This window comes from Peribacillus kribbensis DSM 17871 (assembly GCF_000430765.1).
GTDB lineage: Bacteria > Bacillota > Bacilli > Bacillales > DSM-1321 > Paraperibacillus > Paraperibacillus kribbensis.
In genome coordinates, this window is sequence record NZ_KE387239.1 from 300,619 (window position 1) to 358,289 (window position 57,671).

The window sequence follows — 57,671 nt, forward strand, 5'->3', positions numbered from 1 at the left end:
ATTCTACAGATTCACTCAAAACAATCAATTACCTGTATCATTAGTTTTTTGGATTCCTTTGTACATCTTGCAGCCACATTATCTAATGAATTTTGTCAAACCAATCTTTCAATTGATTCAATGAGAATCATGGAAGACAAATTATTAACAAGACAATTCCTTCATGGTAAGCCTTATTCCCCCATGTATTTTATTTTCAAAAAAAATGACACTATTCCCAACTTGCTCAAACAGGCGAGGGGGAAATTCCCTTTGATTGTAAAATTGCCCCAATCTTGCGGGTCAAAGGATGTTTTTCTTGTTACCTCTGAAAGACAGTTATGGTATCGAATAAAGAATATACAGAAAAAAACTCCGGAGACTGACATACTGATAGAGGAATACCTTGATGGGCCGCAAGTCATTGTAGAAGCAATTGTCCATAAAGGAAACATCAATATTGCAGCAATCATTGAACAGAAAATTACAAAAAGTGAGAGGTTTATTGTTACCGGATACAGTATTTCATCAGAATTAGATCCAGTGTCATATAATTCCCTTATGAGTGTTTCTCATGAAATTATCCGGGATTTAGGGTTAGTGAATGGAAACTGTCATCTTGAGTTAAGATGTGTCAGTGAAAATTGGAAGCTTATTGAAGCAAATCCTCGTATCTCAGGAGGGGTAATGAACAACCTGATAAAAGAGGCATATGGAATAGATTATGCGGAACAAATTATTAAGGTTTATTTGGGCAGTGAGCCAGTATTGACAAGGGACAGAGAAGATACAGTTTGTGCTCATTTTATGACAGTTGACTCAGCTGGGGAACTGATAAAAGTAACAGGAAGAAATCAAGCATCAAACGTGCCTGGTGTTGTAGAAGTATTTATTAAACCGAAAAAAGGGGACTTTTTAATGCCCCCTTTATCGATGGGAAATCGTTGCGGTTATGTATTAGCTAAATGTAGTTCTAAGGCAGAAACAGAGACCATAGCATTAGATGCTGCAAGCTTAATCAAATTTCACATTAAATGAAATGAATGAATATTTTTGAAAAGGAGTATTACAATGCACCGTCACCATGAAGATCATTTATACGACTCGTTAAAATTTAGTTTAGCTGAACAGTATTTTATCAATGATCTTTTTACTAAAGAAAAACTTTTGTTTCTGTTTGATGAGAATGAAAAACCAACTCCGTTTATTCTTTTTAAAAATAGTGGCAATCCTTTTGAAGGGATAGCGTTGACGGGGTATTTCACTTCACCATTTTTTATTTTGAAAAGTGTAGATGAAAAGCACTGTTGTGCTGTCCTCGCTTTACTTGAGCCTGTCGGTATCGATGGATGTACAGTTGAATTTCCCGGCCCTCTTTATTCCCTTTTAGAAACTGACCATTTAATTACAGTGTCTCTAAATCACTTTTGCGGTTTGCAAATATTGCCACGTGAATTAGTCAACCGTCCTATTCCGGATTGTAAACATAACAAGTGTTAATCTTTCCTTGCTTTAGATCAATCATGGATTAAAACGTATTAATGTGTATTACAGTTTCTTCAAATAGCACTAATATTATAAGAAATGTAATGAAGAATGCTGCAGGGAAAAAGCTAACTTATTTTACAGTAATTAAGCACAATAAGCCAAAGTCCTTAATACTTTGGCTTATTACTTCCTTACTGCCTAAGAAATAATTCCGATAAAATGTAAGATTATCCAAGAGAAAACAATAGTTAATCAGTAATTAATAACGAAAAAGCATAATCAAGCAGCATTATGGTTTCATTGTTCCTTACTTCTCGTGAGGGTTCGCCCAGCACAATCGCAAGTACTCTATGATTATTTCTCATAGCAGTAGCAACTAAACAGAAACCTGCTTGTGGCGTATACCCAGTCTTTAACCCATCTGCACCTCTATAGGTTCCTATTAATGGGTTTGTATTTTTTATCGTCTTGGGTGCTTGTCCTATAAAAATTTTTGCTGTAGGCAGACTTGAAATTTGAAGTATTGGTTTCCATTCAATAAGTTTTTGGGAAAGTGTAGCGATATCTCTTGCAGATGAATAATGTTCAGATGAATGCAGCCCATGAGGATTAGTAAAATGAGTATTGACAAGCCCTATTTCTTTAGCTTTTTGGTTCATCTTTTGTACAAATTCTTCTATGCTTGGCTCTGTATGGGCAGCAAGTGCTACTGCAGCATCGTTCCCCGAAGCAATCATAAGCCCCTTTAGCAAATCGTTTACAGAAATAGTGTCGTTATATTTAAGCATTAGTCGTGAACCAATTATAGATTCGGCATAATAATTTATCCTAACATGGTCATTGAGATGAATAGTTTCCTTTTGGACTTCTTCAATGACCAGAAGGGCTGTCATAATCTTAGTAAGGCTGGCGTTCGGCAACCTTTGGTCTGCGTTTTTTTGAAAAAGAATATCTCCGCTGTTTAAGTGAACGAGAATTACTGATTTAGCATTAAGATCATTAATATTGACAAGAATCCCCTTCCCTCTATTTTATCTTATTTTTAACTGGTATTCCTCGCCAATATATGCAGAAAAAATATGTTGGTAACGGCATTTGGCAGATTACAAAAAGATAAATACGACCCGGTTATCTGAAAGTAGTGGAATCTAAAACCATAAAAGGGTAAAAGAGCGAGGGTTTTCCGCTCTTTTATTATTACAAGGGTTACATAGGTTCACAGTTCATCCTAAAGTTACCACTTCCGCACTGTAAACCGGCCGTAATCACTAATGACAAACCATCCAATTCTTGGATGGTTTTAAAACGAAAAAGGGAGTGAAGGCCGGGAGGGTAGTGAAAATTTTTAATGTCAAAGGAACTTTTTTCCTATCATAAAGAAGCCTATAGTTGCAACGCTTTCCTGAATTTTTAATTAAAAAATACAATTTTATTTCACTTTTTAATAGAACCTTATTTTGATTTTTCAATTACCGAGAAATATTATAGTAATATAATTGTCATTTTTGTAATTGATTTTGCAACTCCCTGTTATTTTTTTGCGAAATAATCCATGTTAAGATATGTCTGCAACACAGGAAATGGAAGTCTAAAAATGGTAAATAACATTAAAACAATCATTGCAGTGTGGTTTTAATCAGAGGTCGGAGATTCAGTCCTATTTGACTTATTATTTCTAAAAAAATTATCTTGATATAAGCAGGAGGTACTTATGAAAAAACGTATGATAAAAACAGCAGTAGCAACAACCATTCTATTCTCTGCATTCAGCTTCGAGGTTCCTACCCTACAGGCAACACATAAAGCAGAGGCCGCAACTCTTATACCAAACCCCTATAATAACCAAACTGCCGTAAATGCTAAAGCGCAGGCTATCATAAATACTGCGAAGTCATTAATAGGAAAAGCAACTTACAGTAACACAGTGTATAAAAAGACATATCCATATGAGTTTTCTTGTGCAAGTTATATAAACTTTATCTTTGGACAAAATGGGATTAACCTATCAACATATGATGAAAGTAACTATGCACAAATGGGGTATTACGTCCCAAAAAATCAGTTACAGCCGGGAGACTTAGTGTTCTCTTCCGCAACCCCCGGAGGTAAGATTAACCATGTTGCCATGTATATAGGGAACAACAAAATAATACAGATGGCAGACCCGAAGCAGAATATTTGTATTACCGACATTACTACTACACCTTACTGGATTAATAACTATATAACAGCTAGAAGAGTATTGCCTAGCCTAATGGATGCTAACCCAGCTACATTCGGAGATCACATCTCAGATATAGCATACGGTGAGTTGAATAATGCAAGCAAACTGCCAGCTTCTAGTCTAACACACATCGGTTTCGTGAAGGATGTATTTAATAAGTACAATACCCCTATTAGTGCAACAACTCTAACTGGTCTAATGAGAATGGGTACTACTATCTCAGTCCCATCAAAGCTCCGAAAAGGCGACCTGGTCTTCTTAAGTTCAAATGGGACTACAGCCTATTCTGTAGGCATTTACACAGGAGATACTAGAATAGTTTATGCTTATAACGGTAAGGCGAATACTAGAGTGCTATCAGATTTCCAAAGAGCTGGCGGTGCTAGTCAATTCCTTACAGCAAGACGTATCTCTTATGGTCAGTAGGAGGGGGGCCTTCGGAACCTTGTTCCACCATTCTATGTTTCAATTCTTCAAACCCTCTGAAGCAAGAGGCAAAAACCACGGTAGGGAATTCTAAATGAAGAGTTGTAATATGAAAAAGGGTGGATTTGGCAACAAGAGCGAGGCGACAATGCTTTGGTATTTACACATTTGATACGGGCATAGTATATGTATACAAAGCGATCAATATTTTCAGCAAAACATGTGGTACAATAAAAAATTTTGAACCGACATTCTTATCTGCGGAATTATTTTTCAAAGAACCTGTATCTTTTAATGGATATAGGTTCTTTGTTGATTTTCTCTTCGGAGGCTTCAGCTATCCTGCCTTCTAGTCCAGCTGAGAATGAATCTAATAAGACGCATTTACAGTGATAACAGCTATTCCTGTAAAGTCCATCGTAATTGGTGCCATTGTAGGAAGGAATATTTTGTAAACTGATAGGTAACCCGAGCAGTGTGAAGTTAACACTCACAAGTCCACCTGCTTCAGGTACTGCTACCGTGGCAGATTCGCTGCCTGAAAGGGTAGTTAAGGTGACAGACAGTAACTAAAACCGGCGCAGACGTTGTTACTCCCATATTCATTTCATCTCCTGTAGGCCAGGATGTTGGAAAAGGATTAGGTACCTAGCAAGAGATATTTTAATGCTTACAATATCTATTTGGGGGTACATTAAAATATTTTGGACGTGCGCAGTAGTCCAATAGCGGAATTATTGGGGAGATTGCTTTCTTACCCAGCCATTCCACTTTTTTACTACATTTTTATACACACTTTTGTCCTCTAATCTTAAAAATAGTGAAATATCGGGAACGAGGTTCGTTTCGAAAATCCAAAAATTACCTCTGTTATCGATACCAATATCTATGCCGATATCCGTAACATTCAGGTAATGTTTTCCCAATACGTCTGAACAAATCGTACAAACCTTATCCATTGTTAACAGTGAACTTTCCTTAATACTTTTAATTGTAGAAGATTCTAAGGCTTCTTCCAGAGACATAATGGTTTTGGCTGCATTGGTGACCACATAGTCTTTGAAAGCCACTTTCACTGCCTTTGCAGTGATTTCCCATTCATTGCCACTATGATTCCGCTGGACCATAACACGTACGTCAATGACAGAATCATCGATCTTTGCCAAATCTATTCTTTCCTGGACGATATATCTTTGTTTTGACAAAAAATTGGCCTCCAGGTAATTAATCATTTCTTGGACGCCTTTAAACCTGAGTTTTCCTCTTTCGTGATGTAACTCGAAACTATCCGCTTTTTGCCAGGATATTTTTACAATGCCAATCCCCCATTGACCCAAACAAGGCTTTAGCATGATTTCTTGATATTTCATTAAAAAATGAAAGATGGTATCCGGGGTGGCAAGTTCGGTATGGGGGAGAAAAGGAGGCAATTCGTTAACAGATGATAAGATTTGATGCTGGCTCCACTTGCTCTTGGGGGTGTGCAGTTCGATGTCTTTGATCCATAGGTGTTGGTCTAATAATCCTAATTCAACTAAAACGGTGAAACATGCGGGGTCATCACCTGCAATACTTATTGCCGTTTCAATAGCGATTTCAGCTATTTTTTTTCGGGAAAACCCGGTAATTCTATTTTTTAAATTTCCCTGCTCCTCAAGAATGTCTGTAACCTGCCATACTGAATTTAAATCTCTTTGTACTGTGGCCAGCAGTTCAACCATTTCACCTTCCCTTTTGTATAGGAACTCTGTATCCTGCAGCAGATAATATTGCCCTTCTTTGCAAACTCCAGTTAAGTAATCAAGGACGTCTGCTTTTCCGCTTACGGTGGTTGTAACACTATTATCAACTATATTATATTTCTCATCGTAGTAATCCAATTTAGATATAATGATTTCCCTTTGGCCATAGCAAGGCTTAAAGGTTAGGTGAGAGGGCAGGTTACGATAAAAGGTTTTTTCATCAAACAATTCCGTTTTTAATAAAAAGGGTCTTATGGCCTCAATAGAATAGAGTTTTTGATACTGACGCCATCTTCCTCTTATTTGTTTACTCATTTAAAAACCCCCTTTCCATATTCACATTAAAGTTATCAACATGAGGATTACAATTTGGGCAGCCAGTAAAACATTCCTCAGCTGAAGTTTATTGTATCTGTGAATCGAGTTTCCACTCCACCAGAGTTAACTACTACCGCCGTTGCTGTGGCTTTATTCCCTTGAATATCTAAACGAAACTTACAAGGGCATGGATTTAAACCCATTTATTTTTCACCTCCTTCTACATCTTTTTGACTGTGATATGAAATTAGAAGAACCGATATCTATTAAACAGGTATGGGTTCTTCTTTATCGTGATTAACTTAGACACCTTTACTTGCTTCTGCCTCAATTTCACCTAATGCAGAAACGATAAACTCAACGGTTTCAAACATATTGGTTTTGCTTGCACCTTTTACCAGAACGGCATCGTTTTCTTGAATGAGTTCTAATAAATAACGATGCATCAAATCTTTATCCGCAAAATGTCTGACATTTTCAGACGGCATCCCGGCATTAATCGCTCCCAGCCCAATTGTATCCGCTCTGTACCCGTAAGTGATTAAATGATCAATACCTTGTTCAACAAGATATTTACCAACTTTTTGGTATTGTTCCAGCAATAAATTGCCCAGTTCCCGCATTTGTCCAAGGATGGCGACTTTCCTTGCAGGTCCAATATTTCTTAGAACATCAATCGCAGCAAATACTGCTTGCGGCTGGGAATGAACGGTATCATCGATCACAGTTACAGATTGATTTAAATGGTAGACTGTCATTCGGCGGGGGGGTTTTTTAAATAGGAGGCCTGATTTTATCTCAAGTGGTGTCATTCCTAAATAATCCGCAACTGCAATGGCATTTATGGCATTGTAAACATGGTGCTCGCCAAAAATCGGAATAAAAAATGAATGTTCTTCACCGCTAAGCTGCATTTTAAAGTTCATGCCATTCTCGCCATACGACACATCGTAGGCCCGATAGTCAGATGGAGTTCTTATGCCTGTAGTGAGTATTTTGCCTTTAAATCGATCGGTTTCAAGATATCTGGAGTTTTCATCATCACTATTAATAAATAAGACTCCATTTTGTTTCATGCCATGAATTAACTCCGATTTAGCATGAGCTATACCTCTAATATCACCGTTAAAATTGCCGATATGTGCTAATCCGATATTAGTGACAATACTAATGTTTGGTTGGATAATACTGCAATGCTCCGTAATGACCCCTGGATAGGCCATACCATACTCGAGGACAATTGCTTCATGCGATGAGTCGATTTCCTTTGCATGCATTTTTGTATGGTCAGTCGTGTTCCAATAATCCCTGGATTCATATATATTCATTCTTGTATTTAGAACAGAGGCAATAAAGGATTTGGTGGTTGTTTTTCCTGAACTCCCCGTAACCGCAATAATCGGGATATTCCGCTTAGTCAGATCTTTTTTCCTTACCTCTTGGATTTCGTGTTTAATTTTGTCCTGATTATGCGCTAAATAGATGGCATACTGAATGGTATTTTGTACTACATCCATTTCTAAATAAAAGGCGGGCGGACAGCCGGGGCGCCAATTTACTTCGTAAATCCATATTTTTTGATTTTGGTCTAAACCAATATCAATGCCAATTTCATCAATGACTTCTTCATATTCTAGCATTTGAAGTTCATCAAGGTGACGGGCGAGTGAAAGGGTAAAATATTCGAGTGTCTGCTTCATATTAAACGCAGACTCCGCACCAAACTCCTGATTTAGAAAAGGCTCTAAATAATTGGTGTAACCGCCATTATTTATATTCGTAATGATCGTTCCGGGTGGAGCGATTCTCGGGTAGATTGTTGTGATAACCCATCTGCCCTGCCCGTTTTTCTGTACATGGAGGCGAAGGTCAAACGCCTGGCCAAATTTAGTTTTACTGCAAATATATGGCTGAGCAATATAGATATTTTCTTCGAGTAACTGATTTAAAAACGGGTGTAATTCCTCCTGGGAGTAGAAAACATCCTTCGAATCTTTATTTACAATAAAACCATTTTCTGTTCTTTTGATAAAATAAATCCCTTGACCTTTTCTTCCATCCAAAGGTTTTACCACAACATCGTGATAGGCAAGTAGAAATTCGTAAAGATCTTTCCATTCCTTTAGTATTTTCGAAGGTATAAGATATTTAACGAATTCCTTTCCTTTTTTTAGCCGCTCATTTACACTCCATTTGTTTCCGATTGAGACTGTCGTAAATGGAATTGTATCTTGCAGTGTTAGGATAATATCTCTGGCCTTTTCCAACTTCTCAGGACTCCCTGTATTGTAAATAACATCAGGAAAGGGTGTAATTCGTTCTATCCATGCTCCCTTTTCATATACATATCCTTTTATGGTTTTCTCTGCGAAATTTACTCCTTTAGGTGAAAAATAAACAAAATCCGCCCCTTCTGCCATTGCCACAACCGCGTAAGCATAGGATTTTAATACTGTTTTAGGATCTTTTCGATGGTGAAGCATGCCTATTAAAGTCATAAATAGTCCCCCTCTTGCAATTCAACTATAGAATATGCTTTTTGCGACCCTCGGGGTATGGATAAATGTGGAGTTTTTCGGAGAGGAATGAACTTAAAAATTAGGCGCTGATCAAAATTTTCTAATAACAATTCCGTCCCTATACCATTAAAACTCCGCACATGTATGTGGCGTATTATTAAATATCTCATACTATATAAATGATTCAGGGGTGCGTAATAAACGGAGGGGAAATTTGTGAAAACAATCATCTTTATCGGAATAAATAAATCTGGCTCCAGTAGAGACGCCGTAAAAGCAGCAGTCGATTTAGGCTATTATACCGTTGTTTTTACAAATCAAAAGAAGCAATTAGAACAACGAAAGGAATACCCGGATGTACATCAACTAATACTGGTAGATTCGATTAACAGAGAAGAAATCAGTAATCACATTAACGTGCTAAAGTATCAAGGACACGATATTGTTGTCATCACAAGTTTTATTGATCAGCATGTTCACATAGCTTCTGCTTTGTCCGATGAATTTTGCCATAATTATTTGTCCACTGAAGCTATTTTCGTCATGGAGAATAAGGAGGAGACCAGGAAATTTTTTAAAAGTGAACAGTTTACTCCGGCTTTCTTAATCATTGAAAAAAACACAAATCTGCCGATAGAGCACCTCCAGGAAACGTTAACATATCCAGTTATGGTTAAGGTTCCAACTTCAACCGGTTCCAAGGATGTGTTATTTGCTGAAAATAGGACGGAATTGGAGAAAAACCTATCGAGGATTAAAGAAAAGTATCCATATGAAACGATTATTATCGAGGAGTATGTTGAGGGAGACCAATATTTAGTGGAGGTCCTTGTTTTTAATGAAGAAGTACTGACAGCTGCTATAGTTAAACAAGAAATTACCAGAAGAAAGCGGTTCATTGTAACAGGGTACGGAGTGTTGGCAGAAGTAGACGCTGACCTGGAAGACGGCATTGGGGAAATCATACGATCGATTGTCTCCTCCTTGAAGATAAAATTTGGGGCATTCCACTTGGAGTTAAGGCTGACTCAAAAGGGATGGAAACTAATCGAGATTAATCCAAGAATATCCGGCGGTGCCATGAACAGAATGATTCAGGCTGCCTTTGGTTATAGTTTAGTACGTGAAACGATTCAAATGCTGGCTGGTGAAACTCCTAATCTCAAAAAACAAACCAATAACTTTGTGTTTACGCAACATGTGACTGTTGACCAAAAGGGTGTGTTAGAGAAAATAACTGGAAAACAAAAGGCACGAAAAGTACCCGGTGTGGTTGAAGTTTATGTTAAACCTAGAAAGGGAGCGCAATTGACTCCTCCATTATCGATGGGGCACAGATATGCATATGTGATTGCCAAAGGGGACACACTCGTCAAAGCAAGCGATGCTGCAAAGGAGGCAGCCGGGATGATCAAGTTTCATATAAGAAGTAATGATGAAACGTAGAGATATCCTCTAAAACTCCACTATTCTCGGTGAAGATAACTCAGCGTTTGAAGAAGAGTAAATGCTGCCTATATTAAGACAGCAAGGTATAAATAATCATTTTTTTAAAATAACGTGCACCTTACCAGAGTGCTATTAATCAGATATATGATCCAGCGAGGTGAAGCGAATGAGTAAAATTGGGATGTTATATCCGAAAGGGAGACTTCTAAAAAATCAGCTGTATCCACTGTATGCCAATGAAGCAAGTGCCCTGGGTATAGAACTGATTTTCTTTTCAATGGAAGCAGTGAATTGGAGCACGAAGACAATAGAGGGTTATATCTTCGAGGGAGGAAGGTGGCATAAGGCACATTCAGCTCTCCCTAACTTGTTGATGGAATTGGAAGAAAAATTTATAAAAGAAGGAGACCCGCGATGGGCGGATTCAGTGGTATTTCCCCCGATTCAGGGGCATCTTGGAAAGGATAGATGGGACATTTTTGAGATGCTTCAAAACGGCGAGTTCCGTCAGGAGCTGATTCCTTCAGAAAAAATAAAATCATCCGGACATTTTTTCCGGATTTTGAAAGAGTATCGAAAAGTTTTGATAAAGTCTGCTGCAAATTCTATACATTATGCCGTCGAACAGAAAGGAAATCGTTTTTTTGTAACAGGAGATGGGAATACGTTCGAGAAAAGCAAGGAAGAATTAAGCAGGTTCATTATTAACTTGCAAAAGCAGGAACCACATATCATTCAGCCGCATCTGTTATATCGATCCGTTGATGGAGAGGTATTTGACTTCAAAGTAAGCCTTAAGAAAAACAAGCAGAGCCAATGGGAAATTTGGACGATTGTTCCAAGATTTTATTTAAGGAATCAACAGTATTTAGACGAACACGATAACTCTGTTTTTTTAGGGCATCCTTTCTACAATTTTTCCAATTTAGCACAAAGAAATTTTCAAACCTTCTGTTTTCGATTCCTCCGCAGCCTGGAAGAGACATACAGGGAACTTGGAGAGATTTCTTTATATGTAAAATTTGACGATTTAAAGCAAATCTGGGTGGATGAAATTCAATGGAAAACTGAGGTAGTTGAACTCGTAAGAAAGCACTTCAAAGATGTTCTACTTTTATTTGAAAAGAATGGGGATGCTTAAATGACCATCGATTTTACAAAAATAAAACCAACTATCGGTGTCACAGGCAGTGCCGGTAAAACGACTGTAAAGGCCATGATCAGTTCCATATTAAGAGAAAAGTGGATTGTTTTTGAATCACCCGATTATCATAATACGACTGAAAATACGCCGAAGCACAAAGAAAAGATTGGACCCATCCACCGGGCTGCAATTTTAGAATATGGCATGGGCTTTCCGGGCCAAATTGCTGAACATTGTTCCATTATCCAGCCTAATATCTCAGTTATAACAAATATTGGAATGGCGCATATTGGGAATTTTAATGGTGAATTGGGAAAGCTGGCAGCAGAAAAATCTGAGATAATCAAAGGCATGGACCAGGATGGGGTTCTGTTTATCAATCAGGATGATAAAAACTCTGAATTGCTGCATACATCTTCATTTAAAGGCAAAATCGTGACTGTCGGTATTGAGAAGCCAGGAAATTTTCATGCAGAAAGCGTTCGTTTTGATGAAGAAGGAATGGGGTTTACTGTACGTTTGCATGGGAAAGAATACCCCTTTATAATTCCTGTTTACGGTCACCATAATGTTTATAATGCATTATTTGCTATTGCAGTGGCAGATCTTTTGGGATTTTCACCACAAGAGATGCAAAATGGCCTTAGCTCCATCATCGGGCCAGAGCACCGATTGCATTTTTACCATTTAAAAGATGATATTACCGTGATTGATGATACCGTTCACGCTCATCCAACTGCTGTGAAGGCTGCCGTTGAAGTTCTTGTGCAGGTAGGAAGAAATAAAAAAATAGCGGTATTGGGGAGTATGAGTGAACAAGGTGTACTGATGGAGGAGGCCCATTTGGACGTTGGCAAATTCGTGGCAACTAAAGGGGTTAGTCAATTATTTACCTATGGAAACTTTTCAAAATATATTACAGAAGGCGCTTTATCGGCAGGCATGGGAGAAGATAAAGCAAAGCACTATACCGGATTAAACCGAAAAAAACTTCATAAGGCAATTATAGAGGCAGTAGAACCGGGAACAATCATTCTTGTAAAAGGATCAAGCAAGCAAAATCTATTTGAGACAGTGGAATTTTTACTTAACTATTACTCAGACGAAACTGAAGTATTCAATGAATTTTAAATGTGAATAAAGGAATCCTGGTTCTTAATTGGTTTGATTGAACCAGATTTTTCTTTTAGTAGGATTTAGAGCTTGCGCACACTTTAGTTAACTATAATAAATACCTAGAATCATAGATTCACCAAGATATGAAACATAGTATAGTTTATAAAAGCTTTGGAAGAATCGAGTGAATGGGGTCAATGACTTTGGATAAGATCCAAAAAAGGGTTAATTAGCAATTCGGAAATGCGAAAGAGGGTTGATTAATGATTTCTTATTCAGTAAAGGATATCTGTGAAATACTTGATGGCGAAGTGGTTCAAGGTTCGAGGGATTTTATAATTAAGGATGCTGTTTTATTTACAGTAAAGATGGGGCCTGACAAACTCCTTTTTTTAAGACAGAGGTGGAAAATCGATTGGACAAGGATCCAAAAGTCCACACCATGTGTCATTGTAACGGATACAATCTATAATCAATTTTCAAAAATGAAAAATTGCACAGTTATTAAGGTTAAAGATGTCGAGAAGGCTTTTTGGAGATTCACCAGCTTTTATAGAAGCCAATTTAATATTCCTGTTGTAGCGGTAACCGGAACAAGTGGGAAAACAACCACAAAAGAAATGATTAAGCATATTTTAAGTTTTGACCATAAGGTTGCTGCGACAATATCAACGGCAAATTCAAGGACCCACCATTTTACTTACTTGCTTTCGATTGACAAATCAACAGACGCTGCAGTTTTCGAAACAGCGGTAGGAAAACCGGGGGATGTATTACTTGCGTCAAGATACTTTAAGCCGACAATTGGAATTATTACCAACATCGGTATTACCCATCTTGATGGCTGTAAAACACCGGAAGCCTATTTTCAAGCAAAAGCAGAAATGGTTGAGGCTGTTGGGCAGACTGGCACACTTATTCTAAACATGGATGATGAAAACATTAAAAAAATCCAATTAGCTGGCTTTCATGGCCGAGTTATAACCGTTGGAATTGATTCACCAGCTGATTATATGGCAAACAGCATTGAATATTCCCATCAAGGAATGAAGTTTATGCTTAATTTCCAGGGAATGGAGTATCCCTTTTTTGTTCCCGGCTATGGACGACACCAGGTTCTTAACCTTTTGGCCGCCATTGCTGCGGTCCACCAAATGGGAGTAGACCTTAAAACAGCAGCCCAAAGGATGCTTACCTTTAAAAATCTCCCTTCTCATCTGGAATATAGCAAGGGTATGGGTGGAGCCATTATTCTGGACGATACATGGAATTCAAACCCGACTTCTTTAAAGACTGCATTCGAAACATTAACCGGAGTATCCAAAGGAAAGAAAAGAATAGCCCTAATTGGAGATATTAAGGCTTTGGGGAACCTAAGTTTGGAACTTCATCATCAAACAGGTGAAATGATCGCAAACACCGGGGTAGACATACTGATTACAGTGGGTCCTATGGCAGCAGAGTTAGGTAAACAAGCTGAAGCAAGCGGGATGCGCGGTAACGTTTACTCCTTTCCAAACATCAAAGGTGTACTTCCGTTGCTTAAGCAGCACTTAGATTCGGACAGTATTTTACTCATTAAATGTTCGGGAACCGATAAACCAATAATTCAATTGAAAAAACTAATAATAAAGCAGACCTAGCCCAAATAGCAGTTCTATATTCCTAGTTCAACACTGATATGGGGTTGGACATGGTATCTACTAATGTCTATTATAAACAGCAGGGTCAAGCTCTGTTGGAGACAGTTGAACATCAGATTTAGAGTATAAAGTAATATTTAATTTAGTTAAAAGACTGCTTCTTCGGAAGTGGTCTTTTTTATTAAATACATACTTTATTTATATTTGTTCTAATCTTTAAAATACTATTTTATTTCATTAGGGGAAAACAATTGGTAATAGTTATATGATTTACATGAAAGAGCAGAAAGTGTTAGAGCAGAGGGAATGTTTCAAATAATTAGTATAACCAGTTATGGATATTTCCGACAGAATGAACGTGGCTGTAACAAATATTTATAAAACAAAGTGGGCAAAATTTCCCTTAAAGAAAATTCCTGCCCTCACCATTTTTTTATGGAGTCTTACATTCATTTGTTATATTTGTATATTTAATTAAACAGATGTATAAATAACCAAATTTTATAAAACCTAAAAAACTGCTGTTAAAACTGGATTTTTCATGGTTTTCTCTTGTATCTTTTTAAAAAATCTTGTAAGGTATTAATTATCAGAAAATAATAAAAATTGAAGGTGGGAATAAAAGAATCAAGTTCTTATAAACCGCAGAGTTTTTTAAGCGCTTACATGATTCGCAGTTTACTCTAAAGGGGGATACATATGGGAGAAAACACATTAAAGAGGGAACTTACCAACAGGCATGTATTGATGATTGCACTGGGTGGTGTCATTGGGACAGGGTTATTCATGAGTTCAGGTTTTACCATTCATGAAGCAGGCCCTGGAGGTGCATTGGCTGCCTATATTTGGGGTGGTTTTGTCATGTATCTCACTATGCTTTGCCTGGGTGAATTAGCGGTAAGAATGCCTGATGCAGGCTCTTACCAGAGTTATGCCGCTAAGTACATTTCTCCTTCTGCAGGATATGTGGTCGGGTGGATGTCCTGGTTAAACTGGGCTGTTACAATCGGGCTTGAGCTTATAACCGTCAGCCTGCTGATGGAAAGATGGTTTCCCCATGTTCAAACTTGGATTTGGTGCATCATTTTTGCAGTGCTTTTATTTGCAATCAATGCCCTGTCTACCCGGAGTTTTGCAGAAGTTGAATTTTGGTTTGCGGGCATTAAGGTCATTACCATTATTGCCTTTATTTTAGTAGGAGGAGCAGTCATGTTTGGCCTTCTCCACTTACATGGAAAACCGGCTCCCATGTTTACGAACTTTACAGAGCATGGAGGGCTTTTTCCGAAAGGTCTGGGAGCCATTGTAGTCACCATGATCGCCGTTAATTTTTCATTTCAGGGCACTGAGCTTGTAGGTATAACTGCCGGGGAAAGCAAGGAACCGGAAATAACCATTCCTAAAGCAATCAAAAACACGGTATGGCGAATTCTTATCTTTTTTATACTTTCAATATTCATTCTTTCTGCTTTATTCCCGTGGAAAAAGGCTGGTTTGGTAGAGAGTCCCTTTGTAGAAGTGTTTGATGGGATTGGGATTCCTTATGCAGCCGATATTATGAACTTTGTAATCATAACCGCTGTTTTGTCTGTGGCAAACTCCGGCCTCTATGCTACTTCACGTATGCTCTGGTCCATGTCAAGGAAGGGAATGATCAGCCCGGCTTTCGGAAAACTGAATAAGCGGGGAGTGCCTATGCTTGCACTGACTGTAAGTATGGCTGTCGGCTGTCTGTCCTTATTATCAGGCGTTTATGCAAAAGATACTGTCTATTTATGGCTCTTGTCTATCGCTGGATTTGGCGCAGTATTTATCTGGCTTTCTATTTCAGTTTCCAATCTTCTTGGCAGAAAACAGTTCCTCAGAGAAGGGGGAAAAGTGGAAGAGCTGAAATATAAAACACCTCTATATCCGATCGTGCCTATTCTTGCAATAATTCTTAATAGTGCAGTGATTGTAAGCCTGGCATTTATTCCAGAGCAGAGAATTTCTTTATATTGCGGTATTCCTTTTATGATTGCCTGCTTTCTGTATTATAAGTTTGCTGGTGAAAAGAGAATGCATGGTATCCAACAGCAAGCAGGAACGGAGATTAATCCGAGTTATAAGAGCCTATAAAACCTTTATGGCTATTTAAAGTAACGCCGGGCCTAACGGTAAGCCCGGCGTTTTTATTATTATCATGGGGTTTTATAGAAAAAAAGAGGATTTTGTCTGTTTAACCGCCCGCAAAAAGTACAGTTAGTTATGACTAACATTTCTGTCTTAATGGCCAGGCAGTCCCTAATAAAATAGAATGTGCAATAAATTATAATTGCGGGCGGTGGAAATATGCAGTATGTACAGAAAGAGGTGGAGCGGATCATTGCGATCCTTAAAAGGGATCAAAAAGAGGATGGTTCTTGGGCTTATCCATTTGAAACTGGATTTATTACAGATGCTTATATGATTATCTTGTTTAGGCTTTTAGAATGGAAAGAGGAGGAACTTATTGCAAAGCTTGTGGCCCGAATAGAAAGCAGACAGGAAGATAACGGGGCATGGAAGCTGTTTTACGATGAAAAGGAAGGGAATCTCTCTTTGACCATTGACTGCTATTATGCTCTTTTATTTTCCGGGATCAGGCAGAAAACGGATCCGCATATGCTGGCGGCTAAACAGTTTATCCTTGATAATGGCGGGCCTAGGAAGGCGGCGATGTTCACGAAAATTCTGCTGGCGGTGACCGGGCAGTATAAATGGCCGGCAGTTTTTCCGATTCCGATCGAGGTCGTGCTCCTCCCTTCCTCGTTTCTGATAAGTATCTATGATATTTCAGTGTTTGGCAGATCGAATATCATCCCGCTGCTGCTGCTTGGGAATAAAAAGTTTCAATTGATGACAGCCGCTTCTCCTTCCCTTGAGGAGTTATCCCAGGGGAGGGAGGAGGAGGACTGGGAAGAATTTGAAAGGGGCGGGCTGGGGAATTTCTTTAATACGGTAAAACATGGAGTCAAGGCCTTGATTGGGCTTCCTCATCATTTGCATTCATTAGCAATAGAAGGGATCAAGCGTTATATGCTTGGGCACATGGAATCGGATGGAACGCTCTATAGCTATTTCAGCTCAACCTTTTATATGATCATGGCTTTGCTTGCGCTGGGCTATCCGAAGGAGGACAGAGTCATCCTGCGTGCGGTTAACGGCCTGAAAGCCATGGCTTGCCGCATTGACGGCCAGGTACATATGCAATATACAACAGCAAATGTATGGAATACATCCTTGATAAGCTATACCCTGCAGGAGGCAGGGCTGCCAGCTGCGGATGAGTCGGTCAGGAGGGCAAACGCCTATCTGCTTTCGCGCCAGCAGAATAAATATGGAGACTGGATTCTACACAATCCCCATGCATTCCCTGGCGGATGGGGTTTTTCGGACTCCAATACAATCAACCCGGATGTCGATGATACCACTGCCTCATTAAGGGCGCTGTTTAGCAGCTATGAAGCGGGAAATGTAAAGGAATCCTTCAGAAGCGGCTTCAGCTTTACGCTGTCCATGCAGAATGACGATGGCGGCTGGCCGGCGTTTGAACGAAATGTGGATAAAAAGCTCCTGCATCTTCTTCCGATCCAGGGAGCAGAGTATATTCTTACAGATCCTTCAACACCTGATTTAACCGGCAGGACGCTGGAGTTTCTTGGCAGGTATGAGCGGCTCAAGACAGGGGAAAGGAAATTGAAGAAAGGAATCAAATGGCTTTATAAGCATCAGAGGAAGGACGGCTCCTGGTACGGAAGATGGGGAATCTGCTATATTTATGGAACCTGGGCTGCATTGACCGGATTAATGGCTGCTGGAGAATCACCTTTGCATCCCCAAATCAAAAAAGCAGCTAACTGGCTCCTGCAAATTCAAAATCCTGATGGCGGCTGGGGAGAGTCCTGCTATAGTGATATAAACAGAAGATATGAGCCTCTTGGCTGCAGTACGGCAGTTCACACAGCCTGGGCCGCAGACGCGCTGATTGCGCTGTATGGACGCAGGCTGCCGCAAGTTGAAAAGGCAATCGCCTGGCTTGTCAATGAGGGTGGAAAAGAGGATTGGACCATTGCCTATCCTGCTGGTCAGGGAATGGCTAATTTTTTCTACATTCACTACCATAGCTACCGATATATCTTTCCCTTGTTGTGCCTTAGTCATTATTTGCAGAAGGAGAAATCATAAATAAGCGCGGCAGAGAAGGTCATTTACTTCCATGCCGCGCATTTCCATGCTGTTCTTTATTACGGGTTTCTGTAGTTATATCCATTTCTCTTTCCTCTTTTCGCTTGAAGGCAAGGTCAGCTGTATATTTGTCTTTAATCCTATTTCTCCATAAGAGCCAGACGGCACGGCCATCACTGGGTATTCCATCCTGGAAATGCATGGGAAACAGGGAAAAGAACATGGTGATGAATGAAAAGTATTGAAATTGGTAGGTGTAACCGCTGGCTTCCAGATAGCCAAGTCTTATAATTACATTGGAAATAAGGATGCTCGCCAAATTAAAAAGCGCACCACCAAGAAATATGAGTGTATTCGAGACTCGGTTATTGTATTTCAGGGAGGTGAATTCACAGCCGCCATTCCAGAAATAAAACAGCCGTATTTCTATTTTCCAAAACGAAAACAGTTTTTTACCGCATCCGATGATGATTCTTTTCTCACTTCCTCCAAACAAGCCTGCAAAAAAAATATGTCCTGCCAGATGGATAAAAGTCACGAGCGGAACCACAATGAAAAATGCAGCAAAGAATGTGCCTAGATCACTGATGCCAAACATAAAATACCCCCTCTGGAACATTCGGGCCAGACCTGTGTTAAATACCCGGTGAAACCCTTGGGATAACTATCAAAATTTGCTAACGAAATAAGGGCAAGAATAAAGCCGCTGAAATCAGGGTAAATGAACCAATGCAGGGGAAATAATAGGAAGACTTTAGGACTTACTTGGGAGAGCCGATTAGATGGGAGTTATCCTGCCCTGTGCTATAATAAATCCATATTAGCCGGCTAAAAAAGCTTAGTCTTATGTGGTTATTTATACAGACTGACTTGTTTACGGCAGCACATTAAATGTTCATATTTAGCAGGGAATATAAAAAATCTGGAGAGGTAACTGTATGATTTTTATCGGTGTTACAGGATGGGGAGACCATGACTCGTTATACCCGGATAAACTAGCACCAAGGGATAAGCTGAAGGAATACAGCTCGCATTTTCCCGCTGTCGAGGTAGACGCAGCGTTTTATGCGATTCAGCCAAAACGGAATGTCGAAAAATGGATAGGCGAAACTCCTGCCTCATTCCAATTCATTGTCAAGGCGTATCAGGGGATGACTGGACATCAGCGGGGAAAGATTCCTTTTTCCAGCAGGGAGGAAATGTTTGCAGCGTTCCGGGCTTCCGTTGAACCCTATATGGAGGCTGGGAAGCTTGCAATGGTTCTGTTTCAATTCCCGCCATGGTTTGATTGCACAAAGGAAAATGTAGAGTATTTACGATATTGCAAAAATCAGCTGAAAGGGATACCTGCAGCGCTTGAGTTCAGGAACCAGAGCTGGTACAGAGACGAATATAAAGAAAAAACCCTGGACTTCATGAAACAGGAAGGCTGGATTCACAGTGTCTGTGATGAGCCGCAGTCTGGAGAGGGATCGGTCCCTTTGGAAGTTACTGCTACCTGCAGTGATAAAACCCTGCTCCGGCTGCATGGGAGAAATGTGCATGGCTGGACGCGTCAGGCTTCCGGGGAGGAATGGCGTGAGGTAAGATACTTATACCGTTATAACCGTGAAGAGCTGGAAGAGTTAAAGGGCCATATCCTGGATCTGTACAGGCAGAGCAAGGATGTATATGTATTATTTAATAACAATTCCGGCGGAGATGCTGCGCCGAATGCTAAAGAAATGATTGAACTGTTAGGGCTGGAATATAAAGGCCTGACTTCCAGGCAGCTGGGGCTGTTTTAAGTCATAAGGCCATTCCTTAGAATCCTGGCAGAGTAGAAGGAGAACAGGCTGTGGAAAAAGATATTCACATTTACCATACAAACGACCTGCACAGCCACTTTGATTATTGGCCGAGAATTAGAGAGTTTCTCAAGCAGCGAAAAAGGATGCATCAAGAAGCAGGGGAGGAAATGATCGTCATTGACGTAGGGGATCATATTGACCGCTTCCATCCATATACTGAGGGAACGTATGGAGAGGGAAACATAGCGATCCTGAATGACGCAGGCTATGATTATGGGGTCATTGGCAATAATGAAGGAATTACGATGCCTCATGATAAACTGGACTCTTTATATTCAAAAGCAGAGTTTAAGGTCCTTACTGCCAATTTGTTTCAGCTGGATGGAAACCGCCCATCATGGGCCCTGCCATCGCTTATCCATTCATGTCAAAATGGACTGAAAATAGGCTTCATCGGGGTAACAGCAAGTTATCCAAATTACTACAAAGTGCTGGATTGGGAGATTACAGACCCTTTTGAAGCAGTCCGTGCAGAAATGGCCAGGCTCCAGGGGCAGGCTGACTCCTTGGTTCTCCTTTCTCATCTGGGGATATTTGATGATGAAAAAATGGCTTCCAGATTTCCCAGACTTGACGTAATATTAGGTGCCCATACCCATCATGTGCTCCCGGAAGGAAAACAGATGGATCATACCCTGATTTGTGCCGCAGGAAAGTATGGATATTACATAGGACATGTCGTTTTAAGCGCTGCTGGAAGCAGGGCATTTGTCTATGAGACTCCCTCGCTTCCTCCGGCAGAGGGCGAAAAGGAATTTTCAGAACACCTATACTCATTGGGAAAAAGGGAATTAAGCATTCCATCGGCAGAACTCCCTTTTGAACTTAAGACCGACTTGTATGAGCCTTCCCAGCTTCCGCAGATGCTTTGTGAGGGGCTGAGGGAATGGTGCGGAGCAGACTGTGCCTTTTTGAATGCGGGTCTTATCCTGGATTCTCTGCCGAAAGGAACCGTTACAAAATTCGATATACACCGTATATGTCCGCATCCGATTAATCCTTGTATTGCGGACATAAAAGGGAGTGAATTGAAGGAGATCCTTGAGATATCCAGGGATGAATCCTGGCCGGGCATGCAGATTAAAGGGCTTGGCTTCAGAGGTACGATTATGGGAAGGATGCTGTACGATTCCATCGAATTTAAAAATGAGAAGATTTTGATTCAGGGGGCTCTCCTGAATCCGGAGAAAATGTACAAACTGGCTATTCCAGATATGTTTACGTTTGGCCGGTATTTTCCGTCATTAAAGCATCTCTCATCAAAGAGATATCTGATGCCCGAGTTTTTACGGGATGTACTGGAAAGCAAGCTGAAAAAAATATCACTATAACCCTTCACCACTGCCTGCTCTTTTTCATATGGATAAGAAAAAAGGCTTGGTGGGTAGAAATGGTTACCATGAAGGCAATTGTGATTGGAGGGCAAACGTTCATCGGAACGGCTGTTGAGCTTCCGAAAACCTCTCTTCTGGCTATTTCGGGCCAAAATGGATATGTAATGTGCGGTGCCCTGGACATTGGGTTATTAAACGAAAAGCTGAGGGAGAGAGGCATTATAGCAGGCAGAGCTGTAGGGGTGAAGACGCTCGACGAACTGCTTGAGGGCACGATTGAGTCTGCCACCTATGAAGCTGAAAAAAGAGGAGTAGTCCCAGGGATGTCTGTGAGAGATGCCCTTTTACTCATTGGCTGAAAAAACTATATAAAGGGTTCCGTTCTAGCAGTCCCAGTTAATAAGGGTTGTCCTTAAGTGAGGTAACCAAAAAGTATTTTTGTGTTTTTCCAGTCGATAGAGGGAATTTTCACCTCTATTTATGCTCATTTTACTCATCATTACGAAAGGGGAATTTCCCTCCCTCTATGTATCAGCCGGGCTCGGGTATATAAGCTGATCCTGGTCTAACCAAACAAAAGCAGGTGCAGAAACGTTTTCGTTGTTCTGCACCTGCGTTATTTTTAGGGACGTAATCGAATTCCGCTTAAGGCCAATCCTTTTCAGCTTTTTTCTCATCCGGCTCTACATAAGGATCTAATTCATATGGATGAAGGTCTCCGAAAGTAGTCATAATGCCCTCTTCATCCAGTGCGGCTTCATATTCCTCGTGTCTCTCATTTGGGTAAACGGTAATATTCTGACCATACATATCATTTCCGATAAAATTTTCATAAGACTCTACATACCCGATCTGTTCCTCGGCCTCAATATACATATCTCCATACAAATTTTTTGGATTGGCAAAATCTGATGGTGAATTCGAAGTGCCGTGCTCAGCGGCATCCTGCCAGGAATCCTCCGCATCATAGGCGGTGTCTTCATCCATTTCATCCATATCAAATTTTCCAAAGGGAGGCATTAAAACTCCTTCTTCTACCGGCCGGTCATGAGAGACCGCCTGCGGGGCATGCTTTATGCAAAATGTAGTGCTTGGGACCGCTTCGAGCCTCTCATTGGGGATGTCATCCCCGCAAACCTCACAGCTGCCGTACGTACCGTTCTGTATGGCCTCCAAGGCACGATTGATCTGCGAATATTCCAGCTTTTCACGCTCATTTAAGGCAAGGTCCTTTTCTCTTTCATACAGCTCGGTCCCAAGATCAGCGGGATGGTTATCGTATGCGGATAGCTCGCTTGTACTTTCCTGTGGGAATCTCCATTCCATTCCGAATGAATTGTTTATTTGAAATCGATCCTCGATGCTTTTTTTCTGCTCGGTTAATATGGACTTCAACTGTTCTGTCTGTGCAGGCGAAACCATGATTGAACTCCTTCCTTTGCCGCTGCATTGATCAAAAATGACAGTCCGGCGGTCATTAATATCTATAATGGATAAGACGTCTAGTAATTGTATTTATAATTTATTTTCAGTTAAACATCCTGTTATTATGTAAGCAATAACATTTTCCAACCTGCGAAACAGCAGTGTGAAGGGCATGATCAGGGTGAGCAGGAGTCATACTATATGAGCGGAACCATTTTGCATTTTAGGAGGGGTTGTATGGTTAACCAGGATTTTTCGAAATTCCATAAGCTTCAGGAGAAGCATAAATCGGTGTATCTCGAAGGAAAAGATGAACATGCTCCAGCGAACAAGTCTCATTCTAATAACAAAAAGACGGATTATGCGCCGGGTGTTACGGGCAGGAGTTAACAATAAATTAAGGGCTCCTAATAAGGAGCCCTATAAGCGTTAAAAAATCTGCGTATTAAATTTTATAGCCCGAATAGTTCTGCGCGGGAGCAGCGGGACAGGTGAGACCCCGCAGGCGATGCCGAGGAGGCTCACCGCCCGCCCCGCGGAAAGTGAAGTGCCTGGAACGGAAATCAACCGTTCCAGCCTGAGACGGACAACTAATACTTCTTGAAACTAAAGGGCTCCTCTAAAAGGAGCCCTTCTCAATAGGTCATTAGCAGTTCGTATACTTCATTCAGCTGTTTGGAACGTTCGTAATCTTTTTCCTGATCGGAATAATCGATGGCTTCTTTAAGGATATTGTTTAAATAGTCGTTTTCTTCAGCAGTTAATTCATCGACAAATGCTGTTTCGTCTGGATAATTTTTTTTGGATAGACGGGCATATAATCTTTTCCCGACCGCATCCTGTCCTGTATGGCCGGACAGGATTTCTCTCAGATATCCCAGTGATTGATCCACTGTTATCACTCCCCGCACTAATATGGAGTTATTTTGTGTGAAAAGGAGTGTTTCCATACCGGGAGAATCAAAAAGGATTATTTATCATTCTGCAGTGCATCGCAGCCTTCTTCTCCTGTACGGATCTTAATGGCGTTTGCCAGCTCATAGACGAAGATCTTCCCATCGCCTGGTTTTCCGGTATAGCAGATTTTCCGGGCGGTATCTACTACCGATTGAACTGGAACCTTGCAGACCACGATTTCTACTTTGATCCGCTCAATCATATTGATTTCTCTTGTTACTCCCCGATAATGCTCAACGAACCCTTTTTGAATTCCGCAGCCGAGAGCGTCGGTGACGGTAATGCCGCTGACGCCGATTTTGGCAAGTTCCAGCTTGAGCTGGTCAAATTTAGACGGACGGGTAATGATTTCTATCTTCGTTAATGTTTCGCTCATTATTTTACCAGCTCCTATATGTTTGATTCATGGTAGGCTTTTTCTCCATGGAGGGAAAGATCTAGCCCGAGGTATTCTTCTTCTTCATTCACCCTGATTGGCATAAAGGTGTGGATCACCTTAATGATGATAAAGGTAACAATGGAAATGAAGACATACGTGGCACCGATCCCTGCAAGCTGCTTAAGCAGAAGTGTGAAATTTCCATAAAATACTCCGTCTGCCCCCCCTGAATTTACAGAGGTGGTGGCGAATAATCCTGTTGCAATTCCTCCCCAGGTTCCGCCGATTCCATGAAGCCCAAATGCATCCAGAGCATCGTCATATCCAAGTTTTTTCTTCAGAGAGAAAACTCCCCAGAAGCAGACCGCTCCTCCTACAAACCCAATTATGATGGAAGAGGCTGGTGTGACAAATCCGCAGGCTGGTGTGATCGCTACAAGGCCCGCCACGGCACCTGAAATGGAGCCAAGCATAGTAGGCTTCTTATTGATTTTCCATTCTATGAGGATCCAGCCGAGGATGCCGGCTGCTGCTGCAACTGCGGTATTAATAAATACAGTCATAGCTAATTCATTTAAGGTCAGTGTGCTTCCTACATTGAATCCGTACCATCCAAACCAGATTAAGGAGCCGCCGAGCAGAGTAAGCGGAAGATTGTGCGGCGTACTTGTATTTGATTCCTTGCGCTTGCCTAAATAGATGGCAAGAATCAGACCCGTCACTCCTGAAGAGATGTGTACAACATTACCGCCGGCAAAATCGAGTGCACCCAGCTCTCTAAGCCAGCCGCCGACTCCCCATACCCAGTGGGCGACCGGAGCATAGGCCAATAAAGACCACAGGATAGTAAAGATGGTGAATGCGGAGAATTTCATTCTTTCGGCCACGGCTCCTGCAATCAGTGCAGAGGTCAAAACCGCAAAGGTCATCTGGAACATCATGAACAAATTGTGAGGGATGGTTTCACTATAATCAGGATTTGCTTTAAAGGTGACATCTTTTAAACCCGCCCAGTCGAAACTTCCGATTAGCGGGGAACCAGGAGAAAAGGAAAGGGAGTAGCCAATCAAAACCCATAGAATAGAGACAATGGCCATAGGAATATAGCTGTGCATCGCAGTGCTCAGGACATTCTTGCTCCTGACCATTCCCCCGTAAAACAAGGCGATCCCTGGTGTCATGATCCAGACTAAAAGAGTACAAAAAAACATAAATACACTGTCATTCATCTTCATTACCCCTTTTGTGTTATGTTATATTTTATTACATGGATTTGTTATAAAATATATCTTATAAGTAAAATAAGATTTTTACAAGAGATTTTTATGTAAAATATTCTGAAAATTATTTTTATGTCATGAAACCTAACATTAGTTTTTGTCCAGATCATTAATTGAACGGTTAAAGTTTTTGTAAAAATGTCGATATAATCTAGGGGAATAAACAGGACTAAAGACCTGAAGGAGTCCGATAAAGGGCCAGCCTCAAGGGCAATATGAAGTTTGAAGAGGACAGGGGAAAATTATGAGATTGATGTCCACTGAATTATTGAAGCCAGGAATTGTCCTGGGGAGAAGTATATATAATGAAAGAGGGAAAGCTTTGCTTAATGAAGGGGTAACCCTGACAGACAGGCATATCATCCGTCTGAAGGAGCTTAATATACCCTTTGTACATATTTTTGATCCGCTTACTTCCCACATTAAGGTTGTAGAAACTGTATCTGCAGAATTAAGGCGGAAGGCTGTAAGCAGCATTTATTCTGCTTTTCGAGAGCTTCAGGAGGAGCCGCAGATGAGTACGACAGTGGTACTCGAAAAAACGACAAGACATTTCAAGGGCCTTGTCTCAGAGCTTGTTCAAGAATTACATAAACATCAAGATCTTGTGCAATTACTGACAGATGTATATACGTATGACAGTTATATTTTTACACATTCGCTCAATGTGACTCTTTACACCATTGCAGTAGGGATTAAATTAAAGCTCACCAGGTGCAAGCTGGAGACGCTTGCTTTAGGGGCCTTGCTCCATGATGTTGGGAAGCTTGCTGTTCCCTTGGATATTCTTTTAAAGCCTGGCCGGCTTACAGAGGAAGAATTCAGCGAGATAAAAAATCATGCTGAGAATGGCTTCAAGATGTTAAAAGATATCTCTTCTATTCCAATTATTGCAGCGCATTGCGCCTATCAGCATCATGAACGGCTGGACGGTTCCGGTTATCCAAGGGGACTTAAAGGGGAGGATATCCATCACTTTGGGAAAATCATTGCGGTAGCAGATGTGTTTGATGCCGTAACCTCCAATAGGAGCTACAGGAGTGCCATGCTTCCGCATGAAGGCTTGGAGATCCTATATGCAGGTGCAGGAACACAATTTGATAGAGATATCGTAAAAGCTTTCAGGAAATCAGTGGCCATCTATCCGAACAGCCTTGTGGTCAGATTAAATGACGGCAGGAAGGCTGTGGTAAGCAGACAGAATCACGATGTCAGCGACAGACCGGTGGTCGAGATCTTTGAGGAAGAAGGAAAACTTCTGGAATCAACTTATGAAGTAGACCTTGAAGCCCAATTAGATGTCATCATTACTGGCTGCGATACCGGCTCGTTCGTGCTTCAAGCATAAATAGAGGCCCATACGAGGGCCTCTATTTTCTTTTGATTCTGGCATTTAAATCGTTTCTTTCCCAGACCCGCAATAATGGATAGGGATCAAAGGACCATTCTGTCAAACCATTATCCTTATAAAGTCCATAATGAAGGTGCGGAGGGAACTTGCCTGATGTGCCCGGAGGACCGTAGCCGGTGCTTCCGACACCTCCGATGTAAGTACCTGGGCTGACAGCCTGTCCTGTCTTAAGGCCCTTTGCAAAGCCGCTGAGATGGGCAAAATAATGATAGGTGTTATTAATATCGCGGATTCCAATCCTCCACCCGCCGTATTTGTTCCATCCCTTCATCTCTACAATGCCATAGCAGGTAGAACGCACTGGAAGGCCATAATCTGCAAAGATATCAGTCCCCTCGTGTGTCCGGCGGCCTCCCCATCCCCTTGCCACCCCCCAGGTTCCTCTATAGGTGTAATGGGTCCGTACAGGTACAGGAAATACTTTTTTATTGAGGTCTAAGGTTTTAAACTTCTTAAATAATCGAGCATTTCCCATGATGATTCCCACTGCCTTATCCCGCCTATAATAATGCCACAATCCAATCCGTATGTTTCCTTCATCATGCCCGTAGTTCATTAAATAGTGTGCAATGGAAAACAGGAGGTCTTCATTAGTTGTCATGCTCGCACGGCCATCTCCGTTCCCGTCCGTTCCCATGCCTCCCCAGAATTGAATGGAAGCAGGGTTTGAATCATTTTTATCAGGATTAAGCAGTCCGGCCCATTCTTCTCTTGTCATATAGATTCCGACGGGTCCGGTGGAATCGGGAAGATCTCTTCTTGCATTTCTTCTGCTATGTTCATATTGATCTATAGCTGCGATTAAATACCATGGAAGCTGTGTAGCTGTTTCGACAAACTGATACAAGCTCATTCTTGTTTTCAATTTATACGCGTCATTGGGCACAGATGAGGCGGCGTGCATATCAGACGGAAGCATAAAAAAACTATTGAACAAAACAGTCCCAGCTGTAAGGATAAAAAAGAGTAAACGCACCTCCACACCCCTTTCGAATAGATGACAATAGTTTGCGCCTTTGCATTCTGTTTTCATGTGGGATAAATTATGGAAAACAAGCAGAAAAAGCCACTTTTTTGTAAATATCGTTTAGAAATTCATGGGGAATACGTTATAATTTTGTTAGGCGAGGTGATAGACGTGATCGAGATCAATAATATTTGCTATGAGCTGGTGGATGAAAGAAGCGATGGCTTTAATGAAGAGGCCTTTAGAGCGAGATACAGCGAGATTTTAAATAAATATGATTATATTCTTGGGGATTGGGGCTACGGACAATTAAGGCTGAAGGGTTTTTTTGATGATCAGAACCAGAAAGCGGCCTTTGATACAAAGATAAGCACTGTTTCCGAGTATCTCTATGAGTTTTGTAATTTCGGGTGCCCATATTTTGTAGTGAAGAAGATTAAAAAATGAACCGATTTCTTGTGGGAATAGAAAAGAGGCAGCCTGAGGGGCTCGAACCCTTAAGTGGCTGCCTTTTATCGAAGAGGTGATTCAGCTGTTCCCTGTCTGGGTGTATGGGGGCTGTTCTCCTTTTTCTGGATCATCATGGGTTGGATGTGCGCCCTCCATCTGTCGTGGTTTATTTTCATGCAGGGTTTTGTTTTCATAATTAAAAGCTGAATAATGACGCTGCCCTTTCTTCCAGGCAGTGCTTTTATTTTGGACAGCCTCAGCTGCATTCATGGGAGCGCCGTAGGCTCCTTCCGGAAATTCTTCCGGAATTAAGTATTGTGCCGTTTTTTCAACATTAGCAAAATCATGGTAGGAATCATTTTTCATTTTTTTGCCTCCAGAGCATTTTGGATAGTATGCCCCAATAGCCTGCGAAAATGATTACACCACCTCATGCAGAAAGGAAATCAATTCAGCCGCTTCCTCTTCTGAAAGTTTAAATACATGCTCAATGTAGCCTTCCTCTTCCAGATCATCGCTTCCTATGATAGCAAAATGGCTGCTCTGGAGATCCAGGACGATCTGCTTGCCGTAAAAGCGGTCTGTCGAGATGATGGCCAGATCATAACGGGAATTATCCCCCATAAAACTGACGAATCTTGTTTTAGCGTTTAAAAGGTCATCATATAAAAATAAACGTTCTCCCAATGTTACCCTCCTCCATTACCAAGTAGTACTCCTGGCTCCTTATATCTTTTATACAGCCCTGTAGAAAAAACCTTTATTATGCAGAATTATTTTCCTGCGAATTCAGAGAAAGGAGACAAAATTTTCCCTGTATGTGATAATATGACTATGACACCCTAAGAAATATGGAAAGGAATAGGTGAAATGACTCATAGGCATTCCAAGAATACATACAAAATAGCACAATGGCTAAAGTTATTTTTGCCGCATTCCATGATCCGGTACTATCCGCCGCCATTCATCCTGCGGGATACCATTGTCTCGTGTACGAAGCGGGCATTAAGGCAGGGCGGTGAAGTAGCGGTTATTGTATATAATATAAAGAATTTACGGCAGATTAACGAACAAATCGGAAAAACAGAGCATGATGTATACCTCCAGGTTCTAAAAGAAAGCTTTGCCCAAATTATCAAGGATAAAGTGCCGAAAAAGGACATTCTTGCCCTTCACGATTATAATTATGAGTGTATCACTCTCCTATTGAAGCTGGATTCCCAAAAACACAGCCTTCTGGAGGCGGAGCATATTTCACTGCTGGTTCTGCAGGAGGTTAAAGAAAGGCTCATCCTGAATTATCCTAAGGTTATTCCGGATATCGAAACTGGATATATGTTTGTGGAAAAGAATGGTGACCCTGTCCGGGAAGCCTTTAATAAGGCGCACCAGCAGGCAGCTGCCATGGCGGAGAAAAGAATTCATTCCGCCTTTAATGAAATGCTTTTTCAGATGCAGAAGCTGCTTGAGACAAAGAACATTCACCTGCTTGCACAGCCTATTATGGATGTGGCGACAGAGAATATTAAAGCTTATGAGATACTGACGAGAGGTCCGCAGGGTTCCATGCTTGAAAGCCCGCTTAGATTGTTTTCCGTAGCCAGACAGACAAGTATGCTGTATGATTTAGAAATGGTTGTACTAGAAAGAACCTTTCAGCAGGTTTCCAGGAATGACTTCTCAAGTGATGTTTTCATTAATTTCACCCCCATTACCCTGGGAAACTCAAGATTCATCGGGGACATGGAGAAGGTGCTGTTACAATACGGAAATGTAAAACCGGGCCAGATCGTCATAGAAATTACTGAAAGGGACGACATAGACGAAATCAGCGGCCTTGCAGAAAATGTAAGGAGCCTGAGGTCTATGGGATTTAGGATTGCCGTCGATGATACAGGGGCAGGATATGCAAGCCTGCATACAATCAGTGAAATAATGCCTGATATCATTAAAATTGATCGTACTGTCATTCAGGATATTCATCACAGCACAGTGAAGGAATCAATGTTAAAAGGACTCCTGCTGATTGCAAGAGAAGCAGGGTCGGTGGTTGTTGCCGAAGGGATAGAATCCGAGGAGGAGGCCAAGGTCCTGCACAGGAACAAGGTGGACCTCGCCCAGGGATACTTCTATGCAAGGCCGGCAAGGTTCGAACAGGCAGGGGTTCCTTTGTGAATCGGGTGCTGATCCTGATCAATACCGGAAAGGATATGCTGCTATGTATTTTGTAGACCGCGAAAAGATTGAGAATACTCTTCGCTGCCTGGAGAACCAAATCAATTTGTTTGAAAAGCTTGCGGAGGGAAGCCTGGAAGCATCCATAGAAGCACTTGCTTTTGAAAGGGTCTCCCAGATCATGATCGATTCTGTCCTGGATTCTGGGAATGCCATGATTGATGGATTCATTATGAGAGATCCAGGGAGCTTTGAGGATATTATTGATATTCTGGAAGATGAAAAGGTTATCACAAGTGAAATGGCTGTTTCCTTTAAAAAGACCATTCCGCTGCGGAAGATGCTTGTTCAGAACTATATAGATATTTCAAGGGACGAGCTTAGAAGCGGAATGAAGGAATCTTTCTCTGCATTTAAAGCGTTTCCGGAAAAAATAAGAAAGTACCTTACTGACGAATTGGGGCCAGTATCTGCCTTCAAAAACGAGTAAGGTTGAAAAGGAATGAAAGAGCACGCGGTTTTTGCAGGGCTCCTTCATTCCTTTTTTTGTATTGGCTCTGTTCTAAGAAATTGTTGCTTTTTTAAAGTATGTGAGGCAATTCCATTGTAAAAACAGGTTGATTGGAGCGGAAGGTGCGAGACTCCTGATCCAGCTCCAAAGCTTTAAACTGCGACTAAGCTTCTGTCTTCGCTATCGCTCGCCAATCGGCAAGTCTTCTTTATCGGGTCTCTGCCTCCTGGAACGGAAATCAACCGACTTGTTCCAAGCCAAAATGTTTACGAAAACAGCCTTCGTATTAAATCCATCCGGGGGCACCATAATAGAACGATGTCTGCATATATGATACTTTGGAATTAACGGTTTTACAGGAGGGGTTTGAATTGAAAAGATATAAAGGATATTTAATCGATTTAGACGGCACTATTTACAGAGGGAATGAGGTGATTGAGGAAGCAGGCGGCTTCATTGAGGGTCTTAGGAGCAGGGGGATTCCTTATCTGTTTGTAACCAATAATTCTTCAAGGACGCCGGGCCAGGTCGCTGCCAAGCTGAGGGATTTCAAAATCCCGGCAAAGGATCATCAGGTGTTTACGACGAGTATGGCGACCGCGAACTTTATCCATGAACGAAAGCCGGGGGCTTCTGTCTATGTAATCGGTGAAGAAGGAATCCAAAATGCTCTTCAGGAGAAGGGGTTCTTTTTTAAAGAAGACGATCCCGATTTTGTCGTGATGGGGATTGACCGTGAAATCACGTATGAAAAGCTTGCGAAAGCATGCCTCGCCGTGCGGAAGGGCGCCGTCCTCATTTCCACAAACGCTGATATAGCTCTTCCGACAGAAAGAGGATTCCTGCCGGGAAATGGTTCCATCACCTCCGTCGTTTCTGTTTCTACCGGGGTAAAGCCAATTTTTATCGGCAAGCCTGAAGCAGTCATCATCGATCAAGCCATGAAGGTGCTGGGCACCCCGAAAGAGGAGACCCTTATGGTTGGGGATTATTATGATACAGACATTCTGGCCGGGATCAATTCGGGCATCGATACTCTCCTGGTTCATACAGGTGTAACCACTCCTGAACTGCTGGGGAATTACGATCAACAGCCTACTTATACCGTCCATACACTGGATCTGTGGAAGTTTATGGATTAAAAATGGTTTTATGACAGCCTGGCAGAAATGCCGGCTGTTTTTTTATTTGTCTCTTTCTGGTTCGGTTGACAGTTTATTCAGAAAAGTGACATAGTGGATGTATAAGTGAACATTTGTAAGGGGGGATGTAAGATGAGCAAAGTTCTTGTACTTGGAGGAACACGTTTTTTTGGAAAGAGGCTAGTATCCCTGCTGCTTGATGCAGGGCATGAGGTAACGGTCATGACCAGGGGAAACCAAAAGGACACGTTTGGAGACAGAGTGAAAAGAATCACGGGAGACCGGACGAAACCCGAGGATCTGCAGAGAGCAGCTAATGAAGAGGAGTGGGATCTTGTCTATGATAATATTTGTTATTCACAGAAAGCTGCGCTCGAGGCCTGCCGGATCTTCAAGGGAAGAGTGAAACGGTATATCTTTACTTCTACTCTTTCCGTCTACGGCTATGGTTCAAAGATGAAAGAAGGGGAATTCGATCCTTATGAATATAAACTGATTGAGGAGGAGCAAGAGGTTTCCTACGGGGAAGGAAAGAGGCTTGCCGAAGCCGCCTTTTTCCAAAGAGCCCAGTTTCCGGTCTGCGCTGTCAGGTTCCCGATCGTGCTGGGTGAAGATGACTATACCCAGAGACTGCACTTTCATATCCGCTCCATTCTCAAAGGGAAACAAATCGGTGTCCCTAATATGGAAGCGAAGATGTCCTTCATAAACTCCGATGAGGCAGCCCGCTTTCTGTTCTGGACGGGGGAGCGGCAGGCAGCAGGACCCATGAATGCCTGCTCACACGGAGAAATCACGCTTGCAGACTTAGTGAAAGAGATCGAATCAGCCACTGGCAATAAGGCAAATGTGACCGTGCAGGCACCAGATGAGCAGATGTCGCCGTATGGTGTGGAGAACTCCTGGTATATGGACCATTCGAAGGCCGCCAGCCAGGGATTTGAATTTGACGAGCTTAGCGAATGGCTTCCCGCCCTAATCCTTAAGCTGACAGCTATAGAATCTGCCGCATCTTCTTCCTGAAAAAAACGAGACTGCCCGGAATATTTCCTTGAAGGGCAGCCTCGTTTTTTTATTCTGAGCGGGCAGAACGGTGGGCAAGACGGCTTGAGGCTGCAGCAGCTATGGCGCCGACAATGTCATCAAGGAAAGTATGGCACTTGCCGGAGGTTTTATCATTTAAATGCTGCAGGATCAGGGGCTTTTGTTTATCAATGTACCCATAATTAGTAAAGCCGATGGACCCATAGACATTGACGATGGAAAAGGCAAGAATTTCATCGACGCCATAAAGGCTTTCATCCGCTTTGATGATGGATTGAAGCGGTTCCTGAAGAAGGTTGTTCTCCGCCAGAATATCAAGCTGAATGCCGGTCAGGATGGCATTCTGCACTTCTCTCTTGCTTAAAACACGTTCTACATTGAAAATGCAGTCTTCCATTTTTAAATTCTTGTGGTATTTTTGCTGCAGATACATGACAAGCTCCGCAATATCCTTGATTTTTATCCCTCTGTCCTCCAGCAACTTCCTTGCTGCTATTTCAGATACATCTTCCTTCTTTTCATTCCCCATGTCAGACTCACCTTTTCCTATGGATTTCTAAACAAAGACTCTCATTTTGAACAATTCATACAAATAACGTTTCCTCCTTACATATATATGAAGGAAACCCATTTATATAAGCCCATTATTTTTATGGAGGTGAATGTATGCTTGAACAGGCGATATATGAAAATTATGGGATCCAGATGGAAAGACAGGAGCCAGTGGGGGGATATCACGCTTTTATTTCTAGGGATACTCTATTCAGTATTATACCGCTCCAGGAAATCAACGAGGCGGATCTTAAAGAGAGATTGGGGATGTCAGAGCATCTAAAAATGCAGGGAGATAAATATGTATCTTCATTTGTCATGTCTAAAAACCAGACGTATATCTCAGAAGCAGATGGCACGATCTTTCTGTTATTATCCAATCCACTTTTAAAGGAACCCCGCGATCTGCATCTTGGCAGGAAGCTTGCCAGATTTCATATAAGAGGGAGGAGCTATCCTTCCCAGGTAAAGGAATGCTCGAGAATCGGACAGTGGAAAGGAATGTGGGAGCAAAGGATTGACCAGCTTGAAACGGTGTGGAGGGAAAAGCTGCAGTCCCATCCCAATAATGAAGTGGAAAGAATCTTTGTTGAAAGTTTCCCCTATTACATGGCCTTGGGGGAGAATGCTATCCAGTATCTGGTGGATACGGAAATCGACGAGCAGCCGGGGGAACCAGATGCCGGTACGGTCTCCCATGAAAGATTCTCCAAGCAAACGTGGGCGGGGAAATACTTGGTCAGAAATCCTTTCCAGTGGGTCTTTGATCATAGATCCAGAGATATTTCCGAATGGATCAGGCAGCATTATCTGCTAAATCCCCATACGTATCAGCCGCAGATGAAGGATTTTGTTTCCCATTATCAGCGAACCTCCCCACTCACCGCTTTTTCTGCCAGACTCTTATATTCCAGGCTCCTATTTCCCATCCATTATTATGAAACGATTGAAAATTACTTTATAGCTGGTGCAGAGTCCAAGCAGAATGAACTGCAGGAATCATTGGAAACCATGATTAACCGATCGCATTTATACGAGGCATTCCTTCAAAGTTTTTATGAGGCATCCGAAATTCCTGCCAGGGCACTCAAACTGCCTAAGCTGGATTGGCTGTAAATAAACAGAGGAGCTGTATATGAATGAAAGCTCGATGAATGGTTGTTTTTGGCCGTCCTTTAGGATGGCTTTTTAGGCTTTTAAGACTATTTTATTATTTTCCCTTCTATTCCTTGATGGTAAGCGGTTCCAGGGAGTATAGTAAAATTCTAACTATTGTAAAAATTAAGGATAAATACTATAATGTCTTTTATACATAAACAATTGTTCTTTTTAGGAAGACAAAAGAAGGGGGTAACAAGTGTGAATGTAATTTCTATTGGCTTGCTGGGCCTTGGCACCGTTGGTTCCGGCGTTGTAAAAATCATTGAGAATCATCAGGACAAATTAATGCACCAAATAGGCTGTCCTGTCAAAGTAAAGAAAATCCTTGTTAAAGATATGAATAAAGAACGAGATGTACAGGTTAACCCCGGTCTGCTTACGGTCAATCCCGAGGAAATTTTGGAAGACTCTGAGATTGATGTTGTTATAGAAGTGATGGGGGGAATTGAAGAAACAAAGGATTACTTGCTAAGGGCCCTGCGGAATAAAAAAAATGTCGTCACGGCCAATAAGGATTTGATGGCCTTACACAGCAATGAACTCCTGGCCGAAGCAACTAAAAATAAATGCGATTTGTTTTACGAAGCAAGCGTCGCTGGGGGCATCCCCATTCTAAGAAGCCTTGTAGAGGGCCTGGCCTCTGACCGGATTACAAAAATGATGGGCATTGTGAATGGTACCACAAACTTTATTCTTACCAAGATGAATAATCATGGAGCTCCTTATGAGGAAGTACTGAAGGAGGCACAGGAGCTTGGATTTGCGGAAGCGAATCCCGCCGCAGATGTGGATGGCCTGGATGCTGCCAGGAAGATGGCCATTCTCTCAACGCTTGGCTTTTCCATGCCGATTGACCTTTCGGATGTAAAGGTGGAGGGAATTACAGGGATCACTGAGGAGGACATCAGCTATAGCAAGAAATTAGGCTATACCATGAAATTAATCGGCCTTGCCTCAAGAAGCGGAGAAAAGGTTGAAGTCAGTGTCCAGCCGGCATTGCTTCAGGATTCCCATCCGCTTGCCTCCGTCAATGATGAGTACAATGCTGTTTATGTGTATGGGGAAGCAGTGGGCGAAACGATGTTTTACGGTCCGGGGGCCGGAAGTCTGCCCACAGCAACGGCAGTCGTGTCCGATGTCGTAGAGGTCATGAAAAATATGCGCCTTGGTGTTACGGGAAACAGTGCTATTTCACCTCAGTTCAAAAAGGCGCTTAAGGAACCTGGGGAGATCACGGCTAAATATTTTGTGCGGCTTCATGTGAAGGATGAAGTCGGAGTGTTTGCGAGCATCACTTCGATCTTCTCTGAACATGGCGTAAGCTTTGAAAAAATTCTGCAAATGCCTATTAAAGAAAAAGACCTGGCCGAAATTGTCGTCATTACGCATCAAGCGACGCTTCAAGGATTTGAACAGATTCTTCAAAAGCTACAGGATTATGACATGGTACGATCTGTAAAAAGTACATACCGGGTGGAAGGAGACAAAATCATATGAGCTGGAAAGGCCTGATCGAAGAATACCGGGGATATCTTCCTGTGACGGAGGAAACACCCTCTTTATCCTTGCATGAAGGAAACACGCCTCTGATTCACTGCAAAAACCTGTCCGGCCTTTTGGATGTAGATCTTTATGTAAAGTACGAGGGACTCAATCCCACCGGATCTTTTAAGGACAGAGGAATGGTCATGGCAGTGGCAAAAGCCATAGAAGCAGGAAGTGATGCGATTATCTGCGCTTCCACCGGCAATACCTCCGCCGCAGCTGCAGCCTATGCCGCAAGAGCAGGAATTAAGTGCTATGTGGTGATTCCAAACGGAAAAGTCGCACTAGGGAAGCTTGCCCAGGCGATTATGTATGGTGCTGAAATTGTAGCGATTGATGGGAATTTTGATGAAGCATTGCGGCTTGTTCGAAGCATCAGCGAAAAGCATTCTGTTTCGCTTGTCAATTCTGTAAATCCTTATCGCCTGGAGGGACAGAAAACGGCAGCATTTGAAATATGTGATTCTCTTGGTGCTGCTCCAGATATTTTGGCCATTCCAGTAGGCAATGCGGGGAATATTTCGGCTTATTGGAAAGGGTTCAAGGAATATCACGAACGCAGGGGGACTGGACTCCCGCAGATGAGAGGGTTTGAGGCAGAAGGAGCAGCAGCCCTTGTGCATAACCGGGTATTTGAAGAGCCTGAGACGATAGCGACAGCCATACGGATCGGAAATCCTGCAAGCTGGGAACTTGCCGTAAAGGCTGCTGAAGAGTCTAATGGGAAAATTGATGAAGTCTCGGATGATGAGATTTTGAGTGCCTATAAGCTCCTGGCAAAAAAAGAAGGGATTTTTGCTGAGCCTGCTTCCTGTGCTTCCATAGCTGGGATCATAAAACAGGTGAAAAGCGGAGAAATCCCTAAAGGAGCCAAAATTGCAGCTGTGCTGACAGGAAATGGATTGAAGGACCCTGAAACGGCGGTGGATTACAGCGAGATAGCCCCGATTCTCCTTCCGGCAGATGAGCAGGCTATCGCCGGGCATATGATGGGTGTGGCACGTAAATGACAGAAGCAGAAATGTTCCGGATCAGAGTCCCTGCAAGCACGGCAAATTTGGGACCCGGATTTGACTCCATCGGCCTTGCATTGGGTTTGTATCTGGAGCTTGAGGCAGCTCCTTCAGACACCTGGGAAGTGGTGCCGCTGACAAAGGAACTCGAAATCTTTCCTAAGAACGAAACTCATTTCATCTGCCGGATTGCCCTTGAAACGGCGGCTCAATTCGGTGCTGGCTTGAAGCCCTGCCGATTACAGATATCAAGCGGCATACCGCTTACAAGGGGCCTTGGAAGCAGCGCTTCAGCCATAGTGGCTGGGATCGAGCTTGCCGATGCACTGGGAGGACTGGGTCTCTCCAGGGAGGATAAGGTGCGGCTCTCTTCCAAATATGAAGGCCATCCCGATAACGCAGGGGCTTCTGTCTGCGGGGGGCTGGTAGTAGGAAGGCATACCGACCTTGGGACAGACTTGCTGTCATTTAAGCTGGATGACCTTTCAATAATCGCCGTCATACCTGAATACGAGCTTCCGACAGAAGACTCGAGAAAGGTTCTTCCTTCTTCCCTGGCATTTAGCGAAGCAGTCCAGGCAAGTGCTGTTTCTAACACCTTTCTGGCTGCCATGCTTTCAAAAGATTATAAGCTGGCGGGTAAGATGATGGGAGCGGATCTGTTTCACCAGCCATACCGAAGGGAACTGGTGCCGCATTTGGAGCGTGTAGAGGCTGCTGCAAAAAAAGCAGGCGCTTTCGGGACAGCCTTGAGCGGTGCGGGACCGACCGTCCTATGTTTTGTGGATGAAAGCTGCTGCACGGAAGCAGAGGAAAGGCTGAAAGAAGAGTTTCCAAGTTTCAGCGTTATGCGGATTGCGATAGACAATATCGGCAGCACTGTCGAGAAGCTGAATTCCGCATCACTGAAGCTGTAAGCATACAAAAAGAGACTGTCTCATAAGGGGCCCTGGCTGCAGTATGGTGAATTGCCATACAGGCAGGGGCTGGTTCCTTATTTTGAGACAGTCTCTTCATTTATCTTTATGCTTTAGAATACTTGTTCAACTTCCACAACACCGGGAACTTCTTCGAGCAGGGCACGTTCGATTCCTGCTTTTAGTGTAATAGTAGAACTTGGGCAGCTGCCGCATGCACCCAGCAAACGAAGCTTTACAATTCCGTCCTCTACATCTACAAGCTCACAATCTCCACCGTCACGAAGAAGAAACGGACGAAGCTTATCAAGGACCTCTTGAACCTGTTCTGTCATTGCTTGTTCAGACATACCTATCCACTCCTTTCCTAGTATTATTATAATCACTATGTGCTTAAAAAGCTATCCGAATTAACCGAAAAGATACATGGAATCGCATTTTATCTTTAAATTGGGCTTATTTGAAGCTGTCTGGCTTTCTATGTATCATGTTCCATATTGGTTCACAAACTTTCTGAAAATATCCATTAGTATGAATACAGCTTTTATAAAGGGACAGCATCAGGTAAACTTAAAATGGGATTAAGCGAAAAAAATGAATTTCCAGCGAAGGGCGGAATCGTAATGAAAAAAGAAATTGAAGTCCAGGTATATGGAGCTGAAATTATATGTGCAAGCTGTGTGAATCTGCCATCTTCCAAAGAAACCCGTGACTGGCTTGAGGCAGCACTGGGGCGTAAATTTCCTGGGCAGCGCTTTTCGGTGAGCTATGTTGACATAGAAAATCCGCCAGAGGATGAAGAAAAACGTGCCTTTGCACTAAGAGTCGTGGAGGAAGACATGTTTTATCCGGTTGTGCGTATAGAATCCGAAATTGTCGGTGAAGGAAATCCAAAGCTGAAGACAATCGTTGCTGAAATGGAGAAGTACGGCTACCGGCAGCTGCCGGAATAGGGCAGTAGAACGTATACTTAAGCATTACATATTTTTTGGAGGAAACGAATGGTACGCACTTGTTTTGTTCATTTGATCGTAGCCGTAATGGCGATCGACAGGGATTTTACTAGTACTGCAGCAGGCCATGGATCTGAAGCTGAAGTATCTAATCCTGGATGCTCCCCATTTGCCGATGCTGAAAAATGCTTAACAATATACCGGGATTTGCAAATGCATTGAAAGGCTTCAAAATGATGGGAATCGAAGTCATCATTTCCGGTATCCAGCCAGAGGTGGCGATCCAGCTGGTTCACACTGGGATCCACCCTCACAAACACCAAAACATTCGGACAGATGACGCAGGCACTCCAGTATATCAGAGGTCTGTAGGTAGGTTTTTCTTTTCCAAAGTGATGGCCGGAAGAGCTTTAGCCGGCGGCATGCTAAGCTTAGTAAAGCTGTTCCGCCCATCTTTTACATGCGGCGGAAATAGCTTTTCTTAAAAGGGCCGGGACGGCCTTTGCGGGGATCTTTGTATCCTCCACTGGGCTGATGCCCCAAACTGACTATGATGACTGCTGCCGCAAAGGCTAGAATGAACTTTTTATTCAATGTCACTTACTTCTTTCTGATTTAATTTCATGTGGTTATTATACTCTATTATTTATAGAATAAATGCTAAAATTCAAGAGAAAAGCCTGAGGATTTTTCATTAATTTATTTTCCCTTCATATAGTATTACCAACAGAAAGCAGGAGGGATCTTCATGTTCTACGCTCATTTGGTCATATTTAAACTGGCTCCGGAACAGAGAAAGGCTGCAGAGCAGCTCATCAAGGAACTGGACAAAATGAACAGACAGCTATCCGGCTTTAGGGGAAATGTTTATTTTATGGACGATTCATCTTGTGAATATAGGGCTTTGAATTATTGGGATACTAAAAAAGATGCAGAACAAGCCAATCTTATTCTGTTTCCTATTCTTGAGAAGGCGGTCCAAAAATACACAAGCAACAAACCCTCCTATAAGATGTTTGAAGTTTTTGACCCAACCAATGATAGTGAACTGATTTCATCTCATATCCTATGAGTAGTAAATTTGGCTTTCTATCCGGACTGAGCATTAAAACTTAACAAAAAACACGCAGTTTGAAAAAAACTGCGTGTTTTTTCTCTATTGTAATGGGGGAAACCCCTTGATGGATAAAGGTTTTACAAAAATAGAAAAAAGCTAAAAAATTATTACCCGTTGTGATATTTATACATCCACAAGATCCCCGATTTAATCAGGCGGGCAACACGGCCGGTTACTGGTGTGTCGTTGACAAGTCCGAATCCATGCTTGCTGCCCAGAGAGCCCATGGTACCCTTCATCTTTATGGAAGGAAGTGTTTCTGGGATTGGTTTTCCTGCCCATTTCCTTTTTAGAATATCTGCAATTTGTTCTGCCTGCTCTTCTGCAAGCTGTGCGCTAGGAGCGTGAGGAAGACTCGCGCAGTCCCCAACCACAAATACATCATCACGTCCTGGAAGGAAATGCTGTGGAGTTAAGATAACACGGCCTTGTCTATCCTTTTCCACATCAAGGTCCCTGACAAGCTTGTTCGGTTGGATGCCGGCCGTCCATACAATAGCATCAAATGGAAGCGGCTCATCATGATTATACAGCAGATTTTCTTCCACTCTTGTGATGTTTGCCTTGTTTACGATTTCCACATTATGCTTTGTAAACCAGGATTGCACATATTTACTCAAACGCTCAGAAAAAGCGGATAATATATGCTCACCGCGGTCAAAGAGAACCACATTCAAATCCGGGCGGCTTTCATTAAGCTCGCTGGCGAGCTCTACACCGCTCAAGCCCGCACCTACGATTCCCACTCTGGCGCCAGGTGCCAGATTGTTCAGTACTTGATACGTTGTACGCGATTTTTCAATGGTCTGAATGCTTAGAGTATACACATCGGCCCCAGGTACATTATGATATTTATCCTCACAGCCAAGACCGATCACAAGATCATCATAGCTTACAGGTTCTTTATCATTCAAATAAACCTTTCTTTCCTCCAGGCTGATTTCTGTAATTTCCCCATAAGCAATCGTTAGGCGCTCGTGTTCTGGAAAAGAAACACGAACTTCCTGGTCCGAAACGGTTCCTGCAGCTAATGCATAATATTCTGTCTTTAAACAATGGTATGGTGACCGGTCGATCAGGGTGACGGTCCGATCCTCTGGAAGATGAGGAAGAATTCTTTGGAGTATCCTCATTCCGCCGTAGCCCCCACCTAAAACAACTAAATTTTTCATAGTTTTAACCCCTTTTGCCTCAAATAGTAGCTCATGGATTCAGCGCTTACATCTTCCTTTCCAGCACATTCTACAGAGTTCTTTTGGAAAGCCGATGCAGATTTTTTACTAGTGTCAATTTTTCATAGTTTCAAAATGTTATATTTAAATACCATTAAAAAGTATAGCGAAATTCATATGAAATCTCAATAGAATTCTGGAGAACCAAATCTTAATCAAAGCATCCATTCAATTCCGCAAGAGCCGGCTTATAGGGCATTTAAAATACTGCCTTTCTGAAAATTCATGAATTCTATTGAGGGCCGTACGGGTAAACTAAATCCTAAAAAGGATGGCCTAAATATCACTTATGTAGATAGACTACCCCTTTTTTTATAAAGAAAACGAGCTTTTGAAGAATCTGAAATTGACTGAGAGGGAAAAAAGAGGTAGGATTAGGTCGTTAAACTGTGAGGTGAGATGGTTGAAGCCTATTATAGAATTCTGCATCAGCAACCTGGCGAGCGGTTCACAGGAAGCGCTGGAGGTGCTTGAAAGAGATCCGGATCTTGATATTGTTGAATATGGATGTCTGGGCTATTGCGGTAAATGTGCCAGCAGTTTCTTTGCCCTCGTTAACGGGGAAGTGGTCACTGGAGAAAGTGCAGAAGAGCTGGTTTCCAGCATATATGAATTTATCGAAGAAAACCCAATGTTTTAATCAGCTGGTTACTGTCGTCTCAGTAATCGAATCTATATATAAAAGCGGGGCAGTCCATAATCTGCCCCGCTTTATTTGGCTATACGCTGCTTTTCTCTTATGAGCTGCCACTGCTCTTTTGCCATCTCGATAATCTTGGTTTCTATTGTAGTGCGCTGTTTCTCAAGGACCATGGAAAAATGCCGGGCGGATTTGCTGACATCCCCTGTTCTCCTGGAGAGCTCAGCGATCAGATATAACACTTTGATTTCAGACATCTTGGTGCCGCGATAATCTCCTTCATAGTAGGACCTCTCGTATTCATGAAGCGCAAGTGTGATAAAACGGAGCTCCTGATCTTCCATTGAAAGTCCGCGGTACAGCCATGAAATTCGCAAAAAAATTCCGGCCATAATGCAATGCGGTTCTTTCTTGAGCCCAGCACAATAAGAGGCCAGCTTGTAGGCAGTAATCGCCTGCTCCTGTGTTCTTTCTTTCCCGGTCTCACGGGGAACCCAGAAGGCAGATACCTTTTCTTTCAGCTCTTCTTTTGTACCAGGAGGAAAATGGGCTGAGAATTGGCCGGAACATGAATAGCCGCAATGGGGACAGACTACTGCAGTATAAAGTGAAGGGTCAAGCAGCGGGTCCGCGTAAATCGGCCTGAAATCGGTATCCATCCCATCCATTCGTATAAATCTTGACCGAATGCTCTTTGCAGTAAAGCTTTTGCTGAACAAATTACAGATGAGGTTCCGGTCAAATAGTGGTTCCATATTCAGCGCTCCCTGTTTTTTGTAGGTGTTTTTTTACCATTATAGTCCTTTTGGTATATTCATTCATCTATTTTATAATAAATCAAGGGAGTAAATACCTATTTTTCTTCTCTGGTGGATGGATTGTGAAAATCAACTTAGTTGAGCACTCTGTTTCGTTTGGTATATACTATAGTATGGAACCATTTTAAAAAGGAGGCGGAAAAACGATGAGTGAGTTGATTACTCTGACTGAAGCTGCTGCGCTGCATATCAAGGATATGATGAAGCATAATGAAGAAGAAGATGCTTATTTGCGCGTGTCGGTTAACGGCGGCGGATGCAGCGGCCTGTCCTATGGGATGGGATTTGCCCATGAAATTGGTGAAGAAGATACAAGGCTCGACCAGCATGGCCTTGTCATCCTGGTTGATAATGAAAGCTCCCCCATACTTAGAGGGACTGTTATAGATTATAAAGAATCTTTAATGGGCGGCGGGTTTACCATCGACAATCCGAACGCCATCGCAGCGTGCGGATGCGGTTCATCCTTCCGTACGGCTAAGGTTGCGGGAACGCCTGAGGAATGCTAATAAGGGTTAAAAATCACATTGGTTTTTTGAGTGTAACAAGCCCAAAATAATGTGTTAACAACCCTTAAAGCCAGGAATCAAGATTGTGATTACATGCCTTCTCGATAGTTTTGAAAAACTAACTATCTGAGGAGGTTTTTCTATCTCGCTAAATAAGTGGATAAGGAAAAAAGCAGTTGGAAAGTTGTCTAATCAGTTAAGCGATTGACTTGGTTTTAGCGGGGAAGAGTGCTAGGGGGTAATAAAGAATCCTTAGGAATTATAGGATTGTGAAACTTTGTATCTTTGATTCAAAGGGATTCGGAAGCTTAAATAAAACTGTGATTTTATGAAGGAGAGCCAGCCTTTTACTCATTTGTCCATACCCGTAATTTCTATTATAAACAAAAATGACTTCCATCTTTGTTTTGGAAGTCTTTTTGTTTGTCTATTTAAATTATTGGATAATTCAGTTCATATTTCGGGTAGCAATAATAAGGCGGTCTGCGTCCTATTTTAGGCATTGGCCATGAATCCTCAATATAACTCATAGTAACTTTTTCCGTTGAATGGTTCACAAGTAATAACTCTGCTTCTCGATTAAATTCATATCTCAATGCAAGAACCTCCTTATATTAGGAATGTGTGGATTCGCCACCGTCAACATGCAGCACTTGGCCTGTAACAAAACGTGAATCATCAGAAGCTAGATAAACAAATGTTGGTGCAAGTTCAAATGGATGTGCAACTCGTTCCATTGGGTTAAATGCCCCATAGACAGCCACTTGGTCAGACGAGAAGCTTGCTGCAATCAGCGGCGTCCAGATTCGGCCTGGAGCAACTGCGTTTACTCGAATTCCTTGTTTCACAACATTTTTAGCCAAAGCACGTGTCCAGCCAACAATTGCACCCTTTGTGGCCGTATAATCAATCATTTGCTGCTCACCTACATACGTTACGACAGAAGAAGTACCGATAATAGAACTGCCTGGTTTTAAGTAAGGAAGCGCTGCTCTCGTTGTGTAAAAATGTGAATATATGTTGACTTTAAAGGTGTCATCGAATTGTTCGTCTGTAATGTCAAGAAGGCTGAGTTGTTGAAATTGGATCCCTACGTGGTTACAAAGAATATCCAGGCGTCCGAAGGTTTTTACTGTTTGCTCTACAATAGCGATACATTGTTGTTTATCTCGCAAGTCTCCTGGCATTAATATACAACGCTGTCCTAGTTCTTCGATTCTTGCTTTTGTTCTATTAGCATCTTCGTGTTCATCTAAGTATGCAATGGCAACGTCAGCACTTTCCTTTGCGAAGGCAATGGCTGTTGCTGCACCAATACCACTATCCCCTCCTGTAATAAGAGCAACTTTTCCTGCTAACTTACCACTCCCTTTGTAATTAGGATTTTCAATGATTGGAAGTGGTACCATTAAGCTTTCTAAACCAGGATGACGAAGTTGACGTTGTTCTGGTAAATTCATTGGGATTTCTTGATAGCGTGTGATTTTTCCATAATTAGGGTACATCGGATAAGGCTGAGTTTTCATGTTCTCTAGAAACATTTGTTGCATTTGTTTTATTTGTTGCAAATCACGTTTATCAGATTCTTGTGCCATTTAACTCCCTCCTCTTGTGCTTTTCCCCTTAAATGTTTATGTCGGTTACTGCTAATCCAAGTATCAATAATTAAAAACTTGTGTTAAGACGCCTCTTTTTTCTTTGGCTTTTTTGGGCAGGAAAGGAGCGCAGGAAAGCCGAATAACAATAGCAGGCATGATTCCGGATGCACCAAAAAATACTGGAGGAATCTCAATTGGTAAAATTATTAATTGCCGACAGGGACCGAAATGAACTTGCAGGGATAAGCTGGCTGGTAAAGTCCTATGCCCTTCCCTTTGATGAAGTCCTTTTGGCTGACTCAATGTCCGATCTGTTCCGTGTGATAGAAGCGAAGCTTCCTGGGGTCATCTGTGTGGAGCTGGATATGATTCAGCCTGGAGAATGGGAAGGATTCATGGGCTTGGTCACCCGATATTCTGCTGTTGTTATCGTCATGACAGCTGAGGCTACCTATGAGAGGGCCTATCAGGGCATCCAGCTTGGGGCCCTGGATTTATGGCTGAAGCCGCTCACACCGGAAATTGTGAAGCGCGTGTTGGCCCGGAGCGTCAAGCTTCCTGCCCCTCCAGAAGAATCGGGTCCGGCTGGCACAAAGCCCATTTCCTATCATTCTTTATTTAATAGCCGTGAAAAGGAAACTGGCTGTTACCAAATCTTGCTGATTAAGCTGGAAAACCCTGAAAAGAAAGAGATGCTTCATTCTTTTGTAGAAAATTACAGTTTTCCGTCCCCTCCAGTTATCCTGCCGCTAAATGATGTGGTAGTCTGCCTGTTTTCTTTTTTAAAAAAGGATGCTAAGCGCTCTTTGCTTTTATGCGGCAACCGTTTCTTAAAGGATTGGGAGAATCGTTTTTCCGAAACGATTTCTCTTGTGATTTATAATGGAGAAAAGAATCTGTCCCTGCAGGAGCAATATGAAATTGCCAGGGGGGCGCTCGATTATCAGTTTTATCAGGGAAGCCGCAAGCTGTTCTATGTCACACAGGGCCCTGAGTGGAAACGGGAAGACCCTTTTTTAACCCCTTCGGAGCAAAGGCTTTGGATTGCGATGCTTAATGAAGATAAGAGGCAGGAAATAAAGGAATGGATGTACGGCGAATTTCTGAATCAGAAAGAGCCTTACCCTGAGCCGGGTTTTACACGGATCAGGCTCACAAGCATTCTGGCCCAGGTCAGCCGATTTATGAAAACATGTCTGGCGGACGGCGGGGAAAATTTGGAAAGCTACCATAAAGTGTTTCATATTATACTATATAACCCCAATCTTTACCGCATCGTCCAGGAATTTTACTTATTCATACTTGATGTCCTGGACCTGGCTAATTCTCAGAAGGAGCGGTCAAGAAGAGATATAGTGGAGCTTGCTTATCAATATATTGAATCCCATTTTCAAAATCCTCATTTAAAACTGGAGCACGTCTCTTCACATGTCGAAAGAAGCCAGGCCTACCTAAGCTCCCAGTTTTCTAAGAGATATGGAATTCCTTTTAGAGATGCATTGAATTATGCAAGAGTGAAAGAAGCGAAACGGCTATTAAGGGAAACTCTGCTGCCGATACAGCATATAGCCAGCAAGTCTGGTTTTGACAACGCGAATTATTTCAGCCGCATCTTCAAGAAAAGTGTCGGCTTGACCCCGAGAGAATACCGCAACCAAAAGAAAATGCTAAAAACGTAAATTTTTCTCCTTTAGACTCAGCTATACATCCATAATTCTGTCAAGAACAAAAAATTATTTGCTGAATTCAAATATTCATCATCTATTTTCCCATGACTTCCTCCCATAAAATCAAGAAGAGAGAAAAGAAATGGGAAGGCGGGAATACCTATGGGACAGGGAAGGAAAATAACGAATTTTTCCGGCACAGAGCTCCATACAAAAGGATGGGTTCAGGAAGCGGCCTTGAGGATGCTCTATAATAATTTAAATGCCGAGGTGGCAGAACGGCCCGAGGATCTGGTGGTATACGGAGGAATCGGAAAGGCTGCCCGGAACTGGGAATGCTTCGATGCCATTGTTCAGTCACTAAAGGAGCTTGGAAATGATGAAACACTCCTTATCCAGTCCGGCAAGCCTGCGGCTGTCTTTAAAAGCCATGAAGATGCACCCAGAGTTTTGCTGGCAAATTCCAATCTGGTTCCTGCCTGGGCAAACTGGGAGCATTTTAATGAGCTCGATAAGAAGGGGCTGATGATGTACGGGCAGATGACTGCTGGCAGCTGGATTTACATCGGCAGCCAGGGAATCGTCCAGGGAACCTATGAAACCTTTGCGGAATGTGCAAGACAGCATTTTAATGGGTCACTTGCCGGCACCCTTACAGTAACAGCCGGTCTTGGAGGCATGGGAGGGGCCCAGCCGCTTGCAGTCTCCCTGAATGGGGGAGTAAGCATCAATGTGGAAATGGATAAGTCACGAATCAAGAGGCGGATCGATACAGGATATTTAGATGTAGAGGCGAAAAACCTTCAGGAGGCTATTGCCATGGCTGAAAGGGCTAAAAAAGAGAAAAGGGCCCTTTCTATAGGAATTGCAGGCAATGCGGCTGAACTGCTGCCTTCTATGCTGGCGGAGAATTTCATCCCTGATATATTGACAGACCAGACCTCCTCGCATGATCCGTTAAACGGATATAATCCTGCCGGACTTTCCCTTGAAGATGCGGCCCAGCTGAGAGCCAGTGATCCAAAGGCATATGTGGAGAAGGCAAAGAAAAGCATAGCTGAACATGTAAGTGCCATGCTGAGGATGCAGGAGCAGGGAGCCGTTACCTTTGATTATGGAAACAACATCCGGCAGGCAGCTTTCGATCAGGGGGTAAAGGAAGCATTCCGGTTTCCGGGGTTTGTCCCTGCATTTATCCGGCCCCAGTTCTGCGAAGGAAGAGGCCCCTTTAGATGGGCGGCTTTATCGGGGGACCCCGAGGATATCTATAAAACGGATGAAGTCATCCTGAAGGAATTCAGCAGCAATCACCAGCTGTGCAGCTGGATTAAGATGGCGCGTGAACGGATCCAATTTCAAGGATTGCCAGCCCGGATCTGCTGGCTTGGGTATGGGGAAAGAGCGAGGTTTGGGAAGATCATCAACAGCATGGTGGCCTCTGGAGAACTAAAGGCCCCGATTGTAATTGGACGCGACCATTTAGACTCTGGATCTGTGGCTTCTCCCAACCGGGAAACAGAAAATATGAAGGATGGCAGTGATGCAGTTGCAGATTGGCCGATCCTGAATGCCCTTATCAATTGTGCAGGAGGGGCCAGCTGGGTTTCGGTCCATCAGGGCGGGGGTGTCGGAATGGGGTATTCCATTCATGCAGGCATGGTCATTGTCGCTGATGGGACAAAGGAAGCGGAGCGGCGCCTGGAAAGGGTGCTCGCTGCGGATCCGGGAATCGGAATTGTCCGGCATGCGGATGCTGGATATGAAAAGGCGGTGGACGCAGCTAAAAGACATGGCATTAAAATGCCCATGCTCTCATATGAAGGAGGCAGCAGCGCGGATGAATAAGCCTATCTTTATTAGGAACGCAAACCAGCTTGTATCTTTTAAAGGAAGTTCACATTCTCCACTGACAGGCCGCTCTATGGAAAACCTAATGATTCTTTCCAATGGGAGTGTATGGATTGAAAAGGGGCGGATAGCAGATGCAGGGGAGGATTCCATTCTTGCAGAAAAGTTTAAAGACCGCATCCACGAGGCCAGCGTCATAGATGCCGAAGGGAAGCTTGTCACACCAGGCTTGGTGGATCCCCATACCCATTTAATTCACAGCGGCACCCGGGAAGAGGAATTTAATAGGAGGCTCCACGGGGCTTCCTATATGGAAATTATGGAGAGCGGCGGAGGGATTCATGCAACAGCTGCTGCCACACAAAAAGCGGACATTGACCAGCTCATCAGCGAAGGTCTGGCAAGGCTTGATTCTTTTCTTCTCCATGGGGTCACAACCTTGGAAGCCAAAAGCGGATATGGACTGACACTTGAGCAGGAAATCAAGCAGCTGGAAGCCGCAGCAAGCCTCTCCTGTCAGCATCCTATCGATATTGTTCATACATTTATGGGGGCGCATGCCATCCCGAAGCGCTACAAGGATAAGCCCGATCAGTTTGTGGATCTTGTGTCACAAGAAATGATCCCTGAAATAGCCAAAAGAGGGCTTGCAGAATTTAATGATGTGTTTTGTGAACGAGGGGTATTTACACCCGAGCAGACGAGAAAAATTTTAAGAGCGGGAATTGCACACGGGCTGATCCCTAAAATTCATGCAGACGAAATAGAACCATATGGAGGGGCGGAGCTCGCAGCAGAGATGGGGGCTATCTCGGCAGACCACCTCCTCAGAGCATCCGATTATGGAATTGAAAAGATGGCGGAAAGAGGTGTCACTGCCGTTTTGCTGCCAGGAACTGCCCTTTTTTTAATGACCGATCCGGTTAACGGAAGGAAGATGATTGACAGGGGGGTACCTGTAGCATTGGCAACAGATTTTAACCCGGGATCTTCCCCGACCGTATCCCTGGGGCTCATCATGAACCTGGGATGCTTAAGGATGGGAATGAGCCCCGCAGAAGTACTGGCTGCAGCCACGATCAATGCTGCCCATGCCATTAACCGGGGAAGGGATATCGGATCCATAGAGAAAGGGAAAAAAGCAGATATTGTCTTGTTTAATGTCCCGAATTATTTGCGCCTGCAGTATGAGTTTGGTGTCAATCATGTCCATACCGTCATCAAGGAAGGGGAGGTTGTAGTAGAGAACGGAAAGCTTGTGCGGAAAATATAAGGATAATTCCTCCTTTTTCAAAAACAAAGGAGCCTGCCTTGCTGTACGGCAGAACTGGCAGTTCAAACTACCATACAGGCGAAGGCAGACTCCTTTAAAACAGTCTTTACTCGGTATAAAAATTAATTAAACATGGAAGTACTGTGAAGCGGCTGAATTCTTGCTTTTGGATCAATGTAAGATTTTGCATTGTTTACAGCAGTTGGTGCTTCGCCAAATCCGGTAGCTATAAGCTTAGCTTTGCCTTCATATGTGCAGATATCTCCCGCAGCGTAAATTCCAGGAATATTGGTTTCCATTTTTGAGTTTACGACAATTGAATTTTTCTCGATCTCAAGTTCCCACTCTTTAATTGGTCCGAGTGAGGAAACGAAGCCATAGTTCACAATGACAGCATCTACGTCCAGAACTTCTTTTGTTTCTTCCTTTGCATTCTCAAGAACAACTTGTTTGATGCCCTCTTCATCTCCAATGATTTCAGCAGGGACAAACGGAGTTTTTATATCAACCTTGGAATTCATCAGGTTCTCCACACTGTGCTCATGTGCCCGGAATTTATCCCTTCTATGAACAAGGGATACTTTTTCGGCAATGGGCTCTAGCATAAGTGCCCAGTCTACTGCAGAATCTCCTCCGCCAAAGACCACGACTTTCTGGCCTGCAAATTTATTTAGGTCATCAATGAAATAGTGAAGGTTTTTCCCCTCATATTCCTTTGCTTTCTCCAGTTCAAGCCTCCGGGGCTGGAATGCTCCGTTTCCTGCTGTAATGATAATGGTCTTGGAAAAATGAATTTCTTCATTAGTTGTTATCTTGAATACGCCATCTGCTTGTTTTTCAACTTTTTCGACAGCCTGCTCAAGGCAGATCTTTTGCTCGAATTTTTGCATCTGCTCTTTAAGGTTATCTACAAGCTCCTGGGCTCTGACTTTGGGAAAGCCGGCTACATCATAAATGTATTTTTCAGGATATAGAGCAGTTAACTGTCCACCGAGCTGAGGAAGGCTTTCTATAATTTTAACGGAAGCCTGGCGCATTCCCCCGTAGAAAGCTGTAAACAGCCCGGTCGGCCCGCCCCCAATAATGGTTATATCATAAACGTTTTGATCTTCTCTCACTGATAAGCCTCCTATGTAAATAAAATCTTTTATTATTTTAACACAAAATAAAAATGATAGTCTCTTCGAAAGTCACTAAGTTCGAAAATTCTGATACTTTTTCAGGATATAGGAAGATTTCTGGAGAAATTAGAAAAAAATTCATGAGAATAATCTTGAAATATAGCATAAAAGGGAATAAGATGGAGAATAAGAGTATTAATATTTTGTGACAAATCTTTAACGTTTTTTTGAACTCATACGTGAATTACATCACAAACTTTTAACAATTTATCGTTAAGATTTGCTTTGATTTGACACACTATAAATAAAAATATAAAAGGTGGATTTGATACTCGTGAGAAAGCCAAAAATTGTTGTACTTGGAGCCGGTTATGGCGGTTTAATGACTGTCACTAGACTGCAGAAATCTTTAGGAGTTAATGAAGCGGATATCGTCTTAGTCAATAAAAACGATTACCATTATGAAACAACCTGGCTGCATGAGGCTTCTGCTGGTACTTTAAGCCCTGACCGCGTGCGTTACCCGGTCAGTGATGTTATTGATAAAAATAAGGTGGATTTTGTACAGGATTCTGTTGTGGAGATTAAAACAGATGAAAATACAGTTATCCTTGAAAACGGTCAAGCCGACTATGATTATCTTGTCGTTGCGCTTGGGGGAGAGTCAGAAACATTTGGGATTAAAGGACTAAAAGAGCATGCTTTTACCATTTCCAACGTAAATACCTCACGGCAGCTCAGAGAGCATATTGAATATCAGTTTGCTACGTATCATAATGAAGAAGAGAAAAAAGATGAGCGCCTGACTATTGTAGTGGGGGGGGCAGGATTCACAGGTATCGAATTCCTTGGAGAATTAACGAACCGTGTTCCGGAACTCTGCAAAGAGTTTGATGTAGATTACCATAAAGTCCGCATCATCTGTGTTGAAGCCGCTCCTATGGTACTCCCAGGATTTGATCCAGAGCTTGTAACGTATGCTGTATCTGTCCTAGAGAAAAAAGGGGTCGAATTTAAAATTGGAACCGCCATTAAGGAAGCCACTCCTGAAGGAATCATTGTCGGCAAGGGTGAGGATGAAGTTGAGGAGATCAAAGCAGGAACCGTTGTGTGGGCTGCAGGTGTCCGCGGTAATTCCGTCATTGAAAAGTCTGGTATTGAAGCGATGCGCGGCCGTGTAAAGGTCGATCCGAACCTGCGCGTCCCGGGCCATGAAAATATTTTTGTGATTGGTGACTCTTCCTTGGTGATCAATGAAGAAATTAACCGCCCATATCCTCCGACTGCACAAATTGCCATGCAGCAGGGTGTAACAGTGGCTAAAAACCTTTCAGCACTTATTCGCCACCAGGAAGGATTGGAAAGCTTTGTCTTTGATAACAAAGGAACCGTCTGCTCCCTCGGCGAAGACGATGCAATCGGGGTTGTGTTCGGTAAAAAGGTTAAGGGTGCCAAGGCTTCTTTCATGAAGAAAATGGTCGACAACCGTGCATTATTCATGGTTGGCGGTGTGGGCTTGACACTTAAAAAAGGAAAATTTAAATTCTTTTAATCCTATGGAAAGACCGCAGCTTCTGCGGTCTTTTTATGCGAATGGCAGTTACCTGGGACCCTGACAAAGTCAGGGTCCTTCACTTTGTGTCTGGACAGGCACGACACGCGGAGTAACGACTGAATGAGAGAAACGACAGGGAAAAGCAGCTCGAAGTGGGTCTGTGTTCGGACAGGTTGAGGAGGAACCCGGTAAAAGTGGTCCGAAGCCAGTCTGTGCCCGGACCAAGTAAATAGTTTCCACATGATACAGGCTATATTACAGAGGTAGAGATTGAAATTGTATTTTTTAATTTATCCAAATATTCTGTAATTTTGTAAAAATAGAAGATAAATCGAGTTTGAGGTACTTGTATGCGTTTACACGAGAGAAATCGGGGTTTTCTTTTTGAAGGAAAAGCTGTTATATTATCAGAAATCACTAATGAGGAGGACGACAATGAAAAAGCAGAATGAATGTGCGTACTGTGCCGGGAAAGGGTATTTTCAATTATTGCTTGGCGGTTCTGAAACGTGTGCCTGCTGTGACGGAAGCGGGAAAGAAAAGACCGAGTCTTAAACTCCATGTAGACGATATGGAGTTTTTTTTTTGCCCATTCCCGGCAGATCTTTCTTTCTAATCCTCCGAAATGAAGGATTGACGGTTGGAAGCTCTTTCAGTAAACTAGTAAATGATGCTTCTAGGAGGGCAAATTTTCCATGAATATAGCGGTTTTAATTATATCAATGGTGTTATTTTTTGTATTGTTATTTGGTATAGGGTTTATTCTTAATATGCTGCTGCGCAAGACCTGGGTGGTGGCCATCGTTTATCCGCTTATAGCATTGATGTTTATAAACGATCAGAAAATCTCCAGCTTTTATGGAGAACCGGGAACGGCGTTTCCCCAGCTTGGCCATAAAATCCAGTCTCTTCATCTGGCTGACCTTTTAATCCTCCTTTTCGGCTTTATGGGTGCTTTAGGGGCAGGGATGACGATTAGGACTCTTCGTGAACGAGGCTATAGGATGTTTTAATCCTTCCTTTGCCCAAAATGCCGACCTCGAATAATTAGTAAATTACTAGATACATTAATCTTAACAAACCTTTTGTAATCTTTTCTCCCCATCTTTATCATCGGTGTGTTCAGCCCTGATTCTTTTGAATCAGGGTTTATTTCATTTATTACCGCTTCAGGAAACAAAGGATTGAACGGCCTCTTGCCACAAGTTTTTGTTCCGATTAGGAATATTTCTTATAAATGTGGGAAAGAAATACATATTGAGAGGAGTGGGAATTTTATATTGAGAAAGCTAAAGATCTTTACATATCGAGTTTTTATTATATTATTGCTCATCCTTGCTTTACACTCGACCTATTACAGCCTTACTGGAGTAAGTGCCCGGATGATGATGCCGGAGGATACCACATCAGGGATGCATCCTTCTTTACTGGATGGATGGCGGCCGGTCAGCTTGACTGGAAATGAGCTGCAAACGATCCGGCCAGATTTGAAATTAGCCTCCTCTACCGTGTCTGAGCCCAAAAGCCTTGATGATTTGGACTGGTCGCGCTATCCCAAAACGTCGGTGACCGCTACAGGCTATACCGCAGGATTTGAGTCGACCGGGAAAAAAGCAGACAATCCCGCCTACGGGATTACTTATTCAGGAGTTAAGGTTAAAAGGGATATGTACTCTACCATTGCTGCTGATTTATCGATTTTCCCTATTGGCACCATCTTGTTTATTCCAGGCTATGGATATGGTGTAGTGGCGGATAAGGGCGGGGCTATCAAAGGTCATGAATTGGATCTGTTTTTTGATAGTGTCGATGATGTTTATACATATTGGGGTAAAAAGACCCTGGACGTTTATATCATAAAAAAAGGCAGCGGTTCACTTGATGAAAAAGGCCTTGCCATGCTGAATGAGCAAAAGAACCTTCAGGTATTCAGACAGCAGATCATAAAACATAGGCAATAGCATACATAAACAAATGGAGCAGTCCCTGTTTTTCTTGGGCTGCTCCATTTTCTTTCAATGGTTTTCCTGCCAGGGCCAGAGGCCGCCGGCTGTTAGATGCTGATACTTTTCGGGATGTAGAATATTTGCCAGCTTGATCAATCCATCGATCAGGCGCGGAGACGGCCTGCAATATAAAGACTCCTCCAGGACCAGTATTCGATCATTTTTAACAGCTTCAAGCTCCTGCCATCCTTCCCGCTTCTTAATGAGGGATGGCTGCATTTTTCTCTGTGGGACTCCTACCCAGGCCATGCAGATGTACTCAGGCGCACGCTGTATAACATCTGCATGGGAAGGCTGCACGCTGGCCAGCTCAACATCACCGAATACATTTTCCCCTCCGGCAAGATGGCTGATTTCCGTCAGCCAATTCACTTGTCCTGGTGTAAACAAAGGCTTTGGCCACCATTCCCAGTACAGGGAAGGCCGGTTCGTGATCGTTTGGGACACTTCCTTAAAAGAAGAAAGGATAGCTTGATAGGCTCTCACTCTATCATATGCCAGTGCTTCCATGCCAAGGGCCCTGCCGACTTGAATGATGTCCGCCGCAATATCATCAAGGGATTGGGGATTTAAGACGATATGCGGGATGTTCCTTCTTTTTAATTCTTCCACGTTTTTCTCCATGCCCGGAACACTCAAGGAAGCGAGAACCAGGTCAGGCATAAGCTTCTCCACCTGATCCATATTGATGGATAAATCCGGTCCCAGACGCGGCAGATCCTTGACCGAAAGAGGCCAGTCAGAGAAATCGTCGACAGCCACTAAATGCTCTTCAATTCCCAGAAAGGTACAAAGCTCGGTATTGCTGGGGCATATTGAGATGATGTTCATGGGTCACCTTCACTTAAATAATTGATATAAGACAAGAGTCAGAAGGATGCCGGTCAGCCCGCCAAAGAAAACTTCAATGGGTTTGTGGCCAAGGAGCGTCTTCAGCTCCTTCTGTTTTTCTTTTGGCCCTTTTTGAGGCCAGCTTTTTGCTTCCGCTGTAAATTTACTGAAATCAATGACCAGTTTGTTTAATACGGCAGCCTGTTCCCCTGCCTGCCTGCGTACCCCTGTTGCATCAAACATGGTAATAATGGCAAACAGGGCTGCTACTGCAAAAACATTGGAACCGAGTCCGCTTTCAAGCGCAACTCCGGTGGCTAATGCCGTCACCGCCGCGGAATGGGAGCTTGGCATTCCGCCCGTACTGTTCAATAATGACCAATCCAGCTTTCGAAGAACGATATAATGAATCGGAACTTTAATGAATTGGGCAAAAAAGATTGCGATCAGGGCAGAAATCAAGGGGAAATTATCTAGTATCTGCATGTCTATTCTCCTTTAAATTCCCTCCCCTTTCAAAATCTAAAAGAGGGAATGAAGTAACGGAATAAAAGCTGTCTATATCTTTTGTATATATCTATTCCTTTAAACCAATCAAATGAAGGATAAACATGATTTTACGAATTGAAGCTTTTCCTGGCTGAATTTTTTCCTTTCTATAAGGAATATCCTAGACTATGATGCCTTAAAGGGGTAAATTATATTTAGAGAACAAAAATTTTTTAATTCGAAATAAAAACAAATTTATTTTTTTATTAGGAGGACATTATGTTTCAAGTACATAACAATCTTGCCACTGGAAGCAAGCTTGAATGCCTGATTGTCGGAATTTATGAGCATGCTTCAAAATTTTTTGGCTTTACTGCAGATGCAGACGAACTTTTGGAGGGGCAGCTTACCCAGCTTTTAAAGGAAGGGGAAATTTCGGCCAAAGCCGGAAAAGCTGCCAAGATTCATACCCTTGGAAAAATGGGTGTTAAAAAAATCATTTTCATTGGTTTAGGAAAAGAAAAAACGGCTGACTTCGAATCTGTCCGCGAAGCAGCAGGCAAAGCCTTCAAACTGGCAAAAGAAGCCAAGTCTTCCTCAGCTGCTGTGGACTTAGATTCATTTATCGGAGCAAACGTAACAGGCAGTGATGCAGCCCATGCCATCAGCGAGGCCTTTGCCTTAGCCACATATCACTTTGAGGGCTATAAGCAGAAGTCCAATGAGCCTGAGACATTTATCGAGGAAGTACAAGTGTTTTCTAAAGAAGACCAGGATGAGGTTAAAGCTGCCCTTACTGTCGGCTATGTGTTTGGACGTGCAACCAATTCTGCCAGAAACCTTGTCAACCTGCCTCCTAATATGCTGACTGCAGACGATCTTGCCCAATATGCAAGAAAACTTGGAGAAAAATATAATTTTGAAATTGAAATCCTTGGAAAGGAAGAAATGGAAAAACTGGGGATGGGCGCTCTTTTAGCTGTAAACCAGGGCTCTGTTGAACCACCAAGAATGATCGTTTTGAAATACCAGGGAAAAGAAGAGTGGACCGATGTCATCGGTCTTGTGGGAAAAGGGGTTACCTTCGATACAGGCGGATATTCTCTGAAGCCCCGCGAGAGTATGGTTGGAATGAAATCGGATATGGCCGGGGCGGCAGCGGTTTTAGGCGCCATGGAAATTATCGGAGAAATGAAGCCCGGCCAGAATGTAGTGGCGGTCATTCCTTCCACTGACAATATGGTCAGCGGCAACGCGTTTAAACCGGATGATGTGATTACTGCGATGAGCGGAAAAACCATTGAAGTATTGAATACGGACGCGGAAGGCAGACTTGCTTTGGCTGATGCTGTCACATATGCCAAGCAGCATGGGGCCGGCTATCTAGTGGATGTAGCTACCCTGACCGGCGGAGTGATCATTGCTCTTGGCTCAGAAATGACTGGTGCCATGACGAATAATGAAAGCTTTTTTGAACAGGTACTGGAGGCTTCTGCAGAAGCAGGGGAACCAATCTGGAGACTGCCATATACCAAAAAAGATCAGAAGCGTGTGAGAAACAGCAAAATTGCAGATTTGAACAATTCTCCAGGCCGGGAGGGCCATGCGATCATGGGCGGAGCATTCATAGCAGAATTTGCAGAGGAA

At 42.6% G+C, this 57,671-nt stretch carries 55 protein-coding genes (2 of these 55 only partly in view); 35 read left to right on the plus strand and 20 right to left on the minus strand.

The window, feature by feature from the left end:
- Both H539_RS0117525 and H539_RS30240 read left to right on the plus strand, forming a co-directional pair.
- On the plus strand, window positions 1-1,017 hold the 3' portion of the coding sequence (locus tag H539_RS0117525) for an ATP-grasp domain-containing protein (RefSeq protein WP_026694590.1). Its footprint begins 195 nt before the window's first position; the window shows 1,017 of its 1,212 coding nt (coding positions 196-1,212); its start codon lies off the left edge, out of view; its stop codon occupies window positions 1,015-1,017.
- A gap of 33 nt (window positions 1,018-1,050) precedes the next feature.
- Window positions 1,051-1,479 (plus strand): CotY/CotZ family spore coat protein, encoded by a 429-nt coding sequence (locus H539_RS30240; protein ID WP_051348656.1) that lies wholly within the window; start codon window positions 1,051-1,053, stop codon window positions 1,477-1,479.
- A 236-nt stretch (window positions 1,480-1,715) separates the two neighbouring features.
- On the opposite strand, the gene H539_RS28965 is transcribed toward H539_RS30240, so the two are convergent.
- Window positions 1,716-2,483, minus strand: coding sequence for a serine hydrolase (locus H539_RS28965; protein WP_081415933.1), 768 nt, complete (start codon window positions 2,481-2,483; stop codon window positions 1,716-1,718).
- A gap of 695 nt (window positions 2,484-3,178) precedes the next feature.
- Between H539_RS28965 and H539_RS28970 the strand changes: the two genes are divergently transcribed.
- Window positions 3,179-4,117: a C40 family peptidase gene (locus tag H539_RS28970; RefSeq protein WP_051348658.1), complete on the plus strand. Its 939-nt coding sequence runs from the start codon at window positions 3,179-3,181 to the stop codon at window positions 4,115-4,117.
- Window positions 4,118-4,851: 734 nt separating this feature from the next.
- Here H539_RS28970 and H539_RS0117545 read toward each other — a convergent pair.
- Both H539_RS0117545 and H539_RS30955 read right to left on the minus strand, forming a co-directional pair.
- Window positions 4,852-6,174, minus strand: coding sequence for a YheC/YheD family protein (locus tag H539_RS0117545; RefSeq protein WP_026694591.1), 1,323 nt, complete (start codon window positions 6,172-6,174; stop codon window positions 4,852-4,854).
- Window positions 6,175-6,479: 305 nt separating this feature from the next.
- Complete coding sequence (locus tag H539_RS30955) at window positions 6,480-8,675, minus strand: YheC/YheD family protein (RefSeq protein WP_081415934.1); 2,196 nt, start codon at window positions 8,673-8,675, stop codon at window positions 6,480-6,482.
- A 237-nt stretch (window positions 8,676-8,912) separates the two neighbouring features.
- Between H539_RS30955 and H539_RS0117565 the strand changes: the two genes are divergently transcribed.
- The 6 genes from H539_RS0117565 to H539_RS0117590 all read left to right on the plus strand — a co-directional run bounded on the left by H539_RS0117565 (window position 8,913) and on the right by H539_RS0117590 (window position 18,254).
- A complete protein-coding gene (locus H539_RS0117565) occupies window positions 8,913-10,142 on the plus strand; it encodes an ATP-grasp domain-containing protein (RefSeq protein WP_026694592.1) in 1,230 nt (409 codons plus the stop codon).
- A 169-nt stretch (window positions 10,143-10,311) separates the two neighbouring features.
- The gene (locus H539_RS0117570) at window positions 10,312-11,286 is read left to right on the plus strand and encodes a YheC/YheD family protein (protein ID WP_026694593.1); all 975 of its coding nucleotides are present in this window, start codon (window positions 10,312-10,314) and stop codon (window positions 11,284-11,286) included.
- Window positions 11,287-12,420: a UDP-N-acetylmuramoyl-tripeptide--D-alanyl-D-alanine ligase gene (locus H539_RS28985; RefSeq protein ID WP_051348659.1), complete on the plus strand. Its 1,134-nt coding sequence runs from the start codon at window positions 11,287-11,289 to the stop codon at window positions 12,418-12,420.
- A gap of 248 nt (window positions 12,421-12,668) precedes the next feature.
- The gene (locus H539_RS0117580; RefSeq protein WP_026694594.1) at window positions 12,669-14,048 is read left to right on the plus strand and encodes a Mur ligase family protein; all 1,380 of its coding nucleotides are present in this window, start codon (window positions 12,669-12,671) and stop codon (window positions 14,046-14,048) included.
- A 699-nt stretch (window positions 14,049-14,747) separates the two neighbouring features.
- The gene (locus H539_RS0117585) at window positions 14,748-16,166 is read left to right on the plus strand and encodes an amino acid permease (RefSeq protein ID WP_026694595.1); all 1,419 of its coding nucleotides are present in this window, start codon (window positions 14,748-14,750) and stop codon (window positions 16,164-16,166) included.
- Between the two features lie 213 nt (window positions 16,167-16,379).
- On the plus strand, window positions 16,380-18,254 hold the full coding sequence (locus H539_RS0117590; RefSeq protein ID WP_026694596.1) for a terpene cyclase/mutase family protein: 1,875 nt from the start codon (window positions 16,380-16,382) through the stop codon (window positions 18,252-18,254).
- Between the two features lie 19 nt (window positions 18,255-18,273).
- On the opposite strand, the gene H539_RS28990 is transcribed toward H539_RS0117590, so the two are convergent.
- The gene (locus tag H539_RS28990; protein WP_180321061.1) at window positions 18,274-18,852 is read right to left on the minus strand and encodes a hypothetical protein; all 579 of its coding nucleotides are present in this window, start codon (window positions 18,850-18,852) and stop codon (window positions 18,274-18,276) included.
- 340 nt (window positions 18,853-19,192) lie between these two features.
- Between H539_RS28990 and H539_RS0117600 the strand changes: the two genes are divergently transcribed.
- From H539_RS0117600 to H539_RS0117610, 3 genes are read left to right on the plus strand one after another with little or no spacing between them, the layout of a single operon-like run.
- Window positions 19,193-20,041, plus strand: coding sequence for a DUF72 domain-containing protein (locus H539_RS0117600; RefSeq protein ID WP_026694597.1), 849 nt, complete (start codon window positions 19,193-19,195; stop codon window positions 20,039-20,041).
- 50 nt (window positions 20,042-20,091) lie between these two features.
- Window positions 20,092-21,435: a bifunctional metallophosphatase/5'-nucleotidase gene (locus H539_RS0117605; RefSeq protein ID WP_026694598.1), complete on the plus strand. Its 1,344-nt coding sequence runs from the start codon at window positions 20,092-20,094 to the stop codon at window positions 21,433-21,435.
- A 59-nt stretch (window positions 21,436-21,494) separates the two neighbouring features.
- Window positions 21,495-21,797, plus strand: a complete 303-nt coding sequence (locus H539_RS0117610) for a YunC family protein (RefSeq protein ID WP_026694599.1) — start codon at window positions 21,495-21,497, stop codon at window positions 21,795-21,797.
- Between the two features lie 286 nt (window positions 21,798-22,083).
- On the opposite strand, the gene H539_RS0117615 is transcribed toward H539_RS0117610, so the two are convergent.
- Window positions 22,084-22,860, minus strand: coding sequence for a TraR/DksA C4-type zinc finger protein (locus H539_RS0117615; protein ID WP_026694600.1), 777 nt, complete (start codon window positions 22,858-22,860; stop codon window positions 22,084-22,086).
- 240 nt (window positions 22,861-23,100) lie between these two features.
- Between H539_RS0117615 and H539_RS31665 the strand changes: the two genes are divergently transcribed.
- Window positions 23,101-23,253 carry a hypothetical protein gene (locus H539_RS31665; RefSeq protein WP_155890122.1) on the plus strand — a complete coding sequence of 51 codons (153 nt, stop codon included), beginning with the start codon at window positions 23,101-23,103 and terminating at the stop codon, window positions 23,251-23,253.
- Between the two features lie 245 nt (window positions 23,254-23,498).
- Here H539_RS31665 and H539_RS0117625 read toward each other — a convergent pair whose 3' ends face one another.
- The 3 genes from H539_RS0117625 to H539_RS0117635 form a co-directional block, all read right to left on the minus strand.
- Window positions 23,499-23,756: a sigma-G-dependent sporulation-specific acid-soluble spore protein CsgA gene (locus tag H539_RS0117625; RefSeq protein ID WP_026694601.1), complete on the minus strand. Its 258-nt coding sequence runs from the start codon at window positions 23,754-23,756 to the stop codon at window positions 23,499-23,501.
- Between the two features lie 77 nt (window positions 23,757-23,833).
- A complete protein-coding gene (locus H539_RS0117630; protein WP_026694602.1) occupies window positions 23,834-24,196 on the minus strand; it encodes a P-II family nitrogen regulator in 363 nt (120 codons plus the stop codon).
- Between the two features lie 14 nt (window positions 24,197-24,210).
- On the minus strand, window positions 24,211-25,434 hold the full coding sequence (locus H539_RS0117635; RefSeq protein WP_026694603.1) for an ammonium transporter: 1,224 nt from the start codon (window positions 25,432-25,434) through the stop codon (window positions 24,211-24,213).
- Between the two features lie 289 nt (window positions 25,435-25,723).
- On the opposite strand from H539_RS0117635, the gene H539_RS0117640 reads away from it, so the two are divergent.
- The gene (locus tag H539_RS0117640) at window positions 25,724-26,827 is read left to right on the plus strand and encodes an HD-GYP domain-containing protein (protein ID WP_026694604.1); all 1,104 of its coding nucleotides are present in this window, start codon (window positions 25,724-25,726) and stop codon (window positions 26,825-26,827) included.
- A 22-nt stretch (window positions 26,828-26,849) separates the two neighbouring features.
- On the opposite strand, the gene H539_RS0117645 is transcribed toward H539_RS0117640, so the two are convergent.
- On the minus strand, window positions 26,850-27,866 hold the full coding sequence (locus H539_RS0117645) for a M23 family metallopeptidase (RefSeq protein ID WP_026694605.1): 1,017 nt from the start codon (window positions 27,864-27,866) through the stop codon (window positions 26,850-26,852).
- 162 nt (window positions 27,867-28,028) lie between these two features.
- Between H539_RS0117645 and H539_RS0117650 the strand changes: the two genes are divergently transcribed.
- The gene (locus tag H539_RS0117650) at window positions 28,029-28,304 is read left to right on the plus strand and encodes a YutD family protein (protein WP_026694606.1); all 276 of its coding nucleotides are present in this window, start codon (window positions 28,029-28,031) and stop codon (window positions 28,302-28,304) included.
- Window positions 28,305-28,385: 81 nt separating this feature from the next.
- Here the strand turns inward: H539_RS0117650 and H539_RS0117655 are convergent, their stop codons facing one another.
- Both H539_RS0117655 and H539_RS0117660 read right to left on the minus strand, forming a co-directional pair.
- Complete coding sequence (locus tag H539_RS0117655) at window positions 28,386-28,673, minus strand: hypothetical protein (RefSeq protein ID WP_026694607.1); 288 nt, start codon at window positions 28,671-28,673, stop codon at window positions 28,386-28,388.
- Between the two features lie 54 nt (window positions 28,674-28,727).
- Window positions 28,728-28,994 (minus strand): DUF3055 domain-containing protein, encoded by a 267-nt coding sequence (locus tag H539_RS0117660; RefSeq protein WP_026694608.1) that lies wholly within the window; start codon window positions 28,992-28,994, stop codon window positions 28,728-28,730.
- Between the two features lie 183 nt (window positions 28,995-29,177).
- Here H539_RS0117660 and H539_RS0117665 point away from each other — a divergent pair, with 183 nt between their 5' ends.
- From H539_RS0117665 to H539_RS0117680, 4 genes are all read left to right on the plus strand, one after another.
- Window positions 29,178-30,482 (plus strand): GGDEF domain-containing phosphodiesterase, encoded by a 1,305-nt coding sequence (locus H539_RS0117665; RefSeq protein ID WP_026694609.1) that lies wholly within the window; start codon window positions 29,178-29,180, stop codon window positions 30,480-30,482.
- Window positions 30,439-30,972: a DUF86 domain-containing protein gene (locus H539_RS0117670; protein WP_342664019.1), complete on the plus strand. Its 534-nt coding sequence runs from the start codon at window positions 30,439-30,441 to the stop codon at window positions 30,970-30,972. Before H539_RS0117665 ends, H539_RS0117670 begins: the two co-directional genes overlap by 44 nt.
- 392 nt (window positions 30,973-31,364) lie before the next feature.
- Window positions 31,365-32,135, plus strand: coding sequence for a TIGR01457 family HAD-type hydrolase (locus tag H539_RS0117675; protein WP_026694611.1), 771 nt, complete (start codon window positions 31,365-31,367; stop codon window positions 32,133-32,135).
- A 132-nt stretch (window positions 32,136-32,267) separates the two neighbouring features.
- On the plus strand, window positions 32,268-33,158 hold the full coding sequence (locus tag H539_RS0117680; RefSeq protein WP_026694612.1) for an NAD-dependent epimerase/dehydratase family protein: 891 nt from the start codon (window positions 32,268-32,270) through the stop codon (window positions 33,156-33,158).
- 49 nt (window positions 33,159-33,207) lie between these two features.
- Here H539_RS0117680 and H539_RS0117685 read toward each other — a convergent pair whose 3' ends face one another.
- Complete coding sequence (locus H539_RS0117685; protein WP_026694613.1) at window positions 33,208-33,708, minus strand: phosphatidylglycerophosphatase A family protein; 501 nt, start codon at window positions 33,706-33,708, stop codon at window positions 33,208-33,210.
- A 137-nt stretch (window positions 33,709-33,845) separates the two neighbouring features.
- Here H539_RS0117685 and yutH point away from each other — a divergent pair, with 137 nt between their 5' ends.
- The 4 genes from yutH (at window position 33,846) to thrB (ending at window position 38,367) form a co-directional block, all read left to right on the plus strand.
- The gene (gene yutH, locus H539_RS0117690; protein WP_026694614.1) at window positions 33,846-34,847 is read left to right on the plus strand and encodes a spore coat putative kinase YutH; all 1,002 of its coding nucleotides are present in this window, start codon (window positions 33,846-33,848) and stop codon (window positions 34,845-34,847) included.
- A 243-nt stretch (window positions 34,848-35,090) separates the two neighbouring features.
- The gene (locus H539_RS0117695; RefSeq protein ID WP_026694615.1) at window positions 35,091-36,389 is read left to right on the plus strand and encodes a homoserine dehydrogenase; all 1,299 of its coding nucleotides are present in this window, start codon (window positions 35,091-35,093) and stop codon (window positions 36,387-36,389) included.
- Window positions 36,386-37,447: a threonine synthase gene (gene thrC, locus H539_RS0117700; protein ID WP_026694616.1), complete on the plus strand. Its 1,062-nt coding sequence runs from the start codon at window positions 36,386-36,388 to the stop codon at window positions 37,445-37,447. The genes H539_RS0117695 and thrC overlap by 4 nt, the downstream gene beginning before the upstream one ends.
- Window positions 37,444-38,367 (plus strand): homoserine kinase, encoded by a 924-nt coding sequence (gene thrB, locus H539_RS0117705; protein WP_026694617.1) that lies wholly within the window; start codon window positions 37,444-37,446, stop codon window positions 38,365-38,367. Before thrC ends, thrB begins: the two co-directional genes overlap by 4 nt.
- Window positions 38,368-38,480: 113 nt before the next feature.
- Here thrB and H539_RS0117710 read toward each other — a convergent pair whose 3' ends face one another.
- Window positions 38,481-38,717: a NifU family protein gene (locus H539_RS0117710; RefSeq protein ID WP_026694618.1), complete on the minus strand. Its 237-nt coding sequence runs from the start codon at window positions 38,715-38,717 to the stop codon at window positions 38,481-38,483.
- 273 nt (window positions 38,718-38,990) lie between these two features.
- Between H539_RS0117710 and H539_RS0117715 the strand changes: the two genes are divergently transcribed.
- Window positions 38,991-39,320 carry a YuzD family protein gene (locus H539_RS0117715; RefSeq protein ID WP_026694619.1) on the plus strand — a complete coding sequence of 110 codons (330 nt, stop codon included), beginning with the start codon at window positions 38,991-38,993 and terminating at the stop codon, window positions 39,318-39,320.
- Between the two features lie 68 nt (window positions 39,321-39,388).
- Here H539_RS0117715 and H539_RS0117720 read toward each other — a convergent pair whose 3' ends face one another.
- Window positions 39,389-39,616, minus strand: coding sequence for a hypothetical protein (locus tag H539_RS0117720; protein WP_026694620.1), 228 nt, complete (start codon window positions 39,614-39,616; stop codon window positions 39,389-39,391).
- Window positions 39,617-40,068: 452 nt separating this feature from the next.
- Between H539_RS0117720 and H539_RS0117730 the strand changes: the two genes are divergently transcribed.
- Window positions 40,069-40,392, plus strand: coding sequence for a hypothetical protein (locus tag H539_RS0117730; RefSeq protein WP_026694621.1), 324 nt, complete (start codon window positions 40,069-40,071; stop codon window positions 40,390-40,392).
- 152 nt (window positions 40,393-40,544) lie between these two features.
- Here the strand turns inward: H539_RS0117730 and H539_RS0117735 are convergent, their stop codons facing one another.
- Entirely contained in the window at window positions 40,545-41,609 is a 1,065-nt protein-coding gene (locus H539_RS0117735; RefSeq protein WP_026694622.1) for an NAD(P)/FAD-dependent oxidoreductase, read from the minus strand.
- A gap of 463 nt (window positions 41,610-42,072) precedes the next feature.
- Here H539_RS0117735 and H539_RS0117740 point away from each other — a divergent pair, with 463 nt between their 5' ends.
- Window positions 42,073-42,309 (plus strand): YuzB family protein, encoded by a 237-nt coding sequence (locus H539_RS0117740; protein WP_026694623.1) that lies wholly within the window; start codon window positions 42,073-42,075, stop codon window positions 42,307-42,309.
- 71 nt (window positions 42,310-42,380) lie between these two features.
- Here the strand turns inward: H539_RS0117740 and H539_RS0117745 are convergent, their stop codons facing one another.
- Window positions 42,381-43,064 carry a DUF2225 domain-containing protein gene (locus H539_RS0117745; protein ID WP_035323061.1) on the minus strand — a complete coding sequence of 228 codons (684 nt, stop codon included), beginning with the start codon at window positions 43,062-43,064 and terminating at the stop codon, window positions 42,381-42,383.
- A 209-nt stretch (window positions 43,065-43,273) separates the two neighbouring features.
- Here H539_RS0117745 and H539_RS0117750 point away from each other — a divergent pair, with 209 nt between their 5' ends.
- Entirely contained in the window at window positions 43,274-43,636 is a 363-nt protein-coding gene (locus H539_RS0117750; protein WP_026694625.1) for a HesB/IscA family protein, read from the plus strand.
- A gap of 614 nt (window positions 43,637-44,250) precedes the next feature.
- Here H539_RS0117750 and H539_RS0117760 read toward each other — a convergent pair.
- On the minus strand, window positions 44,251-45,231 hold the full coding sequence (locus tag H539_RS0117760) for an SDR family oxidoreductase (protein ID WP_026694626.1): 981 nt from the start codon (window positions 45,229-45,231) through the stop codon (window positions 44,251-44,253).
- A gap of 197 nt (window positions 45,232-45,428) precedes the next feature.
- On the opposite strand from H539_RS0117760, the gene H539_RS0117765 reads away from it, so the two are divergent.
- From H539_RS0117765 to hutI, 3 genes are all read left to right on the plus strand, one after another.
- Window positions 45,429-46,913 (plus strand): helix-turn-helix domain-containing protein, encoded by a 1,485-nt coding sequence (locus H539_RS0117765; protein ID WP_035323064.1) that lies wholly within the window; start codon window positions 45,429-45,431, stop codon window positions 46,911-46,913.
- Between the two features lie 150 nt (window positions 46,914-47,063).
- On the plus strand, window positions 47,064-48,746 hold the full coding sequence (gene hutU, locus H539_RS0117770; RefSeq protein ID WP_026694628.1) for a urocanate hydratase: 1,683 nt from the start codon (window positions 47,064-47,066) through the stop codon (window positions 48,744-48,746).
- Window positions 48,739-50,022, plus strand: a complete 1,284-nt coding sequence (hutI, locus tag H539_RS0117775) for an imidazolonepropionase (RefSeq protein WP_026694629.1) — start codon at window positions 48,739-48,741, stop codon at window positions 50,020-50,022. Before hutU ends, hutI begins: the two co-directional genes overlap by 8 nt.
- A gap of 122 nt (window positions 50,023-50,144) precedes the next feature.
- On the opposite strand, the gene H539_RS0117780 is transcribed toward hutI, so the two are convergent.
- Window positions 50,145-51,140 carry an NAD(P)/FAD-dependent oxidoreductase gene (locus tag H539_RS0117780; protein ID WP_026694630.1) on the minus strand — a complete coding sequence of 332 codons (996 nt, stop codon included), beginning with the start codon at window positions 51,138-51,140 and terminating at the stop codon, window positions 50,145-50,147.
- 337 nt (window positions 51,141-51,477) lie between these two features.
- Between H539_RS0117780 and H539_RS0117785 the strand changes: the two genes are divergently transcribed.
- The 4 genes from H539_RS0117785 to H539_RS0117805 all read left to right on the plus strand — a co-directional run bounded on the left by H539_RS0117785 (window position 51,478) and on the right by H539_RS0117805 (window position 54,659).
- Entirely contained in the window at window positions 51,478-52,695 is a 1,218-nt protein-coding gene (locus H539_RS0117785) for an NAD(P)/FAD-dependent oxidoreductase (protein WP_026694631.1), read from the plus strand.
- 438 nt (window positions 52,696-53,133) lie between these two features.
- Entirely contained in the window at window positions 53,134-53,253 is a 120-nt protein-coding gene (locus tag H539_RS32230; protein WP_162144753.1) for a YuiA family protein, read from the plus strand.
- Window positions 53,254-53,393: 140 nt separating this feature from the next.
- Entirely contained in the window at window positions 53,394-53,711 is a 318-nt protein-coding gene (locus H539_RS0117795) for a YuiB family protein (protein ID WP_026694632.1), read from the plus strand.
- Between the two features lie 267 nt (window positions 53,712-53,978).
- Complete coding sequence (locus H539_RS0117805; RefSeq protein WP_026694633.1) at window positions 53,979-54,659, plus strand: 3D domain-containing protein; 681 nt, start codon at window positions 53,979-53,981, stop codon at window positions 54,657-54,659.
- 54 nt (window positions 54,660-54,713) lie between these two features.
- Here H539_RS0117805 and H539_RS0117810 read toward each other — a convergent pair whose 3' ends face one another.
- The gene (locus H539_RS0117810; RefSeq protein ID WP_026694634.1) at window positions 54,714-55,535 is read right to left on the minus strand and encodes a cobalamin-binding protein; all 822 of its coding nucleotides are present in this window, start codon (window positions 55,533-55,535) and stop codon (window positions 54,714-54,716) included.
- Window positions 55,536-55,544: 9 nt separating this feature from the next.
- Window positions 55,545-56,021: a divergent PAP2 family protein gene (locus H539_RS0117815; RefSeq protein WP_026694635.1), complete on the minus strand. Its 477-nt coding sequence runs from the start codon at window positions 56,019-56,021 to the stop codon at window positions 55,545-55,547.
- 282 nt (window positions 56,022-56,303) lie between these two features.
- On the opposite strand from H539_RS0117815, the gene H539_RS0117820 reads away from it, so the two are divergent.
- On the plus strand, window positions 56,304-57,671 hold the 5' portion of the coding sequence (locus tag H539_RS0117820) for a leucyl aminopeptidase (protein WP_026694636.1). Its footprint extends 129 nt past the window's final position; the window shows 1,368 of its 1,497 coding nt (coding positions 1-1,368); its start codon is at window positions 56,304-56,306; the stop codon falls past the right edge of the window.

What these genes read in the sequence shown, in the direction of transcription:
- H539_RS0117630 (WP_026694602.1), bottom strand. Translation starts at nt 24,196, where the DNA reads ATGAGCGAAACATTAACGAAGATAGAAATCATTACCCGTCCGTCTAAA.
- H539_RS0117680 (WP_026694612.1), top strand. Translation starts at nt 32,268, where the DNA reads ATGAGCAAAGTTCTTGTACTTGGAGGAACACGTTTTTTTGGAAAGAGG.
- H539_RS0117685 (WP_026694613.1), bottom strand. Translation starts at nt 33,708, where the DNA reads ATGGGGAATGAAAAGAAGGAAGATGTATCTGAAATAGCAGCAAGGAAG.
- H539_RS28985 (WP_051348659.1), top strand. Translation starts at nt 11,287, where the DNA reads ATGACCATCGATTTTACAAAAATAAAACCAACTATCGGTGTCACAGGC.
- H539_RS0117665 (WP_026694609.1), top strand. Translation starts at nt 29,178, where the DNA reads ATGACTCATAGGCATTCCAAGAATACATACAAAATAGCACAATGGCTA.
- H539_RS0117590 (WP_026694596.1), top strand. Translation starts at nt 16,380, where the DNA reads ATGCAGTATGTACAGAAAGAGGTGGAGCGGATCATTGCGATCCTTAAA.
- H539_RS0117655 (WP_026694607.1), bottom strand. Translation starts at nt 28,673, where the DNA reads ATGAAAAATGATTCCTACCATGATTTTGCTAATGTTGAAAAAACGGCA.
- H539_RS0117810 (WP_026694634.1), bottom strand. Translation starts at nt 55,535, where the DNA reads ATGAACATCATCTCAATATGCCCCAGCAATACCGAGCTTTGTACCTTT.
- H539_RS0117710 (WP_026694618.1), bottom strand. Translation starts at nt 38,717, where the DNA reads ATGTCTGAACAAGCAATGACAGAACAGGTTCAAGAGGTCCTTGATAAG.
- thrC (WP_026694616.1), top strand. Translation starts at nt 36,386, where the DNA reads ATGAGCTGGAAAGGCCTGATCGAAGAATACCGGGGATATCTTCCTGTG.
- H539_RS32230 (WP_162144753.1), top strand. Translation starts at nt 53,134, where the DNA reads ATGAAAAAGCAGAATGAATGTGCGTACTGTGCCGGGAAAGGGTATTTT.
- H539_RS0117670 (WP_342664019.1), top strand. Translation starts at nt 30,439, where the DNA reads ATGCAAGGCCGGCAAGGTTCGAACAGGCAGGGGTTCCTTTGTGAATCG.
- H539_RS0117795 (WP_026694632.1), top strand. Translation starts at nt 53,394, where the DNA reads ATGAATATAGCGGTTTTAATTATATCAATGGTGTTATTTTTTGTATTG.
- H539_RS0117815 (WP_026694635.1), bottom strand. Translation starts at nt 56,021, where the DNA reads ATGCAGATACTAGATAATTTCCCCTTGATTTCTGCCCTGATCGCAATC.
- H539_RS0117585 (WP_026694595.1), top strand. Translation starts at nt 14,748, where the DNA reads ATGGGAGAAAACACATTAAAGAGGGAACTTACCAACAGGCATGTATTG.
- yutH (WP_026694614.1), top strand. Translation starts at nt 33,846, where the DNA reads ATGCTTGAACAGGCGATATATGAAAATTATGGGATCCAGATGGAAAGA.
- H539_RS0117610 (WP_026694599.1), top strand. Translation starts at nt 21,495, where the DNA reads ATGGTTACCATGAAGGCAATTGTGATTGGAGGGCAAACGTTCATCGGA.
- H539_RS0117545 (WP_026694591.1), bottom strand. Translation starts at nt 6,174, where the DNA reads ATGAGTAAACAAATAAGAGGAAGATGGCGTCAGTATCAAAAACTCTAT.
- H539_RS0117635 (WP_026694603.1), bottom strand. Translation starts at nt 25,434, where the DNA reads ATGAAGATGAATGACAGTGTATTTATGTTTTTTTGTACTCTTTTAGTC.
- H539_RS0117615 (WP_026694600.1), bottom strand. Translation starts at nt 22,860, where the DNA reads ATGGTTTCGCCTGCACAGACAGAACAGTTGAAGTCCATATTAACCGAG.
- H539_RS31665 (WP_155890122.1), top strand. Translation starts at nt 23,101, where the DNA reads ATGGTTAACCAGGATTTTTCGAAATTCCATAAGCTTCAGGAGAAGCAT.
- H539_RS0117760 (WP_026694626.1), bottom strand. Translation starts at nt 45,231, where the DNA reads ATGGCACAAGAATCTGATAAACGTGATTTGCAACAAATAAAACAAATG.
- H539_RS30240 (WP_051348656.1), top strand. Translation starts at nt 1,051, where the DNA reads ATGCACCGTCACCATGAAGATCATTTATACGACTCGTTAAAATTTAGT.
- H539_RS0117570 (WP_026694593.1), top strand. Translation starts at nt 10,312, where the DNA reads ATGAGTAAAATTGGGATGTTATATCCGAAAGGGAGACTTCTAAAAAAT.
- H539_RS0117730 (WP_026694621.1), top strand. Translation starts at nt 40,069, where the DNA reads ATGTTCTACGCTCATTTGGTCATATTTAAACTGGCTCCGGAACAGAGA.
- H539_RS0117640 (WP_026694604.1), top strand. Translation starts at nt 25,724, where the DNA reads ATGAGATTGATGTCCACTGAATTATTGAAGCCAGGAATTGTCCTGGGG.
- H539_RS0117580 (WP_026694594.1), top strand. Translation starts at nt 12,669, where the DNA reads ATGATTTCTTATTCAGTAAAGGATATCTGTGAAATACTTGATGGCGAA.
- H539_RS28990 (WP_180321061.1), bottom strand. Translation starts at nt 18,852, where the DNA reads ATGTTTGGCATCAGTGATCTAGGCACATTCTTTGCTGCATTTTTCATT.
- H539_RS0117600 (WP_026694597.1), top strand. Translation starts at nt 19,193, where the DNA reads ATGATTTTTATCGGTGTTACAGGATGGGGAGACCATGACTCGTTATAC.
- H539_RS0117735 (WP_026694622.1), bottom strand. Translation starts at nt 41,609, where the DNA reads ATGAAAAATTTAGTTGTTTTAGGTGGGGGCTACGGCGGAATGAGGATA.
- H539_RS0117750 (WP_026694625.1), top strand. Translation starts at nt 43,274, where the DNA reads ATGAGTGAGTTGATTACTCTGACTGAAGCTGCTGCGCTGCATATCAAG.
- hutI (WP_026694629.1), top strand. Translation starts at nt 48,739, where the DNA reads ATGAATAAGCCTATCTTTATTAGGAACGCAAACCAGCTTGTATCTTTT.
- H539_RS28970 (WP_051348658.1), top strand. Translation starts at nt 3,179, where the DNA reads ATGAAAAAACGTATGATAAAAACAGCAGTAGCAACAACCATTCTATTC.
- H539_RS30955 (WP_081415934.1), bottom strand. Translation starts at nt 8,675, where the DNA reads ATGACTTTAATAGGCATGCTTCACCATCGAAAAGATCCTAAAACAGTA.
- thrB (WP_026694617.1), top strand. Translation starts at nt 37,444, where the DNA reads ATGACAGAAGCAGAAATGTTCCGGATCAGAGTCCCTGCAAGCACGGCA.
- H539_RS0117745 (WP_035323061.1), bottom strand. Translation starts at nt 43,064, where the DNA reads ATGGAACCACTATTTGACCGGAACCTCATCTGTAATTTGTTCAGCAAA.
- hutU (WP_026694628.1), top strand. Translation starts at nt 47,064, where the DNA reads ATGGGACAGGGAAGGAAAATAACGAATTTTTCCGGCACAGAGCTCCAT.
- H539_RS0117715 (WP_026694619.1), top strand. Translation starts at nt 38,991, where the DNA reads ATGAAAAAAGAAATTGAAGTCCAGGTATATGGAGCTGAAATTATATGT.